We start from the raw sequence: 57,671 nt of genomic DNA on the forward strand, positions 1-57,671 counted from the left end.
CCGTGCAAGCCGTTCCGCATCGGCTTTCCGCTGCTCATTTTCCTTGTGCTCCTGCTGAATGTTCCAAAGAATATTGATCATGGCAATCCAGGCAATGAGCAGTGCATTGACGAAAAAACGCAGGGGTAACGACAGATCAATCTGGCTGAGGTAATTTTGGTCGTGAATGATGTATTGCAGGATCCAGCGATCCAGTGAGACACTGATAGCGGCCAGCACGAGACCCCAGATGACAATGTAGAAATAACCCTTTCGCCGGGGAAGGTAATGATTTAATGCATTGGCAATGACATAACAGCAAAGGGAGGTCAGTGTGGCGCTTATCAGGCTGTCGTTTAAAGCTAAATTGATATCGACCCCGAACCACCAAAGCAGCGCTGTCTGAATAAATGCACAAATGACCCAGATTATAAAACAGCTGATGTTTATCAATCGCTGTCTGGAAGATGTATAGGGGATACTGCTCACTGGGTCAATTAAATGCTTTTAATGGTAATCCCTCCGAATATGGAGGTCCCCTTGATGTAGACCACTTTTTGCTCGTCGTGGGGGATGCCGTGTGTAAACCGCTTGTCGTCCACTTCGCCGAATACCGACACCACGTCAGAATGAATTTTCCAATGGGAAGGTACGATGATTTTTATTCCCGCGAAAATCTGAAATACATCAATGACGATAGGCTCTTGAATATCGGCCTGAATCAGATTGATATCCGTGCCTCCGAAAATGTTAATCACTTCACCGCCTTGGAAGTGTTTGGAAATGATTGTCTTTTTCACATCACTGAAAACGGAGGTGGACTTCAGGTAATCGTCGGTTGAAAAGTTCGTATATCCTTCGGGTTCTTCCGTTTCGCTGAATGCAGTAGGTTCGTTAAATGCGGCAGCCCCGCCGGGTGCAGGGCTGTCGGGTTGTTCGTTTACCACACGTTTGTCCCATTCATAGTCTCCGCCGGAATCGAACCGGTCGCGGAACCTGTGACGTCGGTCACGCCTTGGCGGACGGGGGCCGGGCCTTCCCTTACCCAATAACAGCCATAAACCTATACCGATGATAATGGCGGGCCATAAAAACGGGCCGATGTCAAAATACGCGATGTTCCGGAGCAGAAAAAACAACCCTAATCCCAGTAATATATACGATGCGGGATTTCTGAAATTCGAGTTTCCTCCGATCATAAGGCCGACAGCAATGAGGATGACCGGCCATAGGTTTCCCCAATTGAATATCCAGGGGGGGAAAAGCCAGCCGAGCCCCAATTTTCCTGCAAGTAATACGGTACCAATGCCCACAATAATGATCCCTGCCCACATTCTACCTGCGTTGGAACTGCTATGCGTCGGATGATGTTGTCTATTCATGATCTATTGTTAAACCCTTTACGTTCAAAAAAATTACTTATCCAAAGGTATATGGATTCCACACGTTCTGCAAGCCCGATTAGGTAACAGGTTACTTTTTCTCGGTGAATTGCGGATTTATTTCGGTAAACATTCCAAGTGAAAAATATTTTTACAATTTAAGGGAAAGATTTGCATTAATAAACTAAATTCTTTTATATTTATCCCGATTCTGACAATAAGAAATAAAAAGCTTAACAATGGGAGATTTTGACAACAAAGAGCGTGAGGAGGTTTTTTCAAAAAAGGTAAGGGCGGGCAAGCGCACTTATTTTTTCGATGTAAAGGCAACGCGATCCAATGATTATTACATCACGGTCACGGAGAGTAAGAAGCGATTTGAAGACGGTGTATTCATCAAGCATAAGATATTCCTGTATAAAGAGGATTTTGAAAAGTTCGCGGAAGGATTGAATGAAGTGGTTGATTACATCAAGGCGCACCAGGAAGTTGTGGAAAAGCGTTATGAACCCGGTTTTGAAAATAACGGTGTGGGGGTAGCGGAGGATGTCGATTCCAAAGATGACTTTTCTTTTTAGCCTATAAATAATAATCTGATCATAGGAAAGCCTTGCATTGATGTAAGGCTTTTTTAGTATCCAAATAATTTCAAGATCATGCGTTGGAAAGGTGGCAGACAAAGTGATAATTTTGAGGATCGCCGGGGGATGTCCTCTGGCGGGAAACTGGCACTGGGCGGTGTCGGCGGCATTATCGTGCTGATTGTAGGGCTGTTGTTGGGCGGAGATCCACAGCAGATGCTGGAGCAACTGCAAAGCACCGGCACACAGACCACGGAAGGACCTGTTGAAATCAGTGCCGAAGAACAGGAACTGACGGAACTGGTCAAGGTGGTCCATGCGAGCACCGAAGATGTGTGGCAGACAGTTCTCCGTTCTGAAGGATTGCAATTCCGCCCGAATACGTTGGTGCTTTACCGGGATCAGACACCTACGGATGGCTGCGGGATGGGCGCTTCTGCATACGGCCCTTTTTATTGCCCGGCGGATGAAAAAGTATACATTGACCTCAGTTTCAACGACGAATTACACAACCGATTCGGTGCAACAGGCGAATTTGCGATGGCCTATGTGTTGGCGCACGAAGTGGGGCACCACATCCAAAAGCTAACCGGCGCTATGGACAAAGTGAATGCAGCCAGGCAGCAGCTCAGCGAGGTTCAATACAACAAGGTGCAGGTAATGCTGGAGTTGCAGGCTGATTTTTATGCCGGTGTGTGGGCACACCACGCCAACAAAAATTCGGACGTTTCGCTGGAGTATAACGACATCCGCCAGGGGATGGAAGCCGCCGCAGCCGTTGGCGACGACCGGCTGCAGATGCAATCACAGGGACATGTGGTGCCGGAAGCGTTCACCCACGGCACTTCCGAACAGCGGGCATACTGGTTCAAAAAGGGGTTTGATACAGGCGATATGCAGCAAGGGGATACGTTCAATGATCCAAGTTTGCAGTAGGAATTCATACTGGCCCGTCTGAAATCTAAAAACATTTTGTACCTTTGTGTCAGATATGGAAAAACAAACTGTGAAAAAAGAAGCAATTGTGAAGTTAGTAGCCAAAATGGTTGCTGACAAGGAAGCGGTGTGCTCATACATCAAAGGAAAAATCTCGAAGGAAACGCTAAAGCAAAAAGGGATAAAACTAGTCAATCCACTATAATTATGCTTACGATAGACTGACAGATGCGTTCGTCTTACGACCAAAAACAACATCCTGTATCGTGTATTCTTTATTTTAGACGAAACCTTTTCTGTCGTTTCGGGTGGGGAAGTTCCAAATTGTAATCTTACCCTAACTAGCTACATCCAAAACTAAAAAATTCCAATCAGCTGTGCATGCCTGCGTACTTCTTCTTCCAGTTATAAAAAGTGGCTTGGTGCACACCCAGTTCACGGCAGATATCCGCCGTGGATTTACCTGACTCGTGTTGTTTGATAGCCGAAACGATCTGGCTCTCTCTGATTCTTGTCTTTTTCATCGTTCTGTGGTTAAAGTTACGAATTCTCGCATTCCAACCAGTCCGATTTTTTGGAAGGGTTACAGTTGGATTGTTGTGCAATTAGTAATTCCGCTGTCCTTGCAAGTTTATTTTGCATTGATGGATATTGATGTATGACTCAATCATCAAAGAATACCACTCTTTATCTAATAAAGATAAGAAATCCGACTTCGATATATCTGTTTGGTGAAACCCAAATTGACCATCCCACGGTCGGGATTCAATACTAAATTTTAGAGCTGTTTCATCGTCAGCGAATAAGAAGCCTTGTTTTTCTAAATGCTGTCTGTGGACTCTGCAGATTATGAAGTCTTCCGGATGAAATTGTGAGATCGTATTGTCTTCTGAAAGAGCTTTCAATAGAGAACGACTTCTAAGACTAAACCCACCATTGCCAACACATTTATCGTTCCAAGGAGCCCCTATATAATCATAGCTTAGGAACTGATTTCTCCACCCTTTGGGATTAAGAACGAAACCGTCCCACTGAATTACAAGCGCAAAAGGCGTATCAATATATTGGTATAATTTCTTAATCATAAATTCGCTATACTGTTCAACGGTCTTCAATGGCTCAATGGGAATAATATATGGAGAATTGCATCGGATACTGCTCAACAATTTTATTGCGCCAAAATTTATTTCTTTTTGCGAGATTTCCGCGGCCAGTATTAATCTTTCGATATTTACACAATCTACACCGACCAAGGTCACATCTTTTAATTGTAACATTGCCTTATTTATTAAAGTAGTTTAATTGCGATAGGAATAAAGCGTCTCCACTTTTTAAAGTAATAATATTTTGTCCCAACACTTGTCGCTTGCCTCTCCTGAAGCAATGCCCATCAAACCGAGCCCTACACCGCTACTTCCGTTCAGTATGCCAAATCTTAGAGTCGATGGAAAGTTGCTCCTGTAACTGTCAAGAGAAGACGTTCTATCACCATAATAGTCAAGGATCGTCTTTAGCCAATAGTCAATAGCGGTTGATAGATTATTTAATTCAAATTTTTGACGAAGTTTATGAAATAAATATGTATACCCGATGCTACCTTGACAGAAAAATATATCTTGCGCTGAATTTTTGTCGGTAGTATAGCTAGCGCATTGCTTAACATGCTCAGAGATTTTAGATGCCAAAACGTTTTCCCCTAAATATTCCAAAGCATCTAACAAGTTATAACTAATGCTTAACTCTCCTGTAGACCAAGCCAACTTAGAGCTCGGGCGTCTATCATAATTAAAACTGTCATTGAAAAAATCGGGAAAAAATAAAGAGTCACGTCTAGTGGTAGTTATGATAGTCATTAGCTTACAACACACTTGTTCGATCATAATTCTCACTTTTTCTATATTCTTTCCCTTCTTGGACACCTGCCGCAAAACAGCTAAAAAACCTGCTTCACCGTGCGCTAGCGTCAGGTTATCTTTATAAGATAAGGATGTCAACATCTTCTTTGACCTCCTAATAGGTTTTTGAAGTGCTTTATTTTTCATAATTTCCGCTAAAAGCCCAGTAACATCCCAATCTTCTGAGTTTAAAAAGGCGATGATTCCTAAAGAACCAAAAAGATAATCGTTGTTTTCTAAAGCGACAGCTCGATACGCTACTGTTTCTAAATAGTTATATGTTTCAATACTAAAGATTTCCATAGGTGGATCAGCAAGGTATCCACGCTGATAAAGAATATTTAATCCCCATAATATTCCAGTCAGCCCGTTAGCAAGATAGGGATTAATGGTTTTTGAACTCACGATGTTTTCTACTGCTTCAGTGACTAGCTTGCCGCCTATTTCAGCGTATTTTTCGTTTTGTGTATATTCATAATAATAATAATAGAAAAGGGCTAGCCCCATTCGTCCATTAAGTAGGCCATTATTGTTCAAAAGATCTCCATTCGCCAAATGGCCTTCGGCTATAATGTGAAGCACGTTTTTAATTTTATCACTATATAGCCCATGATATATAGGATGAGGTTGTGGTTTACAAAGTGATGGCGGTATGGAGTTGTTCATTTCGAAAGGAGGTAATTCCATGTTCTAGAAAAAGTATTAATTTACGCTTTTCTCACTGTACTTTATTTACATATTGATATGGTCTGCCTAAGCCAAGTAGGGAATCCCAATTCGACGGGTCTTCAGAAATAATAGACAAGATTGTAATTGCAGTTCCTGATAAACCATAGCAAAGACTGTGATCTGAATCTTTAATTTTATCGCTGATAATACGTTTCTCCAAATCCGCAAGTATCATGCGGTAGGCTTGAATAATTGCTTTACGCAAAAATGGTGAATTTTGGAATCGATGGAGTTTGTGGCAAATATACATGATTCCAGCCAACCCATTTCCAAAAGATAGATTGCTGGTATAGTTGTCAAAATTAGATTGGACAGCGCTTTCTGCAAAATGAACGGCCCATTGCGCTAATCTTTTATCGTTCAAATATGTAGAAGCTATATAGAGTGAATTAGCAAGTAATAATGTATCGTATTCACTCCACAACGCACCGATGTTTTTTTTTCGTTGAAGGAATAAAAGCTTATACGAAGCATTTCTTAGCTTTTCTAAAAACTCGGCTTTGTCTTGAAATACAAAATGCGCATCACATAATAATGGTATAAAGGAGTGTTCGATTTTGTCGATATATAAGTCACTAATGTATCTAGTCATATTAAAGTCTGTGCTTATCTTGTTCCCAAATGAAAGCTCTGTATACCGTAATACTTTTTTTAAGAGTTCAAGATTTTCACTTTTTATTTCTGGGGTGGATATCCTAGTAGACTTTAACTTACCAATTAGATACAAACCAATTCCTACCATACCCGTGGAGACAGAAAAATCTAAAAGATTATCAACGAATAGATATTTATTGATTAACGAATCCAGAGAGGAAAATGTGTCCTGATCGACTTCAAAATACCGACTTTCATGGCAGAAAGTTAAACCAATATCCACACCTAAAAAGCCGCATTTCATCGAATATATGTTGTTAAATTCATTAAATGTCCAGTCGTTTTTGGGGCTTTTAATAGAAATGAAATTTTTCTCTAGACGAGAAAAAGCTGTGTTTGTGAGTCGTATGTCATTTGTAAATTTCGAGTATTCCAAAAGAAACACACATAGCCCCATATCCCCTTTAAAAAGTCCATTTGAAGAGATTGGGGATATCGATAACATTTTTGAGAGATTCGATAGAATTGTTCTGGCATTTTCCTTATCAGAATCTTTAATAGGTAAATGATTGCAATATTTATAAGTTTCTTTGCCGGTGCGGTTCATCTCTAAATCTATTTGTTATTTTTTCACTATCGAATAGCGTTTTTCATAATTAATATCGATTAATTTATTATATACGCCTTTCTCATAAACGTCTTCAACGATTCGAAAATATTTAGAAAGGTGGAGATTGCTAATGATATAAGGGAAGAGTATATCACTCCAATCTTTCGCTGATTTTCCCCAGATACTTGAGTCGCTTGCTCTCGTTTGAGATTCATAGTGATATGCTACCAAACTTCCTAATGTTATATTTTTTAGCCCGTGCTTCAGGCACTCTAGGTTGAACTCAACATCTTGATAAACATCTTTATACGATTCGTTAAATCCCCCAACTTTCTTAAAAGTCTCATATTCAACAAACATGAATGCTCCCGTATTCCCAACTGTATATTCGCTCTCTGTACTAAATCCATAACGGTATCCTAGAAAGCGATGTGAAATAAAAATTCTATTGTCTCCTCGGTGGAATATATCTATGCCAAGGTGTTGAATTCTATTGTTTTCAAAAAGCAGTTTAATTCCTAGTGTGCCAATATTTACGCCTTCCTTAGATTTTTGCTCGTATTCATATAAGCAGCCGTCGATACAATGGTTTATAAATTTCACATCGTTGTTGCAGAATAAAAGAAAATCATCCACTACACAATGCCCTTGCTGTGCTAAGAGCGAGACAATCAGATTATTTACTTTAGAATAATGGTAAAATCCAATATCTAAGAAATTATAGTGGCTAATTCCTCTTTTAGTTTTGCTAAGCGAGTTTTTTGCGTCCGATTTATTATTTAACTCCTCAAGTTTTTGTCTAATCAAAACTTTATTTGGTTCTTCGGATCCAGTATCACCTATCCAAACACAATAATTCGCATAGACAGTGGTTGTAAAAATGGAATCTAATAAATCAAAAAGCAGCTTAAGTTGATCTTTCGTGAGTATGATTATATGAACAAACCTTTGCATATTTTCAATAGGAAAGGGGTTATAAGACTCTAGTTCGACATCGTTGATCCTTTCGGCAAGGAAGTTTCCAGGGTATTTGCGAAGAAACAAATTTCGATTTTCCTCCCACTCGGGCGTTAGGTTTCCAGTCGAATTGTGGTAAAGTTTAATGCTGTGATTCGTTATTACACCTATTTTTACTCCACATTTGAAATTACGGATGCAAAACGAAACATCGTAGAAATGATAGCCTTTGAAATCTTCGTCAAAATTCTCTTTTATTCTTGATCTATTTACTAACAGAAAGACCCCGTCAACGACTACCGCCGGAGTAATCAGGCTGGCTTTTCCGCTCCACCATAAATCTATGATGCCATCTTTATGATGTGGATGAAATATCAGCCCTAAAGTATTGTCTTGGCCGCTATCAAACCATGCGCCTTTGTCTCGCTTTTCATTAAGCTCAGCAGTTCCGGCAATTCCTAAAATGCCGTATTCGCTTTCTGCCAATACTTTAACTAAACTTGGTCCCCAATCATTTTCTAAAAACAAAGTATCGTTATGAATGAATAGAATTGTTTCGGAGTCTGAATCAATAAGCGCTTTGTTATATACTTCGCTTAAAGAAAACTGATTGAAATTCTCGTATTTCTGAATTGTTATATTTTCGTGTGGAAACCCCGACGTTCGCAAAAGCATACGTTCAAAAATTTCGTTTTGTTCGGCGGTATAGTTGCTCGAATAAGCTATGGTTAGAAGAGTTTGTCCTGTCATCGTTTTTTGATTTATATTCTGTAAGGCAACATTGGTTTCTAAAGGCGTTCTAAAAGATTAAAAAAGGGAAAGCAGGGTTGTTTTTACCTTTGGGTTGCAAAACAGATCCTTTCTTAATGTCAAATATCGACGTATTCAAAAGTGATAGGGATATACTAAGCAGCGTCACCTGCGTTCCATCACTAGTCGCATACTCCGCAGTAATCGCTGCATCAGTGTAGCATCCTCGGTGATTATTTCTGCCGTACCGATCATGCCCGTGGTTAAATAAATCGGGCTGCCAGATTCCATAGGCTTGAAATCCACGCGTGAAAGGAAGATGCTATCCCGGTAGGGTACCTTATTAAGCTTAGCCACTGTTCCCAATACGACCCCATATTCCTCGAACGGATAGCTTGCGAGTTTGACTAATACCTGCAGCCCGACTTTTACCTTCCCCATATTGAGCTGCGGGATGACCGCTTCGCCGAAGAAATCTGTACTACCGGCGTTGACAAGGAATACCTCCCTTCCGCTCTCGATATGCTGGTATGGTTGGATAATCCCAGAGAAGATGACGGAGCCCGGTGTCGGGGCCGTAAGCACATTTAGCATCTTCCATTGCTGCATCTCGCTGACTAAGCTGTTAAGCGCTTGCTGGAACTTCGCTCGCTCCTCCGCGATTTTATTGTCCAGATCGGCCAGTTCCCTAGTTTTGCCCATGCGTGCAGCCTCGATGGAAAGCAGGCTTGATGCTGTTTGTTGTAGGGGATGCTGCTTAGCGAGCAGTGCGGCCCGTTCCTTTTGGTATTCGGCAGGTGAGATTACTTTCTTATCCGCAAGTTGCTCATAGCGCATGAATTCGGTTTCAGCGATATTAAATTCCCGCTGTTGCAGCTCTTGTTGTTTGACTAATTGGGCCCTTTGCTGGCCAATGTTTACCATGTCGCGGAGAAGATAATCCCGTTGTTTCCGGTAGATGCCGTCTTCTTTGGCAGCCCGGTAGCTTAGGTATGACTGGTAAAAGGCCTGGTATCCCGGCTGTAACTCCCCCAACCGGATCCTCGAGGGTGAGACAAAATCATCTGATACTGTCCCTTCGGGCGTATACAAGCTGTCTCGAATGCGTTCCAGTCTTTCCAGCATATCCAATACCTGCTGATGATCGGCCGTGCTTTCCATCCAGGCCAATTCCTGCCCCTGTTTAACAGCTTGGCCGTCTTCAACCAGAATATTGACGAGATTGCCGGCCACCCTGCTGACAACGGGCTTGGGCGCATTGACCGCATTGACACGGATTGGGGCAATCACCACATCGGGATACTTGATAAATACAGATAACGCTACGATGACTAGTAGCACCACCAACACCCAGGTAATGCCCCACCTCATTAGCGCAGCGGGCGGGGCGCTGATGATATCCTGCACATCTTCAGAATGGATTTGCCGCCCATTGTGTGATGCACTCCTACCCACTGTAATATGGGTGATCGTTGGCTGCGGTGACTGTTGCTCCATGGTAATAGCTTATTAATTGCCTAATTCTAGCTGATTTTTGACCAGTTGGTAATATTCACCCCTTCGTTCGGTTAGTTCCCAATGTGTTCCCTGTTCAACGATCCTGCCTTTGTCCAGTACTAAGATGTTATCGGCATGGCTTACTGTGCTGAGCCGGTGTGCTACGATGATAGCCGTTCGGCCTTCAAGAAAGCCGATGAGGTTGTCGATGATTACTCGCTCATTATTGGCATCCAATGCATTGGTGGCTTCGTCAAATAAGATATATCGCGGGTTTTTGTAAACTGCACGAGCAATCAACAGGCGCTGGCGCTGTCCTTGGCTAATGCCTTTACCGGCTACACCGATTTTTGTCTTCAAGCCAAAGGGTTGTTCCTCAATAAACTCCTGTAGATTGGCGGTTCTTATAGCATGGTTCACCCTTTGTGGGTCAGGGTACTCATCACCGACGGCGATGTTGCGCTCGATGGTGTCGGCAAAGATGAACCCGTCTTGCATGACAACCCCACATTGATCCCGCCAAGACGAGAACCCAATCTGTGCAAGTTTTTGCTGACCGACGCGGATCTCTCCGGATTCTGGCTCGAAAAACCGGAGGATCAGCTTGAGTATGGTTGTTTTTCCACTACCACTCATACCAACAATTGCTGTGGTCTTACCTTCGGGAAACCGTATGTCGACGTCTGTGAGTACTGGCTCGTTACCTGCGCCGGGATAGCGGAACGTTACCCCTAGTAAAGTGATACTCTTGTCCTTCGGTAGCTCACGCATCCATTCATTTTCCATTGGCTCTTCATCCGGTTCGCGGTAAATTTCGTTAATACGCTCCAGGCTGATTTGGGCATCTTGATAGGATTGAATGAACCCGAGGATCTGTCCAATTGGACTAGAGACCATACCTACGATGTATTGGATCGCCATCATGCCGCCGAGGGTAAGGTCACCATCGATCACCGCTTTAGCACTCAAGAAAGTGATTAAAATGCTTTTTAGCTGGTTGATGGCCATGGAACCAGCCTGTTGGTATTGTGCAAGAGCAAGGCTCTTTACCTTGAATCTAAACAAGCGTGCTTGTATGCCCTCCCACAGCCAGCGTTTCTGCCGTTCGGCATTGTTAAGTTTGATCTCCTGCATCGCTTCTACGAGCTCGACGATGGCAGTTTGGTTATCAGAGGCGACAGCAAACCTGCGGTGATCCAGTTCGCGCCTACTTTTAAGGAAGAGCAGGATCCAGCCTGTGTAGAGAATCGAAGCACCAAGAAAGATGGAGAAAATCCCTGCATGGTAAAAGGCCAGCACAAAGCCGAAAACAATTAGATTAATAAAAGAGAACATTGTCCCCAACATGGAACCGGTCAGGAAACTTTCAATGCGTTGCTGATCCGCCATGCGCTGCATGATGTCGCCCGTAGTCTTCGTCTCATAGAATTTCATCGGCAACTTCATCAGTTTGATGAGCATGTCAGTCAGGATTGAAATGTTGACACGTGTACTGATGTGCAGTAGTATCCAGGATCGGATAAAATCCACACCCACCTGACCAATAAACAAGGCAATCTGGGCGATCAGGATAAGATGAATGAAATTTAGGTTGCGCGTATTGATGCCGATGTCGACTACCGACTGGGTGAGGAAGGGCGTAACCAGCTGAAGGATCGTGCCGACAAGCAATCCGAGGGTAAGCTGGACGAAAAGCCTGCGATAAGTGGCGAAATAGCGTAACACAGCATTCCATTTCAATGTTCTCGTCTCATCTTCCTCCCTTTCATAGAAGGTCGGGGTTTGATTCAGCAATAGTGAAATGCCGTTATGGAGTTCTTCGTGAGCGAACCAATTGGCAGCGAATTCCTTTTTATCCAACTTACGTTTGCAATTGGCGGGATCAGCGATGTGATAATAACCTTTTTTGACTCGATAAAGAACCACGAAATGGTTTTGCCGCCAATGCAGAATGCAGGGAAGGTGTATCTCATCGAGTTGTTCCAGAGTTAGTTTGACCCCCTGTGTACGGAAGCCGATTTTCTCTGCAGCCTCACTGATGCCCAAAAGATTTACTCCGCCTTTTGTAACTTGGCAAAGTTGACGCAGGCGATAGATATCAATGTTTCGGCCGTAGTGGCGGCATATGATGCGCAGACAGGTAGCTCCGCAATCCATCTGGTCCTGTTGACGGTGGTGGGGAAAGGGTCTCACGATTAAATTAAATAGCTAAGGCTTTTTTACATTTTGGTTAGCCTGCCGGGACTATGGCGGTCACAAATGTCGATTAGCATTTCCAACTTCTTATTCGATCTGTAAAAACAATTAGCAAGGCTACCATTGCCTTGGCATTCGCTAGATCGAATATCTGAGTAGCCAAAGTCTTTTTGGACGGAAATAAATGGATAGATTAACATTTTCAAACTCGTCAACGCTGAGAGCTTGCCGTCAGCGGTATCTTTTTCGCCGAATGGTTCTCTACGTATAAGAGGAAACATATATTTGTTTAAAACGATTAATTGGGTTCCGTAAAAATTATCAACCCAACTGAGCTGTCTCGTAATCGGAATGGCTTGGTTGAACCAACTTACACCGCCCAGTACCATATTGCATCCCAAATCAAAAGCCCGTAATATGCTGTCAAAAAGAAATTGCTTCGAATAGTGTGGCGTAAACTCATGGCCATCCTCACAGATAATGATCACATCATCATCTTTTACCATCGCTATATCGACAATATTGACAATACTATTCCACAGACTGAAGGAATCTTGCGAATGTCCAGAGGCCTCCACGATTGTTAAAGCAAATTCACCCCTGCCGTTGAATTGCTCTCTAATATGCTTACGCCGATCCTCCCGTTCAGGCAGGTTGATCACATACATGGGAATAGAGATTTCTGAATAATCAATCATTTGGTCTATAATTATTAAATTCTATTTTGTAATAACTGGCTACGGATTTTAGCTGGTTGAGTTTTTCTGTCTGGGCGCTAAATAAACTCGATACTTTGCCTTTTTTGTCATTGCCTGTGGTAATATCAGAGTAGCCGAATTCTTTCTGGATGGAAATAAATGGATGTAACAAAAAAACAGCGTCGGAAAGCGTGGAAAATTTCAGATCTGCATCGTCTCCTGGAACGAATTCTGCGCGCAGAATTCGTTCAAAAAATTTTCGGAAGACTACCGTGAATTGAAGTCCATTAAATCTGTTCACCCAGAATATTTCTTTATCTACTTGCAATGTAGAGTCCAGCCAACTTACTCCACCCAGTAATACATCAGCCTTCCATTCTCCGGCCATCGATATGGAGTCAAATAATCTTTTCGTATTGTATTCTTTTGTAAAGACATGATCATCTTCGCAAATAATAATGAAATCATCCTTTCCAGTCAGTGCATTTTGTATGATTTGACATATGGAATTCCATAAGCCGATTGCTCCGATCTTATGTCTTGAAGCAGGCACAATGAAAACCTCGAATTCTTTCCTTCCTCCGAATTCTGATATTATGCTTTGTTTTCGATCCTTGCGCTTTGATAAGTTAATTACAAAAGTTTTGATCCGTGCCTTTCGATCTATTATCATTGATTTTTATTTTCGTTTCCCTCGAATTCGCTCTTCAGTTTGGACTGAATTCTTATTTCTCTGACCGTTTGTTTCTCCCAAGTGGAAGAGTGGTCACCATTGGTTAGATAGTCATTTATTAAGTCCCTTATCTCGTTACCATCTGGACCAGGAGCATTTTTATGGACCAACCGGCCTGCAGCGTCGTACAATAGGTAACGAGGTATCGCCCCAAGTTGAATTTGTTTGGCCCACTCGGATTTACCCGGGTTCAGAAGCAGAAAACTGCCAGGGAATTCCGATACGCCTTCCTGCTTTGCTGCTTTCTCCCAATCGTCAAACTTACGGTCAAGCGCCAAGTACATGAAACGGATAGGCTTGCCCGCATAATCCTCCCTTAACCGATGCGAGGCTGGCATAACCTTACGGCAGGGTTCGCACCAGCTTGCCCAGAGATCCACATAGATGACGTTACCTTTACTTGCTGCAATGATCGCAGATAATGTAGTCGTTGCCTTGCTTCCATCCATTAAAAACATGGAGTCTGTGGCCAAACGAAGCTCACTGAAATCGAGGAAATACGTATTTCGGATTTCATTCACTAGATTGGTATCTTTAACCGCCGATGAGAAAGCATGCATTAACATCTTAAAACTGTCTACCGGTAGTAAATCTGCCGCCAAAGTCACCTCGTTATACAGCATAATTTCCTTAATCCGAACGGGATAAATAGGTGATTCGGCAAGTTCGCGAAAATGGCGGGTAAATGTTCCCGAACTACGTGTTTTACTTTCGTATGCCTGACAGAGTCCGAGTAAGTGCGAGTAGGGCAAAAGGTGACCATCTCCATTTTTGGCACCTTCAATGATACGACGTACATCTGCGTCACTGATGATTCCCAGCCTGTATTGAATTAGGTATCTATCAAACAGTATTTGGTCCTTTTTCAGCGCATAGGCGTTCTCGGATATGAGTGCGTTTATTTTTAAGCTGTCCAGCATATTCATCTCCAACATGGATTCGGCTAGTGCCTTTTCGCCCCATGTTTTGCTTTCGTCCATATTGAAACTAAACCTATTGGAGGTCGAGTCGGAACTATTTGCATACTTGAGTACAGGTGCAAAGAACATCAGTTTAGCCGAATAGTACCCGTTACTGTACAACGCACGAACAAAAAGGGAATCGATGCTCAAGTCCATCGGCATAAACGGCCGGTTTGTAATCATGAAGATAGGATTCTCGCCCTCATAGCGGACCTCTAGGGTGTCGCCGCTTTGGACGAGAATCTCCGCCTTATAAAATCGGTCGTACCTGTGTTGGACAATCGCTTGGCCATTTTTCAGGCTGAAGGTTATCGTATCTGGTCCACGCCCATTAAGTTCTATGGGGTTAGCCCAGAAATTATCCCAAATGGTAAGGGCTTTGATATTGGTGTTCATATTCGAGTTAACCACGACGGTGTCCGAAATGATCGGCGCGTCTTTCAAGATCAGCGTAAAGGTGGAATCGCTGCTGTCGCTAATGTTATTTGATTCGGCATTATTACATCCAAAAAGCAACAGAAATGACGTTAGAAAACCTATAAAACTATCTCCGTACATTGTTAAAGCGATTGATAAAAATGACTACTTGACCAGAATGCAGCTTTTGTTTTATTCAAATGACACTGCGTGGCAGATATTTCTCCTTCATTTGACACAATGGGCAAATAGCAGGGAAGCTGCTATTTGCTTTGTTAGGAAGGTTTCACAATCTATCATTAATATGCAAGGTGTCTGAATGCTTGTATTAAATGCATAGCAATGATTTGATTGGTTGGAGGACCTTTTCTTCAGTACCAAGACGCACTAGCGCAGCTATCGCAGCACCATTGTCTGCCATCTCCGGCTGTGTTAGCCATGAGATTGTCCGCGTCGGTTCTAGATATACCACGTAGAATCCAAGTAGATCCGATATTACCGTCTCCCATATCGGAAGATTGTCCAGAACCTGAAGCGTCCCAGTTCAATTCTCCTGTTGCAGTCCAGCCACTTGGTAGATAGACAGCACAGGTGCCACCGCCTACAATTTGTTTCAGCTGCTCCCTCGTCAGGATTTCCCCTACATTCTTGAAATCCAATTTTAACTTTTTCATTTTTCTAAAGTTAGGGCAAGAATTTACCCGATTTTAAATAACAAAAACTGATACGTTCAACACGAGTTCTTTACTTAATTCGTGCATTCTCATTTTTCTTCTTCTGTTGCTTTTTTTCTTGACTTTTCTACCTCCTTCTTTTACTTTGTTAACAAGTACTTTAGATCATTTGCCGTGTATATCTCTGGTAAGTGGTAGCCGTTAACAAAAATCGTAGGTGTGAAACTGATACCTGTTTTAACACACCATTTCGCCATCGCTTTCAGCTTTAAGCCTTGCTTTTCGAGTTCACCGTTCATTGGGTATCTAGTTGCAAAAGCGGCGTAATCTTTGTCTATGGAACGATACCAGTCGTCTATGGCCCGTTGGGTCAATTCGTCGTCCCTCTTTTCGGCAATTGCCATCAGGTGCTTTACCGGAGCAGCTCTCATGTCTTTTTGACTATCAGTAGCCGTAAAGATAATCTGCAACTGTACCTCAGGATTCGTTGCAAGAATGCTCTCCAACATCACGTGTGCTTTTGAGCACGGTCCGCAATAAGGATTGCATACCTTGACGATTTTGTGTTTGGCATCCGCATTCCCAAGTGTTATGCCCAACCCGTGTGTGGTTTCCATAATGGTCGGTTGTTGACTGAGTATAGCTTGAAAGATACCGGGATCATGTTTCAGTCGCGTGAACGATAGCCAATGGCTACGCCCTAGACGGGCGGCTTTTAATGCGGGAATCAGTAGCTGGACGGCGATGAAAACCAAGCTTGCAAATATGGCATAATCAATGATTGCCCCTTCCAACCCCTGACTAGCACCAAGATAATTGTACGATCCGGTATACAGGGCCAATCCGGCCTGGAGGGCCAAGATGACCAGCGTGGCCAGGCATAGCCGACACCATTGTCTGGCCACACGCCATTGGTAATATAGGGAAAATACAATATACGTAGTGGCCAACAGGGAAATTACTGACAGAAGTGGGAGAACCTGCATATTAGTTAATCCGGCAGTAGCCAGCATTAGAAAAGCGCCCAGAAAATAGCTGAAGCCTATCTTCGCCCAGCTGGTTCCCGAAATGTTTGCACCTTTGGATTCCAGCAATGCGGAACAACCGCTTCTATCAGCATCGCCTGAACAAACCTGGCGCAGCGCTAGGTTATTCGTATCGGCTTCGTACCAGACCAATAGTAAGGTAATATAGACGCCTATAACAGCGAGCAGCAGATATATTGTGTTAGCCCAGCCGTTATCAAGAGCGGGAAATGGGCCCAGTACGTAATACATTGCGAGGGTACAAGCAACCAAGAGCGGCATTGTAAGCGCCGCGACCCGGCCGACAACCTGCTGCCTTTCTTTTTTTCTAAAGCTGGAGTAATCGTGCTCGATGGGTAATTTCTCATCTACTGCAAGTAATATGACCCCCGAAAAGCAATCTAAAAAGGACGCCCTTGGTTGCTTGGTCCATTCCCCCGTCTCAGTGTCCATGTATTCAACTTCCATTTCATCCGCTCTTTGGACGACGGTAAATTTCATTTGACCACTAGTATTACGCACCTGTGCGATAAAGGGTGGCTTAACGTCTGATAATTGCTCAGCGCTTATCCGCAAGCCACTGTTTATGACTCCTACTTGGTGCAGGCCCTCGCTGATCGCCAGCAGACTTGGATAATCGGGATGCGTTTCAATAGCGTCTGCCACCATTGTTCTAGAAATGGGTACGTCGAGACTTCTTGCCAATACATAAGCAGCATGGATCGGATTTTCCATACGGGGTACTACTAGCGATTTCAAAAGGTGTTTTATCATAATTCGATTTTAATCGCGTTTTTTTCAGGAGTACGAGGAGGAGCATAATATTGTCCCATCAACAATCCTCATCCGTGCTGAAATCGGCAGTAGAACTGAATACGTTCATTCAATCCTCTTTTGCCCCATTAATATGTTAAAAATATCATGCTTGTTTGGGGAGAATCAGGTTAAAATTCTACTCAATCCCAATGTATCATAATTTAATTTGCGTCTAAATTACGACAAATATAATTAATAAATATTATTTATCAAGTAAAAAATTAACTAAATTTATCTCAAAAAAAAAACCATAAAAATTTAATCTTCTGATCATAATCCAATATCTTATTTTGTAGTTCCCCGGGTCGTTCGGTACTTACTCGAAAATTGCAGCATTTTCACGCGAAGTTTTCGTCAAATCTGTCATCAGTGGGGAATGGTCAGTGCGGGTAAAACGCGTACTGGGAAGTTTGACGAATGTCGAACAGCCCATGGAAGAAGCCCCATATCAAGCCAAGGAGGAACCGGCAAGGCGAAAGGTCGTGCCCATCATCAGAGGGAGACGGCAATCCCGTTTGGTTTATGATCCCAGAATTGGAAAATTTGTATCACGTAAGCGTTTTTAGCTTTTTATTAAATTCGTATTTCATACCAAGTTAACGGGTGCGGAACAAGATTTTTTTGCAAATGAAATTGTTTTGGAGCTTGAGGTAGATTACACCTGGATTTCATGCACGATACGTTGGCCAATGGCAAGACGATCCGGACGCTGAACATCATCGATGATTTCAGCCGTGAGGCACTTTCCATTTCGGTGGACGCGAGCCTTCCGGCCCACCGCGTGATCCGAGAATTGGAGAAACTGGTCGAATGGCGGGGCAAGCCAGAGAAGATCCGCTCGGACAGCGGACCGGAATTCATGGCAGCGGCGGTGACCGAATGGTGCGGTAAAAAACAGATAACATGGGAATTCATCCAGCCGGCAAGCCCACACAGAACAGCCTGATTGAGCGGTTCAACAGAACCTTCCGCCGGTGAATTCCTGTTGAAATATGGAAAACTCCCAACCCAAAATGGCCAGTGCCAGTTTCCCACATTACAACAGGATAACAACAGCAAATCTGGTGCCCTCCTGATTGGAATTTTTTAGTTTTGGATGTAGCTAGTTAGGGTAAGATTACACAGCCATGAGCTCCGCCGCGTGAAAGAGCTGGCCTCTTCAACTCCTCGAAGACAAGTTTAGATCGTAGCCTTCTGATTGGCGATGAACGTCCAACCAGGGTGCGGATAACTTAATTAATAACAGCTACCCGCCGAGAAAGTTTAGGTTAATTGAGATTCGTCAACGTAAAGATGAACGCAATGGCCGGCTCAAGCTTTCTTTATAAGAGCAAATCCCAGCCGCATGGCTTGCACTTGGCTGTCAGTTGCAGAATGAATATCGAAAGCGTCCAATGTGTTATTTAATCAATACTCCGTTAAAAACTGGGACAAATTTCTGATTTACAGTAAAATAAGTGGATAAATAGTGGTTGGAATATTTAAATAAACCATTGATTTTCAGTATCTTAATAGTGTTTTTTGAAGCATTATTTGAGATATGGTCACCAAGGGTTATAATCTGTACAAATCACTGATAGTCAACATATTGATTAACATGAAAAATATCAACGCGTGCAGGCAGCGTTTTGTGGTCAAGGCCGTTACCCTTTTCCTCTCGATAAAGGGTCGGGTCAATTTCCAGCAACTGGGAAGGTACGGCAAATATAGCGAACAGCGTTATCGCATCCAATTCGAAAAGCCATTCGATTTCATGGAATTCAACTGCAGCCTGGTCAGGGAACATGCCAGTGGCCATTATATCATCGCCCTTGACCCCAGTTTCATCGCCAAATCGGGCAGGCAAACACCCGGCATCGGCTATTTCTGGTCGGGCCAGGCGGCCAGGACCAAACGGGGGCTGGAGATGCTGGGTATGGCGGCAATCGATGTGGACAACCACACCGGATTCCACCTGGACGCCTGCCAGACGCTGACCGGTAACCATCCCGACAGGTCACTTGCCGGGATCTATGCGGACTGCTTCACCGGCCACAGTGAAAAACTCTCGGAACTCTCCCGCGTCGCTGTCGCCGATGCATGGTTCACCAAGAAGTCTTTCATCGATGCGGTTTGCGGTGCCGGTTTCCAGTTCGTGGGCAGGATGCGCGATGACGCCAACCTGAAGTACCTCTACACCGGCCCACAAAAACCCGGTCGCGGAAGGCCACGGGTGTACGACAGTAAAGTCAACCACCAAGATATCAAAACCGAACATTTCCCTGAAGTGGTACTGGAAGATGGAACCCTCGCCACCACCGCCGTCGTCTATGCCGTATCACTCAGGCGCAAAGTCCGTGTGGTAAGGGTACCGTTCGACAAGAAGCACAGACTGTACTTCTCTACCGACACGGAGATGGATGCCGCAACTATCGTCAGATACTACAGGCTACGCTTCCAAATCGAGTTCATATACCGCGACGCCAAACAGTTCACCGGGCTGGAGAACTGCCAGGCAAGGAGCGAGAACAAACTGGACTCCCACTTCAATATGGCCCTGACGGCAACAAACGTAGCCAAAGTTGCGCACTGGATAAGCATCCCGAAAAAAGAACGGGGTGCGTTCTCTATAGCCGATATCAAGACGATGAACCACAACGCCTTACTGATGGATAGATTTTTTTCAACCTTTGGCGTGAACCCACACTTGCGAAAAAATCAGAAACATGTCAAAGAACTATTACTATACGGCACTATTGCCGCTTAAAAATTAACTAACTATTGATTTGACAGATGGTACAAAAAATCGAAATATCATGAAGTAGTCATCAAATTGGATAACATCATTACCGTATCAATCAGTCCAACAGAAGCCCAAACGCTGTTTACCTCTTTTATGTTTCACAAGCAAAACGTAAATTACCAAAACTGATTATAATTTACAGCCAAATCGAAAAATCGCTCAACGAAGCAAAGTAAAGAAGTAAAATCTTACCTGACGGCCGACAGCTTGTCATTAAGCATGACTCCCAAGTATACCGGCATTCCGATGACAAGATCGAAAAGCTTTAAGACCGGCTTTGGCTTGCCGTATATTGTCATTTTTATTGGATCAGCAGGTTGCACCCGCGGACGTCGCTTTGGTCAAAGCGACCCAATACTTCGAAATGGCCACCTGGGTGCGTTTTGCCAAGATCCTGCGTAGCAATGAATGCGCAGGATTGCACATTGGCAAGGTCAATCACATTGATACCACCCGTTAAACCGGTGGGGAGAATGGTAAAGGGGTCATTCGTATCCCGGACGATGATCTTCATCCAGGGAGGGCAGCGGAATAAGCCGTTGCCCGCTGAGTAAGCTTGCGACAGCAATTCAGTCATACCATATTCCGAATGTATTGAATCGACATTAAATCCCGAACGAAGCCGTTCATGTACTTCCTCGCGGATCATTTCCCTCCTTCGGCCTTTCATTCCACCCGTTTCCATGACAATCAGCTTGGGGAAATCGATCCGGTAATTTTCCACAAAATCCAGCAACGCATAGGTAACGCCGATCAGCAACGTCTTACCGCCGGTTGCTTTAAGGTGTTGTAAACGATCAAACAGTTCCTGGTGGTTATACAAGAAGTAACCACTTAGCGGGTTTCTGCTTTCGCGGATTAAGTCGTCCACCATGTAGATAAGCGACGATCCTTCCCGCTCGGCGTAGGAGGGAAGAAGGGCCAGAATGGTCCAGTCTGTTGGAACGCCGTAAAACCGTTCGAAGGCCGTGCGGAAGCTTCTTTCGTAGATGGCTACATCCGCCACGTAATGTTTGCTTTGTACGCTGCCTGTGGTACCCGAGCTACTGAAAGTCAGCTGCGGTTCCTGCGTTACGGATACGATGCGGTGCTGCTTGAACAGCTCAATGGGCAGAAAGGGGATATGTTCCGGCTGTTTTACCGCAACCGGATTTATACCCAATAAGGCAAGGTATTCGGCATATACCGTGCAATGGCGGGATTGGTGCCGGAAGATTTCCAGGCAGCCACCGGTAAACTCCTCGGATGAAGAGATGGAAAATATGCGGTCTGCCGATACCATGTGTCCGAATCGCTACAGCATTCCGCCGCACACGGACAGCACCTGTCCGTTGATGTAGGATGCCAGGTCTGACGCCAGAAACAGACAGGCATTGGCCACATCTTCGGTCTCTCCGGCCCGTTTCAGTGGAATATTTTGCTCCCAACCTTCCACTACTTTCGGATCCAGTACATCGGTCATCTCCGTCCGGATAAATCCCGGCGCAATGACATTGGTGCGGATGTTGCGCGATCCCAGTTCTTTGGCTACCGATTTGGAAAAACCAATGATACCCGCCTTTGAAGCGGCATAGTTAGCCTGTCCGGCATTTCCCTGTACGCCTACCACCGAACTCATATTGATGAATACACCCTTGCGGTTTTTCATCATGATTCTGGAAGCAGCTTTGGTCACGTTGAAAACCGATTTGAGGTTTACATTGAGTACGTCGTCCCATTGGTCTTCGGTCATCCGCAGTAACAGGCCATCTTTGGTAATTCCGGCATTATTGACCACCGCATCCAGGGTCCCAAATTCCGAAACGATATCGTTGATTAATTTTTCGGCTTCTTCAAAAATGGACGCATCCGACCGGTACCCCTTTATTTTGGTGCCATGAGCCTGAAGTTCCTTTTCAAGGGCTTCTCCTTTCTCTACAGATGACAGGTAGGTAAATGCTACATTCGCTCCGTTTGCGGCAAATGTTTCCGCTATTTTCCGGCCAATTCCTTTGGACGCACCAGTAATCAGTGCTGTTTTTCCTTCGAGTAGTTTCATTTGATTGCTGTCTATATGCTATTTAAAAGGTATCGGCGCAAACTTAGAAAAAAATCACGACCTGTCACTGCAATTTAAATTATTGTAATAATTAAACGATATTGTTGATAAGCTGCAAATTATTTGCGTCCTTAGCTACACGACAACGACAACAAACAATGAACGACGAGTTTTTTAGTCAACTTTACCGTAAACAACAAGAGATCAACGATGTGCCCCCCAATGGCATGATTGCCGGATGGGCATTGGGCTTGCTGGATTTACTTTTTCCGGAACGCCAAACGCATCCCGACCGGACCATTGAACAGCTTAAAACCCAGTTTACCCAGTCTGAAAAAGAACTGGTGGGCATTTTAAATAGAACCAAAGCCTGTGAAGATTGCAACAACGGTTTAATTGCCACCCAATTTTACGGGTCACTGCCCGAAATGCGCCGGATGATGTACACCGATGCTGCGGCAATTTACGAGGGAGACCCCGCCGCAACCAGTGAATTTGAAGTAATCCGTACCTATCCGGGCTTTTTGGCCATCGCGCTCTACCGGCTCGCACATCGGCTTATGACACTGGATGTACCGCTCTTGCCGCGTATCCTTACGGAACACGGACATTCCCAGACCGGTATTGATATCCATCCCGCGGCACAGATCGGTGAATATTTCTGCATCGATCACGGCACGGGCGTGGTAATCGGGGAAACGGCGGTCATCGGCAACCAGGTGAAAATTTACCAAGGTGTAACGCTGGGTGCGATGAGTGTTGAGAAATTTTTAGCCAATACACGGCGGCACCCCACCATACAGGACCGGGTGGTTATTTACGCCGGCGCAACCATTTTAGGTGGCGATACGGTCATTGGCCACGACAGTGTAATCGGAGGTAACGTGTGGCTAACATCCAGTATCCCTCCGTATACCACTGTCTATCATCAGTCTACCGTAAAAATTGTTGACTCAAAAACAACCCATTAACGAATGCAAACACTGATTGATTGCGTGGGGAACACACCACTGGTAGAGCTTACAAAACTGAATCCGAATCCGAGGGTCCGTCTGTATGTGAAGTTAGAGGGGAACAATCCGGGCGGGAGCGTGAAAGACCGGGCGGCACTCAACATGATCCGCAGTGCGATGGAACGCGGGGATATTAAACCCGGGATGCAGCTGATCGAGGCCACCAGTGGAAATACAGGGATTGCCCTGGCGATGATTGCGCGTATTTATGACTTGGATATCGAATTGGTGATGCCTTCCAACTCCACCCGTGAACGTACGTTGACGATGGAGGCCTTCGGAGCGAAAGTTACTCTGCTGGAATCCATCGAAGCGTGCCGCGATTATGCGGAGGAAAAGGGGCAGCAGAGCGGCTATTTCCTCTTAAACCAATTTGCCAACCCCGACAATTACCTTGCTCATTACAAGACAACGGGGCCTGAAATCTGGCGGGATACCCAGGGGCAGATTACGCATTTTGTGAGTGCAATGGGCACGACCGGAAGTATCATGGGTAACTCCATGTACCTGAAGGAGCAAAATCCCGATATACAGATTGTGGGATGCCAGCCCACGGAGGAATCGTCGATACCGGGCATCCGGCGTTGGCCCATGGAATACCTTCCTAAGATTTACGACCCCCAGCGGGTAGACCGGGTGATGGATGTATCCCAGACGGAAGCCGTCGAAATGACAAGGCAACTGGCACGTACAGAAGGTGTATTTGTAGGCATGAGTAGCGGGGGAGCGATGGCATGCGCTACCCGGCTGGCAACGGAACTGGACGAAGGGGTCATTGTATTTATCGCCTGCGATCGGGGCGACCGGTATTTATCCAGCGATCTGTTTGGATAAAACTATCTCCGTGTTCTATCACGATCCGAATTTACTCCTTAACGCGGCCAGCTTTGAAGCCATATCGCTTTCTTCCCGCTTCGGACTTTCGGTTTTCCGATACTTCGGTCTTTCTGTCTTTCGATGTTCCCGCTTTTCGGACTTTTCTGCTTTCTGAGGTTCCGTCTTCATCGAAAGACTGATCCGGTTCCGTTTTTGGTCGACTTCCGTAACGGTTACCATCACCTTTTGCTGCACTTTCACCACTTCATTGGGATCTTTGATGTAACGGTTGGCCAATTGGCTCAGGTGTACCAAGCCGTCTTGATGTACACCGATGTCAACAAAGGCACCGAAGGCGGTAATATTGGTAACAATGCCCGGCAACCTCATCCCAATACGCAGGTCGCCAACGCTGTTAACGCCCTCTGTAAAGGAAAATTGCTCAAATTGCTCACGTGGATCCCGGCCGGGCTTGGCCAGTTCGGCCAGGATATCCCGAAGGGTGGGCAGGCCTACCGTATCGCTTACGTATTTTTTGAGATCAATTTGTTTACGGAGTTTTTCCTCCCGTAAAAGATCTGCAACCCGGCAACCCAGGTCAGTGGCCATCTGTTCAACCAACGCATAGCGTTCGGGGTGTACGGCACTGCCATCCAGTGGATTTTCAGCATTTCGGATCCGTAGGAATCCGGCTGCTTGCTCAAAGGCTTTTTCACCCAGGCGCGGTACGTTTTTCAGTGACTCCCGGTTGCGGAACGCCCCGTGTGTGTTACGGAAGTTGACAATCTGCTGCGCCAACGAGGGGCCCAGGCCCGAAATATAGGACAGAATTTGCTTGGATGCGGTGTTGAGTTCCACACCCACGGCATTGACACAACTGATCACCGTATCGTCTAATGCGCTCTGAAGTTTAGCTTGGTCAACATCGTGTTGGTACTGCCCAACACCGATGGATTTGGGGTCTATTTTAACCAGCTCAGCCAATGGATCGACAAGCCGACGGCCGATGGATACCGCGCCCCGAACCGTTACGTCGTGGTCGGGAAACTCTTCGCGCGCCACGTGGGAGGCAGAGTAGATGGAAGCGCCGCTTTCATTGACCATGACAATGGTTACCCCCGGGAGGGCAAGTTTGCGGATAAAATCTTCTGTTTCGCGGCCAGCCGTACCATTGCCAATGGCGATCGCCTGTATTTGATGTTTTTCAATCAGAAAGCGGACGGTTTTCGCTGCTTCTTCGGCCTTCGCAGCACCGGTATGGGGAAAGATGGCCGTATGTTCCACCAATGCGCCCTGTTCGTCCAGGCAAACCGTTTTGCAGCCTGTCCGGAATCCGGGGTCAATTGCCATCACCCGCTTTTGCCCCAAAGGGGCTGCAAGCAGCAATTGCCGGACATTTTCGGCAAATACCCGGATGGCCTCTTCGTCTGCCCGTTGGCGGGTAAGCATCCGGATTTCCGTTTCCATGGAAGGCTTCAGTAGCCTTTTATACCCGTCGAGCATGGCCATACGTACCTGCGCACTGGCTTCCCCTGCACCTTTGACATAGGCATTGTCCAACAGTGGGAGCACCTCCGTTTCGGGCACGTCGATGTCGAGGTAAAGCAATTCTTCTTTCTCACCGCGGCGCATCGCCAGAATCCGGTGCGAAGGGGCGGTCTTCAACGGTTCAGACCACTCGTAATAATCTTTGTACTTGATAGCATCTTCTTCTTTGCCGGGTACTACACGGGAAACAAAAAGTCCTTTTTCCATGAAAACCTGCCGTACCTGTGCCCGGATGGCGGCATCCTCGGCAATAGTTTCGGCAAGGATGTCGCGCGCACCTGCTAACGCTTCTTCCGCGTCCTGTATACCTTTATCGGAGTTTATAAAAGCTTGTGCCACCTCGGTAATGTTCGTCCCATCCTGCGCCAGAATAAGCTGCGCCAGCGGTTCAAGTCCTTTTTCGCGGGCAATACTTGCCCGGGTTTTGCGCTTTGGCTTATACGGTAAATACAGGTCCTCCAGGTTTGCCATCGTTTCGGCGGCGTTCACCTGTTGTTCCAGCTCGGGGGTCAGTTTCCCCTGATCGGTCAATGACTTTAGGATGCTTTCCCGGCGCTTATCCAATTCCTGCAACTGCTGCGAACGGTCCCGGATTTGGGTTAGCTGCACCTCGTCAAGGCTGCCTGTCATCTCTTTTCGATAGCGCGCAATAAAAGGAATCGTGGCGCCTTCTGCCAGCAGTCCTAGGACAACGCTCACCTGCCGTTCTGACAAAGCGAGCTCATTGGAAATACGAATTTCGTGGGTCACGCGTTTTTTTCTTCGCTTACCGGTTGTTTCGGGTCTTCGTGAGACGTTTGCGGGTTGTTTATATCGTCGGTATTACCGGAGTCCGAGGTGTTTTCAGCGGTACCATACTCGTTATCATGATAATAAGGGCCCTGGCTGCCGTAATAGTCCGGTTCGCGTCCGGGATTATGTTCGTATGTGCCGGCAGGGGCCGAAGCATTGTTTTCATTCAGTTTCTTCGGCTCTTCATCTTTTACGATTACGTCCTTCACTTCTATGTCTTTCTCAAAATTATTGATCTGATCGCTGATATCCCGTTTGATACTTTCCGATGCGTCTTTAAACTCACGGATACCCCGGCCCAATCCTCTTGCTAATTCGGGTAATTTTTTGCCTCCAAATAGCAGTAGAGCCACAAATACGATCAACATCATTTCGCTCGTTCCGATGTTCAGGAAGGCCAATACTGTACTCAACATAACACAATCTCTGTTTTATCACAGCTAAGGTAGGGGTAAATTTTGTGATATCCATGAGTTGACCTTTTTTTTCTTCATCTTGTTGAGCCAGATAAGCGTACCGGTAATCGGTAAAGTCGTAGCGATCAAACAGGATAAAAAGTAAATCAGCTTCGTGAATTGTCCATAAACGTTACCAATGTGCAGCGCTTTGATGGAACCGGCCACCCGTTCGTTGAAAGGCTTATCGCGGAAGATCTGTATTTCTTTTATATAGGCGGTGGCTACGTCCAGGCTCAGTTGATCGCCCGCGGCCGGAGCAAAAAAGCCGATTCGGTTTTTGCTGATGGATAGGGGTGTCTCCGCATCTTTGGGCAGCGTTAATCGGTAATCACCTTTATACGGTAATGCTTCATCGGCAGTGGCTAAGTAAGTCGCGATGGGTAACAACCTAGGTTCGGCTTCCGGTTCTTTTTCGTTGGAATTACCTTCTTGACCTGCGTTTTGTTTTCCGTCTCTGCCGTTCTTTTCAGCATTCGTTTGGCGTAGGTCTCCGCCGCCATGCCCGCTTCCATTGCGTTCACGGGGTTGCTCTTTGTAAGTACCCAATGTTTTTTGCAATCCGGTACGGTACCAGGGGAACGACCACTGAGGGCCGGTAATACCCATAAGCAACAGGAAAATGAGCGAATAAAAGGCGAGCGTATTGTGCAGATCGTGGTTGATCCGCTTCCACCCGGCGCTCCATTTGATTTTCAGGCCCTGCCGCCATGCTCGTAGTTTCTGGGGGAACCAGATAACCAACCCCGTTAGGACGCCCAGCGTGAATAGGATGGTGGCGGTGCCGGAAATATAACTGCCCAATTGCCGGTTGGATAACTCTCCAATCAACGGTTTTTCGATCCTGTCCAGCAACAGCCAGCGGTGCAAGCTGAACATGGTTTGCATGAATTCGCCGGTTTTGGTTGTTTCCTTTGAAGTCCCGGCGATGTCACCGGTGTACGGATTGACGTAGTAAGTGGTGCCAAATCGGCTTTTGTCTTCCTCGGTTCGTACATTAAATTGATACGTGCGGCCGGGATCAGCGGGGATGCCGACGGCCGTAACGTTACCTCCGGATTGTTCGGCAATGTTCGGAATCAACTCATCCACCGGGATCCGCTTTCCATGGGCGGGAATCTGTACGTGATGTAGGTGGGGCGATGCCCATTCGCGCAATTCGGTATTGTATGTATAAATGGTGCCGCTAAAGCAAACAAGAATAACGACGATGCCACTGATGAGGCCAACCCAGAGATGGATGTCATTGAAGAACTTCCGGGTCTTTTGCCATGCGTTTTTTTTAGCCGTTTTTTTTGCCATGGTTGTTTAGTTTAGTTTAGTTTAATCGATCTCAACGAATACGTTAATAAGAAAATCACCCAAATTTAATTTGGATGATTTTCTTATTAACGTATTAAAAGCCTGAAGATAGAAAAGACTTACTTCTTTTAAGCTACTGAAATTAATAAGCGCCGATATAGTGGCTACCGGTGCTATTCACCAATTTTGCTCCTTTCGTCACTTCCTTGGTTTTCCAGTTGATCACGTATATTGCGCCGTCTTGGCCCGAAGGTGTTACGGGAACGTACGCAAAATCGCCGTCGGCGCCGATGTTCTGGAACTGACCGAGTGTGGTGGCAAACGTTTCCTCTCCTTCGTATTCCGTCGTTATTTTGCTCGCGGTCTTGTTGTTGAGGTCAACCAGTGCAATGAAGCCACCTTCAACCGTACCGCGTGTATAAAGTACCACACCCATTCCGTCTTTGATGTAACGGAATGCCCGGATGCCCGCATCGTCGATGCCCAGGGCAGCATTCAGGTTGAAATCATATGAATTGTCGTAATCGTTTGTCGATTTGCTGATGCGCAGAATCTGGTGTCCGTTGCCCATGCTCGTAGCAGCTTGGTAAACGTGGCCGTCCGTACCTACGTATTGGGTCATGGTGCGGTATGCTAGGTTATCGGTTTTTGCAACCGTAGATGAGATGATTTTTGGATTCCGCAGGGAAGGATAATCAACCACATAGGTCATCGTGCCCAAGTCGCGCTCGTCTGTTGTAGGCCAGCTCAATGAACCATTCCTGCCAGCAACCGGCGTGGTTTGGGTCAGGTCAAATCGGCGGATACCCACGCCGATGAACAGCTTGTCTTGCGCTTCATTCAGCACCGGTACGTCTGCCCGCCACACATAATAGCCCTGGCTTTCCAATTCTTCGCCCAGATCAATCTCGATGCTACCGGTGTTAGTGATTGCCGTATTATTCAAATCAATGTTGGCAATACGGATGTCACCTTTGGGATGCTGAAATTGGTAATTGGGTGCCTCTCCGGTGTACGAATCCAGGGCATTGCCATACGATACGCCTACGCCTATGCCTTCAGCGGCTTTGGTCCAACGGGGGGAGGTGCCGAGGATAACGGCCGTATTCAATTCATTCCCTACTTCGATGTACTCCCCTTCTCCGGATACTTCGTACTTGTTGAATACGCCGCCTTCTGTACCCGTGTATTGGATGTTGTAGAGGTATTTGCCGTCTGCCGACGCCTGTACGCGGGCCGTGCGTTTGGATTTCAGTGAAAAGCCTTTGCCGGCGTCAAAAATCCGGACTTCATAATTGGGGTCTGCCGCGTTCTCCGGCGTGATCGCGTAGGCAAGAGTTCCTCCATTGCCGGCTGTGCCGTTTTCATCGGGGAAGGCCGCGGTAAGTGTGATCCAACGGGTATCGTCTTCCACCGGATCGGTGTCAGGACCCGGCCCATCGGATTTGCTACAGCTACCCAATGTTACTGCCGCCAGTGCGGCGGCATACATCATTTTTGTCAATTGATTTCTCATATTGCTTCGTGTTACTTATAAAAATTTACTAAGGGTATAATTCAACTTAACATAAATCCCTCTGCCGGGCTTCTGTACCATAAAGTTGTCGTACACTTCGGCATTGAAGATATTTTTAACATCCAAGCTGGCTACTAGCTTGCCGCTGGGAAATCGGTAGCTGGCTCCTATGTCGTGCGTGAATTGCGTAGGCGTTTTGGACCACTCCGGTTGCCCCCATACGACGTAGAATTCGCCGACATAGCCGGTGTTGTAGTACAGGTTGAGCACAGACTGTTTCTGGAAGGCATTGTCCAACCTGTATTGGACGTTGGAGTTAATGGTGAAGAAAGGCTCGTTTGGCACCTGCTCGTTATATAGGTCATGGCTTTCGCCCGCAGCATCGTTTCCGCCTTTGAACAGGTTGTTGAATTTCGAGAAATTCACCATGACATTCAGACGGTTGTTGTAAATGTAAAGTAACTCGGCCTCCACGCCGCGTGCTTGGGTTTTGCCCAGGTTGATGTACCGGGTGGTCTGGATGTCGGCATCCGACTCGTCTTCGATTTCGTCTTCATCCACCACCTGTTGGGTGATCTTGTCAAATCCGTTTCGCCAGAATGCACTGCCGTATAAGGACAGTCGGTGTTTACCTAAGTCGACCGCACCCCACCGTATCCCTGCATTGTAGTTGACGTTTTTCTCAGGTTTTAAGCGAGGGTTTGGAAGGATGTTGGTTTCCGGGTCGCCGTACAATTGCCGCTCGCCCGGCATCACATAGCCGTTTTCGCCAGAGGCGATCACGAACAGATGCGGGATCACGGCATATGATATGGTAGCCCCGTAGCCGAAGTTGTCGGCAAAGGTAGTCGTATCGTGGCGCAAAATCGTGTTTTGGCCATTCTCGGTGATGAGCTCCGGCCGACTGGTGTTTGTACGGTTGGCGGTGTATTTGCCAAGTAAGTTCGTCCGTAGACGGTCGTTAAATGTCTGGGCCTCGTAATTGGCCGACAGGATGTTTTTGGCCACTTGGCTCACGGTTACCAGATCTTTGTTGATCGGGTTCAGCAGGTCGTTGTCGTCGCGGTCCGTTGTCTCGAACTTGTGGTTCAGTGAAACCCGGTGTCCCTTTGCGATGGTGTATCCCAGGTTTGACCGTATGTTTGTAATTATCCGGTCGATCTGGGTCATGGTTTTCTCACCCTGCTGGCCGCCGCCTGATGTGCGCAATGGCACGCGCTCTCCGAATTCGATAACTTCCCGTACGGTGCCGTCCCAGTTATAGGCCAGACCCACTGTATCCTGTAAATAGGTGCTTCGGTTGCTTCGGACGGCATTTACTGTGAGCGCCAAACCTTCTATTAATAGGTTCCTTTTAGCATAATTGAGGCTCCATACATGGGCCTGGAATTCCGAAAAGCGCCCCACATACGGCGTAGCCATCGTAGTGCCGTGGGGTATTTCGTTGTAGGTGTCGGAAATGTTGTAACCCACGAAAAACTGGTCGGCCCACAACACATCGGTGAATCCCGCTTCGAACCGACCACCGATCGACTTATACGTGTCATTGAATCGCTTGGCCCGGTAGGGCCGGGTAATCTGCTGGAGGTGGTTTACATAGGTTGTAGAGCGTCCCCACGTGGTGAAACTATTGTCTGTGTAGGTGTAAAACCCCGAAGCCCGCACAGACAGGCCGCTTTTTTTATGCCTAAAGGTGGCGCCGATATCCGATTGGGCGGTGTTGAACGACCCATAAGATGTGGCTACGGTGAGGTTGTTGCGCGATGCGTCTTTTTTCAGGACAACATTGATGGCACCGCCCACGTAATCGCCCGTGAGGTGCGACGGCAGCACCCCCTTGTAAATTTCTATCCGCTCAATCATGGAAGGGGGGATGTTATTGAGATTGAACGAAGAGCCGTATGTGGAGATTTCGATGCCATCCAGGAAAAGGCCTACGGCATTACCGGATAAGCCGTTGAGGTTGTACTCTACCTGTGAGCCAATGCCGCCGTTCTGCCGTACCCGCACCCCCACGGTTCGATCCAGGAGCTCATTGGTGGTAAGGTTCCGCAACGATGCCTCTTTGGTTTCAACCACGGCAACGGCAAACCCGCTGGTTTCCATCTCTTTCTTTTCGGTATTGCGCACCACAGCTACTTCTTCCAGTCGGCTACCTCCATGGGCTTCCGCGATGATGTTTTTGCGCTGTCGGGCTTGGTTTAGTTTGATCCGTGTTGCTACGGTTTGTATTTCCAGTGAAGTGACTACCAATTCATAATCGCCAAAAGGAATGTCCGTTAAAGTATATCTGCCATTTTCATCCGTTATTGTGGCTCGATTGACGGGTTTCAGTGTCACCGAAGCACCTACCACGGGCTGTCCGGACGAGTTGGTCACGGAACCTGATAACTCCCCGGTTTGCCCGAAAGCAAGGCTTGCGATAAGAAGGGAGAATGTAACGGATAACAGGTGGTTCATGTTTTTTTGAAACTATTATTTATATGTAGTCTAAATAGCTTATTTTTGGCGCAAATATAGAGTTACGCACAACCAATAAATTATAAATAAGGGAATACAAATTATATATGGCGGAATTTTCCTCGGAGCGTGCCGAGATCACGCATGGTTTATTGGCCGACGGCGGTGTCCACAAACTTGCATGGAAGGAAGGCACCGTTACGATAAGCCGTTTTAGTGTTTTTAGTTACTATCAAATCAACACCTCGAGTGCGGTTGATAGCTGCCGTGTGTTGGGACAGCGGCGACCGGAAATCCGCGTAATTTTTGTGTCAAAAGGACAAGATGTCCACATCGGATGTGGGGGGAAAACGAAGAATTTTTCTGCCGGGGAAAGTAATTGTCTCTTGGTCAAAGAAGACTGTATGCAGGATGTCGTTGTTCACGGAGGCGGAGCGGTTGAACTGTTTATGCTTGTTGTCGGCCTTTCGGATATTTCGCTGCCGCTTGCCGATAGTCAGCCACGTCTCGTTGACTTCCTGAAAGCCGATAGCTGCACTTGGTTGTTGGATGAGTTAAATATGGCAGTAGGAATGAGGAAAATCGGTGTCATCCAACAAATACTCCATGAAAAGAAGCCGGTTTATTTACAGGCGGCTTATATCCAGTTAAAGCTGGCCGAATTGTTCGTTCTATTTTTGGAGAAAGCGGATAGGTTTGGCAGCACAAAATTATTGCCGCAACTTCGTCCCGATGAGTTAGCGCGCATCCGGAAAGTTCGATGCATGCTGCGCGACAACCCGGCCGCTTCTTATTCGCTGGTTGGGTTGGCCCATACGGTCGGTACCAATGAAACGACGTTGAAAACTCACTTCAAGGCCGTATATGGGGTTACGGTTTTTCGGTACCTGACGATAAGCCGTATGGAACGGGCAAAAACCTTATTGGTAAAAGAGAAGCTGAAAGTAGCCATGGTAGCACAGGAAGTAGGTTACAAGTATGCGTCACATTTTTCAGCTGCTTTCCGTAAATATTTCGGTTATCTACCCACGAAACTCTTGCGGATGCTTATTTCCGTACCTGCATACTTATCCACGGCAGCATGTCCGGAAGTTTGCACTTGTTTCGCAATTTTGTGAGGATGCAGCCGTGAAATCGGGGTAGCGTTATCGCAATAATAAAGGTCTTGATGGCAGCGAGAGATCGATAAATTTATCTAAGTTTGCCGCTCCTAATTAAATGGAGGGCAACGTGCGTCAAGGATTCAAGTCATATAAACCCTATGCGCTCAGCACACTGGTGCTGGCAGGGCCCGTGGTGATTTCTCAATTGGGCCAGATGCTGGTGCAGACGGCAGACAGCATTGTGATAGGACATTTCGCAGGTACCATTCCGCTCGCTGCGGTATCGTTGGTGCACAGTGTATTTATGATCGTAATGGTCATCGGCATCGGTATTTCGTATGGTCTTACACCGCTGATTGCCCAGGAAAACGGTCGTAAAAACCATGCAGAATGCGGTGTGTTGCTTTCGAATAGCTTATTCATCAACATCCTGTCCGGATTTTTGCTGTTTTGCTTTGTCTATTTTGGATCCCTGGCAGCGATCGATCACCTTGGGCAGGACCCCGCCGTGGTACGTGTAGCGAAACCGTACCTCTTCATTCTTAGCCTATCCATCGTTCCGTTAATGATTTTTAATACGTTCAAGCAATTTTCGGAAGGCTTGGGGTATACCAAGCAGGCGATGAATATTACCATATGGGGAAACGTGCTGAATGTGTTGTTGGCGATCGTTTTTGTGAAAGGCCTGTTCGGAGTAGCTCCGATGGGGATAAGTGGCGTGGGGTATGCAACGCTCATTGACCGGTGCCTGATGGCGGTGGTAATGGGAACGTATGTGTTTCGATCTATTAACTTCGCGCGTTACCTGGCAAAATTCAATGTGTGGCATGTGGGATGGGTACGATGTGTCGCGCTGTTGAAAATCGGCGCCCCGGTAGCAATGCAATATGTCTTTGAAGTGGGAGCCTTCGCCGCCGCAGCGGTAATCGCGGGGACGATCGGAGCCAATGAACAGGCGGCCCATCAGGTGGCTATTACCCTGGCTGCGACCACGTATATGATGGCGAGCGGTATCGCCTCGGCTGCTACCATCAAGACCGGCAATAGCTACGGAAACCGGAATGTTTTCCGATTACGAAGGTTTGCTGCTTCGAGCTATCTGATTGTGTTGGTTTTTATGGGCTTATCGGCCGTGTTGTTTACCGTGTTCAACCAGTATTTACCCTGGATTTTCACCCGTGATACAGTTGTAATTGGCATCGCCGCGCAATTGTTGATTATTGCCGGATTGTTTCAGCTTTTTGATGGTACACAGGTGGTTGGCCTGGGCATTCTAAGGGGGATGGGCGATGTGAATATTCCTACGTTAATCACTTTTGTAGCCTATTGGATAGTAGGGCTCCCGGCTGCTTATCTGTTGGGAATCGTACTGGATATCGGCGTGTCCGGGATATGGTACGGGCTGACACTCGGCCTGCTCACATCGTCAGTATTGCTGTATGTAAGGTACAGCAGGGTGGTGGTGAGGTTCGGAACACCCCATCACACTTAGACTTCCCGGTTCACATCCCAATTTTCCAGGTAATCTGCCACGCGCTTGACAAAGCGGCCCCCCAGTGCACCGTCTACGACACGGTGGTCATACGATAACGATAGGTACATCAGGTGCCGGATGCCGATCAGGTCTCCATGTTCGGTTTCGATGACCGCGGGTTTCTTTGTAATGGTACCGACAGCCAAGATAGCCACCTGGGGTTGGTTGATGATCGGCGTACCCATGATGTTGCCGAATGCACCGATGTTGGTCAGCGTAAACGTTCCATCCTGTATATCATCGGGGCGCAATTTGTTTGCCCTGGCCCGGTTTGCCAGATCATTTACAGCCTTACTAAGCCCCACGAGACTCAGTTGGTCGGCGTTCTTGATGACGGGTACTATGAGGTTGCCGGATGGCAATGCCGCCGCCATTCCGATATTGATGTTGCGTTTTTTGATAATTTGTGTGCCGTTGACGGAAATATTCACCATGGGGAAGTCCCGCAAAGCTTTGGTTACGGCTTCAATAAAAATAGGGGTGAAGGTAATTTTCTCACCTTCCCGTTTTTCGTAAGCATCTTTTACTTTATTCCGCCAGTTAACCAGATTTGTAACGTCGGCTTCCACGAACGAACACACATGGGGCGAAATCTGTTTACTGCGTACCATATGTTCCGCAATCAAACGACGCATACGGTCCATCTCGATGATTTCATCGTGAGGAGATAGTGTTAGGACCGATTCTCGGGGCTGCCAATCCTGCCTGTCGGCGGGAGGGGGCGCAACCGGGACGGACTCGGTTGAGACGCGGGATACATGGGGTGTTTCATACCTGTCCGGTTCCGTTTGCCGGGCCGCTTTTCTGGTTTCCAGGTAATTCAGTATATCCTGTTTGGTTACTCTTCCTTCGCTGCCTGTACCGGGGATGCTGTCCAGTTCCGCCGCGCTGATTCCTTCTTCGTTGGCAATATTTTTGACCAATGGGGAATAGAAACGGGGTAACTGTTCCATACCGGGTATGTCCTGTGTGACGGAATCATCAACCGGTTCGGTTGCAGCAGGTAGATCAGCTACATCTTTGACAATTTCCTCCTCATTCCCGTCAGTTTCAATGATTGCGATGACATCACCTACCTGAGCGACGGTGTCTTCGGCAAAAAGTACTTCCTTCAATTTTCCGGATACAGGAGAAGGAACATCTGAGTCTACTTTATCCGTGGCAATTTCCAGCACCGGCTCATCTTCTTCGATTGAATCACCGGGCTGTTTCAGCCATTTAACTACAGTTGCTTCTGATACGCTTTCACCCATTTTGGGCAATTGTAGATTGTATAGTGCCATACTACCTGCTATTTTTGTTTGCACGGATCCATGCCGGCTTTCCCATCAAAACCGGCCTAAGTTACATAAATAATTGATTAAAAATCAAACACCAAAATTTAATTTCGTTTAACTATGCGACTGCAAAATTTAATGGTATATAATCGTGTCAAATTCTAACCAAAACCGGCAGTCATTTGTTTAGCCGGCCTGATTGGAATCCGATTCCGCCTGCAACAACTGCCAAAGCATCCATAAAGCCGCAGCAGAAGATCGTTCAATATTGATCGCCCGGTCCTGGCCGAACAGGTGCTTACGGGCCACTACCTGATCTTTACCTGCAACGGCAATCCATACCAAGCCTACGGGTTTTTCAGGTGTGCCGCCCTCGGGTCCGGCAATTCCGCTTACGGCGATGGCATAATCGGTGCGGAAGTTTGTTTTTGCTCCCACAGCCATTTCGCGTACCGTTTCCTCGCTCACGGCCCCATGCTGTTCGAGGGTTTCCGGGTTGACGCCGAGCAGTGCCTGTTTCATGGCGTTTGAATAGGTAACTGCGCCGCCTTCAAACATGGAACTGCTTCCCGGTAGGGAGGTGATCAGCCGGGCAATGTTTCCCCCGGTGCAACTCTCCGCAGTGGCCAACAGAAGTTCGCGTTCCTGCATAAAGTCCCGGATCAGTTGTTCGAGTGTGGTATCACGATCGGCCAGGAAGTAATTGCCGATGCGTTCCTCCAACCGCGCGGCAATGGTCTGCGTCTCTTGTTTCAGTTTTTCAAGGTCTTCTCCAATAGCCGTAAGCCGCAGCCGCACCAAGCCGGGTTTGGGCAGGTAAGCCAGGTGGATATGAGGAGGCAATGCGGCCTCTATATCTGCAATCTTTTCGGCGAGGAACGACTCACCGATACCCGCGGTCAACAGCGTATGGTGCCATACGGGCACACGTCCTTCAAGGTTACGGAGCCGGGGTAGTACACGTTCCTGCATGATGTGTTTCATTTCAAACGGAACGCCCGGCATGATCACATAAGGTTTACCCTTGTGCAGGATCCACATACCCGGTGCGGTGCCCATTTCGTTGAACAACACCTCACTTTTCTCCAGCACGTCGGCCTGCTTCCGGTTCATCTCTAGCATGGGCCGGTTGCCACGCTGAAAGATGGCTTCGACATGAGCCAATACTTCAGGGGCACGGCGGAGGCCACAGTCGAAATAGGCGGAAAGCGTCTGTTTCGTCACGTCGTCTTGAGTGGGGCCCAGTCCGCCGGTAACCAAAATAAGATCCGCTCTGCCCGAAGCCAGCGTGAGTGCGACCAGAATATCTGCCGGATAATCTGCAACCGAGCTGATCTGCTTGACACGGATACCGATGGCATTCAGTTGCTGGGCAATCCAGGCCGAATTGGTGTCGATGATTTGACCGATGAGAATCTCATCGCCGATGGTTATGATCTCTGCTTGCATACGTTAGAAACCTCCGAAGTTATCGTTTCGTTTGGTCAGTTTTAAATCCTGAAGGATGGAAGCCTTGGCACGGATGGTCACATTATAGCTTTGGAACCGCCCAAAGGGCACCCATCCGAAAGACATATCCCAACAATGCAAATCGCGGTAAATACTGAATCGCGTCATGGAAACCTCCTTCTGCCGGAAGTCATAACCCGAGTTGAACTGGACTTTCCACTTGGGCGTCAGGCTGAAATCGCCGTGTATGTTCAAGGTGGCGGTCACGGTTTCCCGGTTTCCCGGATTCGAATATTGGAAGCTGAAAGAACCGGCTAGGTTCCAGGGGATATTGAAGTCGACGAATGCATTGGGATCCGAACTGATGCGGGCCAGTTGCTGTTGCTGTTCCGGCGTCATGCTAGGTTTTTGCTTATCCAGTGAATCCAGTCCCTGCTGCCGGCTTTTGTTGGCATCGGGATTGAAGCTGTAGTCAAATGACAGGCCGAATTGGGTAAGACGCGCCAGTTGGCCGTCTTTGATGGCATAGCGGTTGACCCGTCGTTCCGCCGTGCGATCGTAGCTATAGGGGTCGAACGTACCGTTGAAGTTCAGGTTGATTTTCTGATTGAACAGCGCGGTGCGTCCCGAAAAATTGATGTTTGAGAGCTTGAACGAATCGGCCACGAAATTATAGTTGCCGCTGAAAGTAAGCCCCTGCAAAATATGAACTTTTTTGACCCCACCGTCCGTTGTATCCTGCTTGCTGAGCAGTTTGGCCTCTAGGTTATTGTCAATGGAAAATCCGATACCCATGGAGCGGCCACTTCCCGGGGAACCGTATTTGCTCCCCTGGAAAATAGAATATAGGTTTTCTTCGCCCCTTGCATCGATGTAGCGGCGGTAAAATCCATACATGGGGTCGGAGAAATCGGGACGGTAATTGAGGTTAAACGAAGGAGTGATGACGTGCCGCATGGCCTGTATCTTTCCGATCTTGGGATACATCCCATAGATTTTTGTGGACAGACCCGAGGACACCGAATAATCGTACGACCGGCGGAATCCCCTGACCGTGTCCCGGAGCTCCTCAAATCCATTGACCGTGTTTTCCAACCTTCTCCGGTAGGTCTGGAAGTGCCATCCCTCGTTGTAGTTTACACTGGTGTTGAACTGGAAAAATTTCAGCACATTCAGCGAAAGGCTTACGGGAATACTGTGCTGGAAGCCGTGCTGGAACTGATCCAATGTTTCTTTGCTGAACAAACCGGTTTCCTTTGCGTTCAGCGTGTTATCCCCGCGCAAGGAATAACTTACGTTGATGCGTTGATACCACTTTTGCTCACCCACGCGGTCTTTGGAGTCAAAGGGATTAAACGAAGCGACGCTCAGCGAAAATGTAGGCAGATCAAGGCTGAGTGTTTGGTCGGCCATGTTCTGCGAATGCCGCATACTTGCGGTAAAATTCACTTTGCCATCGGCAAAGGTCCGCCCGTAGCTGATGCTGGAATTCATTGTATTCCGGGTGATTTCTTCGTAATTGTAGGAAGCATTTGCTGCCGTGTTATGCGCGTATCCGCTGGTACCAAACTGCACACTGGCACTGAAGGTAGTACCCGGGTTGGCTTCCTGCAATTGGGTGTGGTTCCAATTGACACGGAAATCGTGCAATGCCCTGTACTGGTCGGTTCCCTCCACACCGCTTTTGGTATTGGAGAAATTGATGTTAAAACCACCGTTGTACTTATAGTTGACCCGGTAGCGGGTGAGTATCGCAGTTTCCCAGGATCCTTTGGAATACAGGGTGCCCCGCAACTCGCTGTCCCAATAGTCGTTAAACGCCAAATACCAACCGATGTCGCGCATATAGAATCCGCGGTTGAATTCTTCCCCAAATGTGGGAAACAAGAAGCCGGACGAGCGTTTGTTGGGTTTGGGAAAAAATCCGAAGGGGATGGTAATAAACTTAAGCGGCACTCCTTCCATCACGAGGTAAGCCGGCCCCGAAATGATCTGGTTTTCGGTGACAATCCCCTTGCTGATCTGGATACCGAAATGGGTGTGTGGCTGTGGCAGGTTACAGGTACTGTACATACCGTGATACAGCGACATCTCGTTGTATTGGTTCTTGCGTACCCTGCTTGCCTGGATGAACCCACCGTCCACCTCGGTAAAGATGCCAAACGTGACACCGTTTCCGGTATCAAAATTATAGCGGAGTGAATCCACGGTTTTGGGCGGTTCGTTGGGGAAGATGACGACGGGCCGGCCGGAATATTTGTTGTTGTGATCCATGAGCCCGCTGGCAAACACTTCGTTAATTGACTGGTTCACGCGAATGTAATCGGCGGCCAGTTCAAATCCTTCGTATTTGACCTTTGCATCGCCGTATAAGTGGATAATATTGGTTTTCAATTCGGTCACCTGTGAGTCGGCCGCCGCAATCGTGACCATCGCTTTCAGTCCATCCGTAGCGTCTTTCTGCGCGGTGTCGCGTTTGGTGCCGAGTGAATCCAAACTGCTGTTGAGTGAGTCAACCGTCAACGTATCCCTGGGTGCATTACGGGTCGTGTCGGATGGGAGTGTTGCCGGTGAATTTTCCTGTCCGTATACCGATATACCGGAAAATACCGTTAAGAATAATAAAATGTTAGGAAAAAAGACAACAACAGACCTCAAATTTGACAATGAATATTATTTTTGCAGTAATTCAAAATTGGCACAAAATTAATTAAAATAGTTAGGATTTGGTGTATTACATCGACATGATAAAACATACTGCGACATATATTCTTTGTTTCTTTTCCCTCTGCCTATTTATTCCAACGAATTCTTTTGCAAATAAGTATCAGGATACGCTTTACACCGTAAAAACGATCGTGCTGGACCCGGGACATGGAGGGGATAAACCCGGCGCAAGAGGTGCCATATCACTTGAGAAAGATGTGGTGCTTCAAGTGGTGTTAAAGTTGGGAAAAGCCATAGAGGCCGAGATACCGGGCGTAAAAGTGCTTTATACACGCACGACGGACATCGATGTGGAATTGTATAAACGCATCGAATTTGCCAATGCCCACAAGGCGGATCTGTTTATCTCCGTTCACTGCAATGCGACGCCCATACGAAGAATACGGCAGCGGAATAGCAAGGGAAAGTATTATTATGTATCCCGGCAGGACAAGACGGTGAGAGGCACTGAAACCTTTGTGTCGGGCTTTGGCCGGTTGGGAGAACAGGATGCGGCGTTGCGCGAAAATGCAGATATCCTGCTGGAAGAGAATTATCAGGAAAATTACCAGGGGTTTGATCCCAATGACCCGGGAAGTTACATCGTGTTTTCATTGATGAAGAATCAATTCCGGGATAAAAGTATTAAGTTAGCATCCCTCATCCAGGACGAATATGTGAAGTCCGGAAGGGAAAACCGTGGTGTGCAGGAGCAGAGCCTGGCCGTGTTGGCGCGTGCGGGAATGCCGGCTGTATTGACCGAGATCGGGTTTTTAAGCAACCCAAACGAAGAGACATTCATGAATTCCGAAAAAGGGCAGGCGGAAATTATCAATAACCTTGTGCAAGCCATCAAAGCATACAAGCGGCAGGTAGAACGTCTCCAATAGGTGCTAAACAATATGCCGGTTAATGTTGTTTATTGAGGGATCGTCGTTTTGTTTTTTGTCTTTTCTTGGAAACAAAAACACAAAACCCAAAAACATGAAACGTGAAAATAGCAAATGAAACGAAGGTAGGCATATTGGCAGTGGTAGCCATAGCCATTTTAATCCTGGGATACAGTTTTCTGAAGGGAAATGATGTCTTCAGTAGTGACAATACGTTCTATGCAACGTACGAGCGTGTAGACGGGCTCACCGAATCCAAACCCATCCTGGTAAACGGGTACCAGATCGGTCGTGTGTCAAAGATGCAGTTGCTGCCGGATGGACGTATCCGGACCGAGTTCAAGGTGAAGCGTACGTACGCTATTCCCGCCAATACCGTGGCTCTTCTTGCCAGTACCGATTTGCTAGGGGGAAAAGCGATTGTTTTTGAGTTGGGAGACGGTTCGGCATATGCGAAAAATGGCGACGAATTGACTGCCGGAATACAGAAGAATATCATGGAGCAGGTTGAGCCCATCCAAAAGAAAGCCCAAGACATTGCTGCCGTACTGGACTCCGTATTGAGCTCCATCAACAACACAATTAACAAAGATTTTCAGCGGGATTTTAACCGGAGCATCAATAGCATTGCTAACTCCCTACAAAACCTGGAAGGTATTACCCGGCAGTTGGATGGGCTGGTGGTTTCGGAACGGAATCGGATCAGCCATATTATGGGTAACGTGGAATCCATCACCAATAACCTTAAAAACAATAACGAACGGATCGGAAATGTCTTAGCTAATTTGGATAGCATTACCGATCAGGTAGCCAAAGCTAATTTTGCACAAACCATCCTGAGCGCCAATAAGGCAATGAGCGATTTTCAATCCATTACGGACCGCATCAATCAGGGAGAAGGATCAATCGGTATGCTGTTGAATGACAATCAATTGTATGATAACCTGAATCAGGCATCGCAAAACCTGGAAGAATTGATTGCAGACATGAAAGCAAGGCCGGGTAGGTACGTGCATTTCTCTGTGTTTGGGCGCAAACGGGACTGATTTTTTAAAAGCAAAAAAGTTTTTCATTTTAAAGAATTAACCTTACTTTTGCAGTCCAAATAAAATCCTATGCGGAAGTGGCGTAATTGGTAGCCGCACCAGACTTAGGATCTGGCGCCGAAAGGCGTGGGGGTTCGAGTCCCTTCTTCCGCACTTGGATCCTCCCGACGAAATCGGGAGGATTTTTTATATATGCGATAAACGCTTAAAATTGAGTATGAACATTTCACACCAGAACATCGACGAAATCAATGCCGTCATTACAGTAGACCTCGTTCCAGAGGATTACAACCCTCAAGTAGACAAAGCCATCAAAGAACAAGCGAAAAAGGCTAAATTGCCGGGATTCCGTCCGGGGATGGTGCCGGTTTCCCACATCCGGCGTACGTATGGGAAAGCCATTCTCTTTGATGAAATCAACCGGTTGGTGAGTGATCACATCAATCAATACATCAGTGATAACAAACTGGATATTTTGGGGCAGCCGTTGCCCAAGGAAGATGATAAAAGCGACTATAATTGGGATTTTAACGATACCTTCTCTTTCAACTACGAAATCGGATTGGCACCGCAGTTTGAAATTCCGTTCAATGAAAAATCAAAATTTCCGGAATATGTGATCAAAGCAGACGAGGAAACGTTGGAATCACGTATGAAAAATCTTCGTCGCAGCTACGGCAAAATGACCAATCCGGAGGTTTCGGAAGACGGTGACGTGCTCTACGCGGAGCTGAAGCAGTTAGATGCCGAGGGAAATGAACTGGAAGGCGGAATTGTCAACACGGCGTCGGTACGTACGGATTTGGTAGCGGATAAAAAGATTAAAAAGACACTGATCGGACTGAAAAAGGATGACGAAGTAACGTTAGACGTAAAGAAAGCTTTCAAGAACGCATCCGATATCGCCCGTATACTGGGAGTTACGGAGGAGGAAGTTGAATCACTGGACAACCCGGTGTTTAAATTGACCGTGAAAAATATAAACCGTCTGGAAGAAGCGGAATTGACAGAAGATTTTTATAATAAGCTGTTCGGTGAAGGCGTTGTGAAAACCGAGGCGGAATTTAAAGAGAAAGTACGGGAGGAGGTTGAAAGCATGTTTGTGCAAAATGCCGCTCAACGCTTACAGAATGATCTATACCTGAAAGGCTTGGAAACCGTAGAGGTAGATTTTCCCGAGGCATTTCTAAAACGGTGGCTGAAAGCTACTAATCCCGAAATCAAAGAGGATGAACTAGAAGAAGGGTTTGCCGACTTTCTGAAGAACCTGAAATGGACCCTCATCGAAAACCGTATCATCTCGCAAAACAACCTGCAGGTGAAGTATGAAGAAGTATTGGCGTTGGCTAAAGAACGCATAGCCGCGCAAATCAGAATGTATAGCCCCGGACAGGAACCTACAGACGATCAATTGGCACAATATGCGGTACAATTGCTCGGTGATAAGGAACAGGCCAACCGTTTGTTTGACGAGATGAAAGCATTAAAAGTATTTGATTACCTGAAAGGGTTGGTGAAGCTGGAGAAAAAAGAGATCGAATACAATAAGTTTCTGGAGCTGAAATAAACTGACCGGCTAATAACAGCCACGGATGATTGGTGTTTACCTGTGCATCCGTGGCGTTTATTTTTGGGCAATAGCGTTTATTTTTCTACAGCAACAAACCGTGCGAGCGGAGCCATGCGCGCGCGGAATAATTGCAGCGTGTCAGCCGACACATGGTAACTATCCGTAGATTTCAAAACCTCCCTCAATCCATTTTCCACTTCCATATTTTCGCAGGCCATCATGGTGCCGATCAGCTGCGAAAACTTAATCCGATTGGGGTCCGATAATTCATAGGTACCCCCCATGCCGTTACAACCACCGTTTGCTTCGACGCGGTTATCTTCTGCATTTAAACGGATATACGGTTCTTTTTGGGTGGTTCCATCTGCAACCGGCTTACCCCGTAGCTCTATCAGTTTCCAATACCTCCCGGTGATGTTTTCCGTGGTTTTGCTCAGAATGTAATGTTCGGCTAAGTCTCCGGTAATCCGATTGCCTTCCATATCGAGATGAAACAGCTGGTTTTCACCCACCTGGAATTTTTCGCCTCGTTCAGCAAGCGTAATCTGATTACCGTTTTTATCCCACGTGAATTTGCCGGATTCCGTAAACACGGAATCACCGCGCTCCAGATACTGCGTTTTCAGTTGATAGGAGTTGTCTTCCTTCAACGTCAGTACATACCGGATACCGGGACAGTCGGCACAAGGGAGAGTCCCCTGATACGTTCCGCTCCAATCGAGCGAATTTTGGCTATTGTGAGCGGAATCCGCCCCCTGGTTGGAGGTTGTCCGTTTCATTTGGCATGATCCAGCAGCGACTGTCACAGCTATCATGCAGTAAATCGTTAACTTTAGAGGTTTCATCCGTGTTAAATAACAAAAAAGGTACCACGTTAGTAAAAACAGATCAGTTGTTTGATAGTTTGGCAATCAGCAATTTCAACCCTTCAATACCTGCTACGCAGCAAACAGATACCAAAACCGTCAATCCGATGGCCTCGGCAGGCAGTGCTACGGTTTTGAAGACCGGTTGCAGGAACGGCATATACACCAGCAGCAATTGCAATCCCACCGAAAATAGAATGGTTACGATTAAGAACGGATTCCGGAACAAAGGAAGACGGAACAAAGGGGTGTTTAAACTTCTGATCACCAGTATGTTTCCTAATTGTGCGAAACTCAGCATCGAGAACACCATGGTCTGCTGGTATGCGGTGTCATAGCCCTTGTTCATCGCCAGGAGTTGCAGGACAAATGCTCCGGTGGCCATTAGTACACCGGTTAATACGATGCGCGGGATAAGGCCGCCTGCAAAGAGGTTTTCGCCGGGTTGGCGTGGTGGCCGTTGCATCGTGTCTTTCTCCGCGGGCTCGGAGGCCAGTGCCAAGCCCGGTAGACCATCTGTTACGAGGTTAATCCAAAGAATATGAATCGGAAGCAACGGAATAGCCAATCCCAGCATCGGCGCAAAAAAGATGACGAGAATTTCGCCGAGGTTGCAAGACAGCACATACAGGATGAATTTCCGGATATTGTCGTAGATACGGCGCCCCTCCTTAATGGCTTTGACGATAGTGGCGAAATTATCATCGAGTAGAATCATGTGCGCGGTTTCCTTGGCGACATCCGTTCCGGTTATCCCCATGGCCACGCCGATGTTGGCTTGCTTCAATGAGGGTGCATCGTTGACACCGTCCCCGGTCATGGCCACAAATTCGCCGTTTTGCTGAAGGGCTTTTACAATATTGAGTTTCTGTTCAGGGGAAACCCGAGCGTAAACAGTGGTGTGCTGAACCTTGGCTTTCAGTTCGTCGTCCGAAAGTTTATTGAGGTCCGATCCGGTAAGGGCTTTTTCTTCATTGCTGGTGATGAGGTTCAAGCGCTCGGCAATGGCAATTGCCGTAAGCGGCTGATCGCCGGTGATCATAACGGGCTTAATTCCCGCTGTTTTGCATAATTTAATAGCTTCCACGACTTCCTCGCGCGGTGGATCTATCATACCCGCCATACCTAGAAAATCCAATTCCGCTTCCAGGGACGCATCCAGTTCTTCCGGTTGCCTATCCAGCCATCTATAGCCAAAAAAGAGTACCCTTAGACCTTCGCGGGCCCATTCGCGGTTAAGGTCCAGCCACTTTTCTTTCTCGTCGGCGTAATCGGCCGAGAGGGCTTCGGCAATTTTTCCCGGCGCACCTTTCACCAGCAGCAGGTATTTGTCGCCCTGCTGATGTAAAGAGCTCATGCGCATGCGCTCTGAATCAAAAGGTAGGGTATCTACCATCGGATATTTCTTTTCTGCTTGTTGCTTATCCATCCCTTTTTTAAGCGCGTAAGTGACCAGGGCGACCTCCGTGGAGTCGCCCATGGGTTTCCCGCTTTCGTCAAACCGGAGTTCATTGTTCAGCAAGAACGCATGCCACAACAGCACTTCCTGTCCGTCTGCATGCCAGACCTTCTCCACCGTCATTTTGTTTTTGGTGAGTGTGCCGGTCTTGTCGCTGCAGATATAGGTGACGGACCCGAGTGTTTCGACGGCGGGCAGCCTCCTGATGAGCGCCTGTTGCTTGACCATCCGGGCGGCCCCATTGGCAAGGGCAATGGTGATTACCGCAGGAAGAGCTTCGGGCAACGCCGCAACGGCCAGCGATAAGGCGGTAAGAAAGATCGTCAATGCCTGTTCACCGCGGTACAAGCCATAAGCAAATATGGCCGTACAAATTACCAGCACGATGATGACCAGTTGTTTGCTGAATTTTTGAAGCCTTCGCTGCAACGGCGTCTGTTGGGATTCGCCTTCAAGCAGGGAGGCAATTTTCCCCATTTCAGTACTCATCCCCGTTTCAGTGACGACCATCCTTGCCGATCCATTGCTTACCACCGTTCCTTTAAATACCCTATTGAGCTGATCACCCGGCAACAATTTATCCCCTTCAATGGGATCGGTATGTTTTTCCACGGAATGACTTTCGCCGGTAAGCATGGCTTCTTCCATTTTGAGGGCGCTGATTTCCAGCAGCCGTCCGTCTGCGGGAACGATGTCCCCGGCATCGAGCAGCACCACATCCCCGGGTACCAGTTGGCTGGCTTCGATTTCCGCAGGGGTGCCGTTCCGTACAACCATGGTGTGCTGGGCGGCCATCTGCTGGAGTTTTTGTATGGATGCCTCCGCCCGGCTTTCCTGGATGTAACCGATGATAGCATTGCCTAAAATGATGCCCAGGATGACATAGGCATCGGTATGCTCGCCGACAAAAAAGGAAATGGCTGCCGCCACACCAAGTATGGCAATCATCACGTCTTTGAATTGGGCGACAAAGATGGCCAGCTTGGACTTTCGCCTGCCACCTTCGAGCTTGTTGGGGCCGTGGCGCTCTTGCCGTGCGGCAATGTCTGCTTTGTTTAATCCGTCGGGGGAAGAATCCAGGTGTTTCAATACCTGTTCAGTGGTTTGCTGGTACCAGGGTGAGGCCATACATCGAGCGAGCTATGTGTTTCAAATATAGTGATTATTAAAGCGTAACGGTATCCCGGTGATTATGTTTGTTCGCAGGATAATTGGTATCTTGTTTGCCGAAGTGATGTTATGGAGAATTACGATACACTAAGCATCCCCCAAGCAACCCTTTTGCAACAGGAGTTGCGCAAGCGCACCGACACCACGGAGCGGGAGGTATCCCTGCGGCTCATCGGCGGTGCCGATATTTCATTGAATTTATACAGTACGACAATTTATGCCGGTATTATCCTGCTCTCGTTTCCGGCACTGCGGCCCGTTGGCTGGTCGTTGGTCCAGGCTGAAACACACTTTCCTTATGTGCCGGGATACCTGGCTTTTCGCGAAGTGCCTGCGTTAAAAGAGGCATGGGAACGATTGACGGTAAAGCCTGATGTATTGGTTGTGGATGGGCATGGTATTGCGCACCCGCGCCGGTTGGGCATTGCCGCGCATTTCGGTGTCGAGACCGGGCAACCGAGTATGGGATGCGCCAAAAAGTTGCTGACAGGTAAATATAATGAACCAGGCCCATGGGTGGGCGATCATAGCCCCATTATGACCGGGGCCGAGCAGATCGGCTACGCATTTCGCAGCAAAAATAAAACCGCACCGGTATTTGTGTCACCCGGGCATTTACTGGGTATGGAAAATAGCCTGCAAATCATCCGGCAATGCATTGGAAAATACCGGATTCCCGAACCCACACGCTTGGCACATGAACTCGTAAACCGCTTTCGGCGGGGAGAATTGCCGGAGGGCGTCGGGTAGTCTAAGGCAGCTTCACTTTATAAATCTGATACGGGTATTCCACCCGGTTTTCTCCGTTGTTCCACTGCGGGTCGCGCTGCAACTGGGCACAGGAGAAATACAGGTATCCATCTGATCCGATCCCAAATGAATCCGGCCAAAGCAGGCGCGAGTCCTGGACGAGGGTATGCAGTTTACCATCGGGCGAAAGATACTTGATGCTGTAATCCATGGACGAGGTCAGGTAAATGTTGCCTTTTTTATCGGCAATGAGGCCGTGGGTCACGGTGGTCTTGCCCATGTCTTCCACATGCGACGCCAGTTCGTCATCGGTAAGTGACGCATCCGCCAGGTACCGGGTTTCGATGCGATAGAGGTTCAGTTTATTGATCGGCTTGAAGTAAAAGTACCGGTTGTCTTTGGTCAGTGCAATGCCATTGACATTCGAACGGAACGGATTACCGTTTCCATCCCGCATTTCCTTGCCGTCATAGGTAAGGATAACATCCGGATCCGCCGTGGTAAAAGGTTGATCTTTAAGTACGGTCCGGGTTGTGCCGGATGTAAGGTTAAGCACAACAATCGCTGCGCGGCCCGGGTCGGAGAGGTAAGCCAAGCCCTTATCGGTGTCTACGCGCACATCATTGAGCCCCGAAGTGCTTTTGTCGAGATCGTCAAAGGTGTATACGCGTTCCACACGATTTGACGCGAGGTTAATTTTCAATAACTTGAAAGCACCCGCTGCAGAACTACCTTTCGGACCACCAAATATTGATCCCTTGGGGGCAGGTTTTGAGTCCAGTACCCAGAGGTTATCTTCGGTATCTACGTACAGGTCCTGCACGTTGACGAAACGGGTTGCTGTGTCGCCGTCGTGAGCATTCCAGCCTTCGTCCGGAAAGGGCAGGGGCTGGCCATTAACGATTTCAGTGAGGCCATACAGGTAGTCCGTTCCCTGCCGGGGAAAGGAAACAAACAGCCGATTGTCGGAGGACACACTGACACCGATCGCCCGGCGTTTACCCAGATCGGCAACTGGAATGAGTTTGTCACTATGGTATCGTTGTTGCCCGCGGCTATCTAAGCTTGCCGTTGTAACCAGTGCCATCAATATCAGCATGACCTTACTGTAATTCTTTCGGATTGCCATCGCCTGTTTTTTTAGGTACCCACGGGGCTGTCTGGATGAATAAGCTTCTCATCTTTCAGTGTCTTCCACAGCGCTGCGGGTATAGTAGTATGAAACGACTGTACATTTTCTTTCACCTGTTCCGGGCGGCTGGCTCCGGGGATCACCGCCGCCACGACCGGATGCTGGGCAGCAAACTGCAGGGCAACGGTAGATAGGCTCACCTTATATTGGTCGGCTATGGCCTTAATCCGATCGCGTTTTTCCACCCTATCCTTGGGGAGGCCGGGCCCGTAGTTCCACCGGTCCAGGCCGGCGGCAAACCCACCGTTCAATGGCCCGCCGATAACGGCCCTCACTTTTTTTGCAGCCATGGCGGGAAAAAGGTTGTTGAGGGCATCTTCGTGTTCGAACAGGGTATATTGGATGGCAACCAGCATGACATCCGGATCGGCCACTTCCAGTGCTTTCAGGATGGGCTGCGGCCGGTTTACGCCAAGTCCCCAGCCTTTGATAATTCCTTCTTCACGCATTTTTGTCAACGCAGGGAAGGCTCCCTTGGCCGCAACGTCAAATTGTTCCGTCCATTGGTCGCCCAGATCCCCGTTATCGGGTGACAGGTCGTGCACGAATACGATATCGATGGATGACAAGCCCAGGCGTTGCAGGCTGTCCTCGATGGAACGCTTCACGCCGTCGGCAGTGTAGTCGTAGCGGAATTTGAAATTGAGCCGGCCCTTCCACAGTCCGGCCGATCCGGGTTCGAACGCCGGATCCGCCTCGAATATCCGGCCGATTTTGGTAGACAGCAGGTATTCCGACCGGTCTTTCTCAAAAAGGAAATGACCGAACCGGCGTTCGCTCAGTCCGTATCCGTAGAACGGCGACGTGTCGTAGTACCGGACGCCGGCTTCCCATGCTGCCTGCAGCGTTTGATGGATCTGCTCGCTGGTATTGGTGTGCCAGCCGTTGCCGGGGCCGACACCGCCCAGCCCGTAGTTCTGCGGGAATGTTAAGTTCTTAGACAAGATATTCATGGGTTGGTGTTCTTTTGGTGTTGTTTGACGGGAATCACGGCTTGAAACAGCCGATGCCTGACCCGGGACAATCGCCGTACCGGCTGCAGCAATGACCGCTGCCTGTTGGATGAATGCCCTTCGTGTTGTCATCACTTGCTTGCTTTGTCCAGTTGTTCAAGGTCTTCGCTGTCCAATTTTAAGGAGGGTGCGGCGAAGATGGTTTCCAGTTGTTGCCGGCTGGTAGCACTGACAATGGGCGCACCGATGTACGGCTGAGCCAGCAGCCAGGCGAGCGATACAGTAGCAGGTGTCGATTGATGTTTGGCGGCTACGTTATCCAAGGCATCCAAAACCGCCAGTCCTTTGGGGTTGAGGTATTTTTTTACACCACCGCCACGTACACTTTTGCCGAGGTCGGCCTCACTGCGGTATTTTCCGGTGAGGAAGCCTGCCGCCAGCGCCCAGTAGGGGAATACCGTCAGGCAGTATTTCTCAGCCAGGGGAGCGTAGTCTGTTTCGTAGCCCGCTCGTTCCACCAGGTTGTAGTGGGGTTGCAGGGCCACATAGCGGGGGAGACCTTTCTTTTCCGCCAAATCGAAGGACTCTTCCAGCCGTGCCGGTGACACGTTGGAAGCAGCGATGTAACGTACTTTTCCAGCCTTGATGACTTCATCATACGCGGAAAGCGTTTCTTCCACGGGCGTCTTATTGTCGTCGTAATGTGTGTAATATAAATCAATGTAGTCGGTTTGCAACCGCTGTAACGATTCATCCACCGACCGGAGAATATGCGTTCTGCTGATATCAAAAGAGTGCTCCTTGGTCTCAGACCCTACTTTGGTGGCGATTACCACCCGGTCACGGTTGCCACGGCTTTTCAGCCAGTTGCCGATGATGGTTTCCGATTGACCTCCTGTACCATTCACCCACCACGCATAGGTGTCAGCCGTGTCAATAAAGTTGAATCCGCCTTCCAGAAATTCATCCAATAGGGTAAAAGACTGCTTTTCATCCAATGTCCAGCCAAATACATTCCCACCCAGGTTAATCGGTGCTACTTCCAGGTCTGATAAGCCTATTTTTATTTTTTCCATACAATTTTTCCCTTGTGTTAGTTAACAATGGCAAGTTAATAAGGTTTTGGGCATGTATGGGAAGGATAAATGCCATGCTTTTGTCAAAAGGATCTTATCGCTGAGATTGTATTGCTGATGTTTATTTTGGCGTAATGCTCCGGATTTTGATTTTTGGATGCCCCGGCGTGCCGGGCGGAACAAAGCCACAACGATATTCGTCGTTCAGCGCTTCGAAGATAACCGTGACGGTGATCCCATTTTTCTGGAATTGCTCGCTTAAATTCACGGGGTGGTAAAACGTATCACCCACTTGGAACAGCCAACCGCAACCGTCCAAAGCCGGCGAACCGGTATCAACGATGGTCCCCGTCAGCGTTTGTAAGTTGTCGTTCTTTTTACACCCGGGGATGAATGCGGTGAAGATGAGAAACGCGATAACAAATGGATGGTGTTTCATAATAAGGGTTTATCAATGCGTACTGTTACGTTAAAAACGTAGTTAATATCGCTAACGCTACAGGCTTGTCCACTGAATCCCTGAAAATAGCTATTGCCGGCAATACCCGCTTCGTGTATCTTTGGACGATGGAAATCAGGCACGTTTGCCGGTTGATCGGTCTAATTGGTGTGATGATTGCCCTGATTGCATGCGACCGGCGACATCACGGGGCCACGGCATCGTTTTACTATTGGAAAACCGCTTACGAACCCAACCGTATCGAAAAACATGCGCTGGCGCAAATCGGAGCAAAGCGATTGTTTGTCCGCATCATGGACATCGATACCCAGGGGCCGCAGGGCGAGGCCGTCCCGGTTTCGGCAATTACCTTCCGGGAACCGCTTCCCGATTCCCTCGCCCTCGTTCCGGTGGTATATATCATTAACAACGTGTTGAAAGACTTATCCGCCGGGCAGCAAGAGGAACTGGCCGGCCGGATCATCGATTTCGTGACCGCGAAGGTGAAGCAGGCGGGGAAAACGGGATTTGATGAACTCCAGATCGATTGCGACTGGACGGCATCCACAAGGGACGCATATTTCGGATTTCTGAAAGCGATTCGCGCTCGGATGGCGGATTCCGTGCGGCTCTCTGCTACCTTGCGCCTCCATCAGGTACGCAACCGGCGGAGCAGCGGTGTCCCACCGGTAGACCGCACACTGCTGATGTGCTACAATATGGGTAATCTGAGAAAACCCGGCGAACACAACTCCATCATCGATCTGCGGGAGATGGATACCTATCTGAAAGATTTCCTGTCTGAATACCCGCTGCCCATGGATATGGCGTTACCTTTGTTCAGTTGGTCGGTGGTGTTCCGTAAGGGCCAATATACAGGGATCAGCAAACGCCTCGATCCGCGTATGCTCTCGGATACCTCCGTTTTTGCCCGGGATGCGGAATCGTCGTTATACCGACTGAAGGTAGCGCTGCCCGCTGCCGGATTACAACAGGGCGACGTGGTGCGGAGGGAGCAGACCCGATGGGAAGATCTTTCTGCTGCCGCAGATTTTCTGGCCAGGTATAAGCGGAAGGAAAGGTTTACTTTATTGTTTTATCACTTGGATAACCAAGTATTTAAATCGTTTTCTGATGAACAGCTTCAAGAGATTGTGCATCGTTTTTAGCGTATTCCTATTGAGTTATTTCGGTGAGATAGCCATCAATGTCTCTTGTGGTCCGGAGCCGGATCCGTACGATTATTACGTGTCGTTTTTTCACAACAATGTGCCCGATGAAGGCTATGTGCCCTTCTCATTTACAAACATGCGTTTCCTTTATGATGAAGCCGAGCCCGAATCTGAAGTACGGATCAACAGCCGGGAATGGGCGGATTATCTGGGGAAAGGAGTGCGGGCAGTGGATGTGGGACAGCTGATGTATCATACCGATAGCGCAACCGATTCGGTTATCCTGCGTTACCTGACCGGCGGTGAGGTGGCGCTTCCCGACAGCCTGGCAGCCAATACGTACCTCAAAGGGCTGGCGGCAAACGAACCGGCCCGCATTTATTTCCTGTTTGCTAAGGAGCTGGAGCCTTATGCGACAGTGACTTACAACCATTATTGGGATCCGGATCCGAGGGATACCATGGATCTTGGCCGGATGGAAGCGCTTGCAGATAGCGCACTCCGACGGGCCGACGAACATCCACGGAACCGGTTCCTCCGTCTGCGGTATGCCTACCAGGCGGCTCGGATGTACCATTACTCCGGCTTGTTTGAGGATTGTGTCGAAACCTACGAGGAATACATCCAGCCCTCGCGTGAGAAGTCTGCCGTAAAAGGGTGGGCACTTGCGCTCAAGGCCGGCGCAACCCGCCGTCTTAATGAACCCGCTGAGGCTGCATACCTATTTTCAAAGGTGTTTACCGCCAGCCCCGAACGGCGGGTGCAGGCTTACAAGAACTTCCATTACATCGATGTCCCGTTTGAAGATGTACTCGCCCTCGCCCAATCCAACGAAGAACGGGCAGCCATTTGGGCCATCCGGGGATTCAATAATGGTGGTTTTGACCGGGAGACCCTATCATCTGTCTACGACCTAGCACCGAAAAGTCCGCTGGTGGGCGTGTTGCTTACCCGGGAAATCAATAAATTGGAAACCCAGCTTACCGAAGCCTCGCAATATTACCAGGAAGGGTGGTGGTCGGATTATTACCGGCCGGATTCCACCCAGGCAAAAGCCCGCAATCATGCGGCATGGATTGCCGATTTTTCGCGAAAGCTGGCATCTGAAAAGCAGTACACCGAGCCTGGATTGGGCATGGTAAGCGAAGCGTATGTACACTGGTTATTGGGCAACGCCGACCAAGCGGAGGCACTGCTGGCAGGGGTAAAAGTGGGGCGGCTTTCCGAGCGGCTGGCCGACCAGTACCGGATTGTTGAACTGTTGATCAACGTAAACCGGCTGAAGGCAACAGACAACGTAGACGAAAAGGCAATGTTACCTGCACTGCAGTGGCTGGACCAAAAACGGCAGGATGAAATCAATCAGGCAATCACACGCTATGGCAACGAACGGTATTCCTGGATGGCAGCCGCCGATCTCCGGTTCAACCGCACGGCGACCAACTTGTACCAATCCGTTCTGGCTCCGCATTACATGCAGCAAAAGGACACCGCGATGGCTGCTTTATTAATGTGGAAGGGAGCATCTCCGGGAGGAACCGAAATCGAACCCGCAGGCGAACTGTACGACCGCCTGGGATGGCCCACGCAGGCCTTTTGGCAGGAACAACTGCAGCCCGCTGCGCTTGAACGCTTAGCTACCTGGGGAAGAGAGGGGGTAAATAGGCCCTGGGCGCCACTTTTCGAGCAGCAATTGGGTGCATTGGAATCCGACCCATTCTGGGATTTACTCGGAACGGCTTACCTCCGCATGCACGATTATGCCGCTGCATCGAAAGCCTTTGCACACCTGTCGACTGATTTTGCACCCCCAGCACCCGTGAATTGGTACAGTGCGGAAGAAGATACGCTATGGCCCGATCCGTTTTTGGAAACACTTAGCGACTACCCGAAGCAATTTGGTAACGAAGCGCTATCAAAGGCGGAATTTGCAAACACCATGGCCGACTTGCAGCGACGGATTGCGGACGATCCGGACCACGCCGCTGCATATTATTTCCAGCTGGCCAATGGGGTCTATCAAACCGGCGCTTTTGGCAATTCCTGGCAACTGATCAGCTACAGCTGGACGAGTTCCGATAATTACCTGAAAGGTGCTTACTATTATTCCGGCGATTTCCACGAAGCCCGCCAGGCGGCGGTGTGGTATAGAAAAGCCCGGGAGTTGAGCGGTGACCGGGAGTTTCAGGCCAAATGCACGTTTATGCTGGCAAAGTGCGAGCAGAAATCGTATCTGTTTGACAATATCCGCGACTATTACGATACAACTTATGCGTCCGCACAGGGCCAGCCCGATCCATTCTGGGTGTTCAGTCAGCGCAATAGGTATTTCAAGGAATTGCGCGAGAACTATCTCGATACGGATTTCATCCGTGCTGCGGCCTCGGAGTGTACCTATCTTGCGGATTTTATTGCACCAAACTTTCCATAGGTAATGGCGTGTCTGAATAATTGGATTAGTTTTTTGGGAGTCTGGATGGTGGGCGTGATGGGATTGCCGGAAACAGTCTCGGCACAATCGCAATGGACCGGAACCTGGTCGATGTCGTATAAACCCTGGCCCCATATCCCAGCCATTGACATGACGCTGCGCATCGCCGAGCCAACGGCCGGAATGCTGTATCCTGCCAAGCTGGAGTTGACCCACGCCCACTTGTTCAAGGGCGAATACGAGTTGCTGTTCGTCAAGAAAAACGATGGACAACTGGGGATAGGCCGCAATAAATATCCATTGATCGAGGAACCGTTTGGGCTTGGGCCCTGGATGATGTACCTGAATGGGGTGCTGGAACATCAACAGGCTGGCGCCGATGGTGAAAAGCTGGTGCTGAAACGACTTTGGCTGGATAATTTCGGGATTTTCATGTGGGGGCTTTACGATAATGAGTTCTACACCAATACCAAAGTCTTTCTGCGCGATTTCCTTTACCGGACGGACGTCGTACTCCAGCGGACGGACAGCAAGCCATGGGTACATCCGCATACGCAGCGTATCGTAAATACAGACACCATCTATTACGGGGTGTACGATCCGATAAAGAGCGAACGGGACATTTTGAGCCTGGCTATCCAGGATGAGGAGCGGTACGACCGGGATACGGTCACCATTGTACACAACGGCAGGATGCTGGCGGATAGACTGCCCCTGGAACAGGCAATGTCTTTAGACAGCATCGTGTTGGACTCGGGTGAAAATTACCTGGCTTTCTTTGCAGACAACTATGGCGACCTGCCACCCAATACTGCTGATTTTTTGATCGGGACCGGAGGCGACAGCGGTCAGCTATACGGGTTTGATTTCAGTGATCGCAGCAATGCCTATTCAACGGTCATGGTGGCCCGTTTTCAGTATGAGCCAGCGCCTCCGGTAATGCCAGAACCATCTGAACCATCGGTGCCACTTCCCAGCCGCGATCCGGACGAACCAACGGATACCGCTGGCTATGCCGAGCCAACATCGCCCCGGGAAACACCCGTATATACCAAAGGCAGGCGCAATCAGCGCATCGGACAGCTGAAAGTCGGTACGGAGCAGGTAATACTGGAATTGAGCGACGAACAGGTGGAAGATGGTGATGTCATTTCTTTGGAGGTTAATGGTGCCGTTATCGCCGATGGAATGGAGGTAACCAGGCAGGGAAAGCGATTTGGTGTGACGTTGAAGCGTGGCCGCAACCGCATCGTCTTCCGGGCGGAAAACCTCGGACGGATTCCGCCGAATACAGCGGTACTACTGGTATATACGGATGGCGAACAGCGGAAATTCCACCTCAGCACGGATTTCGAACGTAACAATGTTCTTGATATCGTCTTTCATCCGTGAGTATTTATCTCCCGTCGGCATATCCGGCTGATGCAAACCGAATATTTTCATTGCAAAGCCCGATTGGATTAGCGACTTTTGCGGTAAACAAAATCATCCATTCATGAGGAAGGAAACGTTACTCGGGTTAGCAGCTTTGATGTTATTTTCCTGCGAAAAAACGGTGTATTCGCCCGATCCTGCGAAAGACACACATGAGCTGAAAACGATCACCTATACCCTGGAAGCGGGAGATAAAGTTGAGACATTCGTGCGTCCTCTGCATTCATTGAGTTATTCAAACCATACGAGCATCGCACAGAAGATTATCATAGACCCGTTGGCAGATGTGCTGGAGACATCGCAGTTTTTCAGCGATAATGCCAGGGCGTTCCAATTGGTTGACCCCGCGGAGACCCGCATAGCGGTGCCCGTTCAATTCAACGAGGGGGTGGCGATGCTCGGCGAGCCGAAATGGTCGTATGGTAACGAATTAATGCAACTGCCTCCCGTGGTTAACTTCCGTGACACACTCAATGTACCTGCGAACACCAGTGTTACGGTGACTATGAGTGTTTACCTGAATGAATATAACGTTTCCTATACCGCCACATTCGAAGGCAAACCATCGGGAACACTCACCGAAATAAAAGGGAAGTGGAAAGGGGTTACGATAGCTAATGTGGATAAACAAATTCAGTATCAGTAAGTTAAATAAGAGTCTGTCTGGGAAGTGGTGGAATGCTTCTGAGCGGAACGCAGACATACAGAAATGAATAATTGGAAAACCATCCGCATCGATCAGGTATACGATAACCCATGGATACAGGTAGAACACCGGGAAGTCACGACCCCTGCTAATAAACCCGGTATTTATGGAGTCGTGAAATTTAAAAACAAGGCCATCGGTATCCTTCCCTTGGATGACGAGGGATATATTTACCTGGTGGGACAATTCCGTTATCCACTCGGAGAATATTCGTGGGAAATTCCGGAAGGAGGAGGACCACTGGATGAGGATCCGCTGGAGACAGCCAAGCGCGAGCTCAGGGAGGAAACAGGCC

The 57,671-nt window shown here is 47.9% G+C and carries 46 protein-coding genes and 1 tRNA gene (2 of these 47 cut by a window edge); 18 read left to right on the top strand and 29 right to left on the bottom strand.

Annotated elements, in window-relative coordinates; translation table 11 throughout:
- Positions 1-468: the 5' portion of a sensor histidine kinase gene (locus tag IEX60_RS15445; protein WP_188752202.1), read on the bottom strand. 576 nt of this gene lie to the left of the window's left edge; the window shows 468 of its 1,044 coding nt (coding positions 1-468); its start codon is at positions 466-468; its stop codon lies beyond the left edge, outside the window.
- 8 nt (positions 469-476) lie between these two features.
- The gene (locus IEX60_RS15450) at positions 477-1,361 is read right to left on the bottom strand and encodes a LiaF transmembrane domain-containing protein (protein ID WP_188752204.1); all 885 of its coding nucleotides are present in this window, start codon (positions 1,359-1,361) and stop codon (positions 477-479) included.
- 239 nt (positions 1,362-1,600) lie between these two features.
- On the opposite strand from IEX60_RS15450, the gene IEX60_RS15455 reads away from it, so the two are divergent.
- On the top strand, positions 1,601-1,939 hold the full coding sequence (locus tag IEX60_RS15455; protein ID WP_188752207.1) for a DUF3276 family protein: 339 nt from the start codon (positions 1,601-1,603) through the stop codon (positions 1,937-1,939).
- Between the two features lie 78 nt (positions 1,940-2,017).
- Positions 2,018-2,878, top strand: coding sequence for a KPN_02809 family neutral zinc metallopeptidase (ypfJ, locus tag IEX60_RS15460; protein WP_188752209.1), 861 nt, complete (start codon positions 2,018-2,020; stop codon positions 2,876-2,878).
- Between the two features lie 371 nt (positions 2,879-3,249).
- On the opposite strand, the gene IEX60_RS15465 is transcribed toward ypfJ, so the two are convergent.
- The 11 genes from IEX60_RS15465 to IEX60_RS15515 all read right to left on the bottom strand — a co-directional run bounded on the left by IEX60_RS15465 (position 3,250) and on the right by IEX60_RS15515 (position 17,374).
- Positions 3,250-3,402 carry a transposase gene (locus tag IEX60_RS15465; protein ID WP_188752211.1) on the bottom strand — a complete coding sequence of 51 codons (153 nt, stop codon included), beginning with the start codon at positions 3,400-3,402 and terminating at the stop codon, positions 3,250-3,252.
- Between the two features lie 81 nt (positions 3,403-3,483).
- Positions 3,484-4,155, bottom strand: coding sequence for a DUF5672 family protein (locus IEX60_RS15470; protein ID WP_188752213.1), 672 nt, complete (start codon positions 4,153-4,155; stop codon positions 3,484-3,486).
- A gap of 54 nt (positions 4,156-4,209) precedes the next feature.
- Complete coding sequence (locus IEX60_RS15475; protein WP_188752215.1) at positions 4,210-5,460, bottom strand: lanthionine synthetase LanC family protein; 1,251 nt, start codon at positions 5,458-5,460, stop codon at positions 4,210-4,212.
- Between the two features lie 31 nt (positions 5,461-5,491).
- Positions 5,492-6,703 (bottom strand): lanthionine synthetase LanC family protein, encoded by a 1,212-nt coding sequence (locus IEX60_RS15480; protein ID WP_188752216.1) that lies wholly within the window; start codon positions 6,701-6,703, stop codon positions 5,492-5,494.
- A 15-nt stretch (positions 6,704-6,718) separates the two neighbouring features.
- Positions 6,719-8,413, bottom strand: coding sequence for a glycosyltransferase (locus tag IEX60_RS15485; protein ID WP_188752217.1), 1,695 nt, complete (start codon positions 8,411-8,413; stop codon positions 6,719-6,721).
- A 165-nt stretch (positions 8,414-8,578) separates the two neighbouring features.
- A complete protein-coding gene (locus IEX60_RS15490; RefSeq protein WP_188752218.1) occupies positions 8,579-9,910 on the bottom strand; it encodes an HlyD family secretion protein in 1,332 nt (443 codons plus the stop codon).
- Positions 9,911-9,922: 12 nt separating this feature from the next.
- Entirely contained in the window at positions 9,923-12,103 is a 2,181-nt protein-coding gene (locus tag IEX60_RS15495; protein WP_229717591.1) for a peptidase domain-containing ABC transporter, read from the bottom strand.
- 26 nt (positions 12,104-12,129) lie between these two features.
- Positions 12,130-12,804 (bottom strand): glycosyl transferase, encoded by a 675-nt coding sequence (locus IEX60_RS15500; RefSeq protein WP_188752219.1) that lies wholly within the window; start codon positions 12,802-12,804, stop codon positions 12,130-12,132.
- Positions 12,797-13,477 (bottom strand): glycosyl transferase, encoded by a 681-nt coding sequence (locus IEX60_RS15505; RefSeq protein ID WP_188752220.1) that lies wholly within the window; start codon positions 13,475-13,477, stop codon positions 12,797-12,799. The genes IEX60_RS15500 and IEX60_RS15505 overlap by 8 nt, the downstream gene beginning before the upstream one ends.
- Positions 13,474-15,057: a TlpA family protein disulfide reductase gene (locus IEX60_RS15510; protein WP_188752221.1), complete on the bottom strand. Its 1,584-nt coding sequence runs from the start codon at positions 15,055-15,057 to the stop codon at positions 13,474-13,476. The genes IEX60_RS15505 and IEX60_RS15510 overlap by 4 nt, the downstream gene beginning before the upstream one ends.
- 673 nt (positions 15,058-15,730) lie before the next feature.
- Positions 15,731-17,374 carry a vitamin K epoxide reductase family protein gene (locus IEX60_RS15515; RefSeq protein ID WP_188752222.1) on the bottom strand — a complete coding sequence of 548 codons (1,644 nt, stop codon included), beginning with the start codon at positions 17,372-17,374 and terminating at the stop codon, positions 15,731-15,733.
- 718 nt (positions 17,375-18,092) lie between these two features.
- Here IEX60_RS15515 and IEX60_RS15520 point away from each other — a divergent pair.
- Complete coding sequence (locus IEX60_RS15520) at positions 18,093-18,377, top strand: DDE-type integrase/transposase/recombinase (protein ID WP_262892325.1); 285 nt, start codon at positions 18,093-18,095, stop codon at positions 18,375-18,377.
- A gap of 651 nt (positions 18,378-19,028) precedes the next feature.
- Positions 19,029-20,177: a transposase gene (locus IEX60_RS15525; RefSeq protein WP_188752224.1), complete on the top strand. Its 1,149-nt coding sequence runs from the start codon at positions 19,029-19,031 to the stop codon at positions 20,175-20,177.
- A 337-nt stretch (positions 20,178-20,514) separates the two neighbouring features.
- Here IEX60_RS15525 and IEX60_RS15530 read toward each other — a convergent pair whose 3' ends face one another.
- Together IEX60_RS15530 and fabG are read right to left on the bottom strand one after the other, a co-directional pair.
- A complete protein-coding gene (locus IEX60_RS15530) occupies positions 20,515-21,495 on the bottom strand; it encodes a LuxE/PaaK family acyltransferase (protein ID WP_188752226.1) in 981 nt (326 codons plus the stop codon).
- A gap of 12 nt (positions 21,496-21,507) precedes the next feature.
- Complete coding sequence (gene fabG, locus IEX60_RS15535) at positions 21,508-22,251, bottom strand: 3-oxoacyl-[acyl-carrier-protein] reductase (RefSeq protein ID WP_188752228.1); 744 nt, start codon at positions 22,249-22,251, stop codon at positions 21,508-21,510.
- 158 nt (positions 22,252-22,409) lie between these two features.
- Here fabG and IEX60_RS15540 point away from each other — a divergent pair, with 158 nt between their 5' ends.
- Both IEX60_RS15540 and cysM read left to right on the top strand, forming a co-directional pair.
- Entirely contained in the window at positions 22,410-23,222 is an 813-nt protein-coding gene (locus IEX60_RS15540) for a serine O-acetyltransferase (protein WP_188752230.1), read from the top strand.
- Between the two features lie 3 nt (positions 23,223-23,225).
- Positions 23,226-24,098 carry a cysteine synthase CysM gene (cysM, locus tag IEX60_RS15545; RefSeq protein WP_188752232.1) on the top strand — a complete coding sequence of 291 codons (873 nt, stop codon included), beginning with the start codon at positions 23,226-23,228 and terminating at the stop codon, positions 24,096-24,098.
- 18 nt (positions 24,099-24,116) lie between these two features.
- Here the strand turns inward: cysM and IEX60_RS15550 are convergent, their stop codons facing one another.
- The 5 genes from IEX60_RS15550 to IEX60_RS15570 all read right to left on the bottom strand — a co-directional run bounded on the left by IEX60_RS15550 (position 24,117) and on the right by IEX60_RS15570 (position 32,153).
- The gene (locus IEX60_RS15550) at positions 24,117-26,378 is read right to left on the bottom strand and encodes a Tex family protein (protein ID WP_229717592.1); all 2,262 of its coding nucleotides are present in this window, start codon (positions 26,376-26,378) and stop codon (positions 24,117-24,119) included.
- A complete protein-coding gene (locus IEX60_RS15555) occupies positions 26,375-26,836 on the bottom strand; it encodes a Sec-independent protein translocase subunit TatA/TatB (protein WP_188752234.1) in 462 nt (153 codons plus the stop codon). Before IEX60_RS15555 ends, IEX60_RS15550 begins: the two co-directional genes overlap by 4 nt.
- Before the next feature lie 24 nt (positions 26,837-26,860).
- Complete coding sequence (locus tag IEX60_RS15560) at positions 26,861-28,177, bottom strand: PepSY-associated TM helix domain-containing protein (RefSeq protein ID WP_188752236.1); 1,317 nt, start codon at positions 28,175-28,177, stop codon at positions 26,861-26,863.
- A 142-nt stretch (positions 28,178-28,319) separates the two neighbouring features.
- Positions 28,320-29,693 (bottom strand): DUF4374 domain-containing protein, encoded by a 1,374-nt coding sequence (locus IEX60_RS15565; protein ID WP_188752238.1) that lies wholly within the window; start codon positions 29,691-29,693, stop codon positions 28,320-28,322.
- 15 nt (positions 29,694-29,708) lie between these two features.
- Positions 29,709-32,153 carry a TonB-dependent receptor gene (locus IEX60_RS15570; protein ID WP_188752240.1) on the bottom strand — a complete coding sequence of 815 codons (2,445 nt, stop codon included), beginning with the start codon at positions 32,151-32,153 and terminating at the stop codon, positions 29,709-29,711.
- 107 nt (positions 32,154-32,260) lie between these two features.
- Here IEX60_RS15570 and IEX60_RS15575 point away from each other — a divergent pair, with 107 nt between their 5' ends.
- Together IEX60_RS15575 and IEX60_RS15580 are read left to right on the top strand one after the other, a co-directional pair.
- On the top strand, positions 32,261-33,271 hold the full coding sequence (locus IEX60_RS15575; protein WP_188752242.1) for a helix-turn-helix domain-containing protein: 1,011 nt from the start codon (positions 32,261-32,263) through the stop codon (positions 33,269-33,271).
- Between the two features lie 100 nt (positions 33,272-33,371).
- Positions 33,372-34,748: an MATE family efflux transporter gene (locus tag IEX60_RS15580; protein WP_188752244.1), complete on the top strand. Its 1,377-nt coding sequence runs from the start codon at positions 33,372-33,374 to the stop codon at positions 34,746-34,748.
- Here IEX60_RS15580 and IEX60_RS15585 read toward each other — a convergent pair.
- The 3 genes from IEX60_RS15585 to IEX60_RS15595 form a co-directional block, all read right to left on the bottom strand.
- Positions 34,745-36,073, bottom strand: a complete 1,329-nt coding sequence (locus IEX60_RS15585) for a dihydrolipoamide acetyltransferase family protein (RefSeq protein WP_188752246.1) — start codon at positions 36,071-36,073, stop codon at positions 34,745-34,747. The genes IEX60_RS15580 and IEX60_RS15585 overlap by 4 nt on opposite strands.
- Before the next feature lie 180 nt (positions 36,074-36,253).
- Entirely contained in the window at positions 36,254-37,516 is a 1,263-nt protein-coding gene (locus tag IEX60_RS15590; protein ID WP_188752248.1) for a competence/damage-inducible protein A, read from the bottom strand.
- Between the two features lie 3 nt (positions 37,517-37,519).
- Complete coding sequence (locus tag IEX60_RS15595; protein WP_188752250.1) at positions 37,520-40,183, bottom strand: putative LPS assembly protein LptD; 2,664 nt, start codon at positions 40,181-40,183, stop codon at positions 37,520-37,522.
- Between the two features lie 77 nt (positions 40,184-40,260).
- Here IEX60_RS15595 and IEX60_RS15600 point away from each other — a divergent pair, with 77 nt between their 5' ends.
- The 4 genes from IEX60_RS15600 (at position 40,261) to tig (ending at position 43,725) form a co-directional block, all read left to right on the top strand.
- Positions 40,261-41,112: an N-acetylmuramoyl-L-alanine amidase family protein gene (locus tag IEX60_RS15600; protein WP_188752252.1), complete on the top strand. Its 852-nt coding sequence runs from the start codon at positions 40,261-40,263 to the stop codon at positions 41,110-41,112.
- A gap of 101 nt (positions 41,113-41,213) precedes the next feature.
- Entirely contained in the window at positions 41,214-42,158 is a 945-nt protein-coding gene (locus IEX60_RS15605) for an MlaD family protein (protein WP_188752254.1), read from the top strand.
- A gap of 71 nt (positions 42,159-42,229) precedes the next feature.
- Positions 42,230-42,311: transfer RNA gene (locus IEX60_RS15610), tRNA-Leu, on the top strand.
- 64 nt (positions 42,312-42,375) lie between these two features.
- Complete coding sequence (gene tig / locus IEX60_RS15615) at positions 42,376-43,725, top strand: trigger factor (RefSeq protein WP_188752256.1); 1,350 nt, start codon at positions 42,376-42,378, stop codon at positions 43,723-43,725.
- A 77-nt stretch (positions 43,726-43,802) separates the two neighbouring features.
- Here the strand turns inward: tig and IEX60_RS15620 are convergent, their stop codons facing one another.
- Positions 43,803-44,507 carry a copper resistance protein NlpE N-terminal domain-containing protein gene (locus IEX60_RS15620; RefSeq protein WP_229717593.1) on the bottom strand — a complete coding sequence of 235 codons (705 nt, stop codon included), beginning with the start codon at positions 44,505-44,507 and terminating at the stop codon, positions 43,803-43,805.
- 109 nt (positions 44,508-44,616) lie between these two features.
- Positions 44,617-47,181, bottom strand: coding sequence for a cation-translocating P-type ATPase (locus IEX60_RS15625; RefSeq protein ID WP_188752260.1), 2,565 nt, complete (start codon positions 47,179-47,181; stop codon positions 44,617-44,619).
- 111 nt (positions 47,182-47,292) lie between these two features.
- Here IEX60_RS15625 and nfi point away from each other — a divergent pair, with 111 nt between their 5' ends.
- Entirely contained in the window at positions 47,293-47,973 is a 681-nt protein-coding gene (gene nfi / locus IEX60_RS15630) for a deoxyribonuclease V (RefSeq protein WP_188752262.1), read from the top strand.
- 1 nt (position 47,974) lies between these two features.
- Here the strand turns inward: nfi and IEX60_RS15635 are convergent, their stop codons facing one another.
- The 4 genes from IEX60_RS15635 to IEX60_RS15650 form a co-directional block, all read right to left on the bottom strand.
- Entirely contained in the window at positions 47,975-49,102 is a 1,128-nt protein-coding gene (locus tag IEX60_RS15635; RefSeq protein ID WP_229717594.1) for an L-dopachrome tautomerase-related protein, read from the bottom strand.
- 11 nt (positions 49,103-49,113) lie between these two features.
- Entirely contained in the window at positions 49,114-50,250 is a 1,137-nt protein-coding gene (locus tag IEX60_RS15640; RefSeq protein ID WP_188752263.1) for an aldo/keto reductase, read from the bottom strand.
- Entirely contained in the window at positions 50,250-51,194 is a 945-nt protein-coding gene (locus IEX60_RS15645; RefSeq protein WP_188752265.1) for an aldo/keto reductase, read from the bottom strand. Before IEX60_RS15645 ends, IEX60_RS15640 begins: the two co-directional genes overlap by 1 nt.
- 121 nt (positions 51,195-51,315) lie before the next feature.
- Positions 51,316-51,633: a hypothetical protein gene (locus IEX60_RS15650; RefSeq protein WP_188752268.1), complete on the bottom strand. Its 318-nt coding sequence runs from the start codon at positions 51,631-51,633 to the stop codon at positions 51,316-51,318.
- Positions 51,634-51,698: 65 nt separating this feature from the next.
- Between IEX60_RS15650 and IEX60_RS15655 the strand changes: the two genes are divergently transcribed.
- The 5 genes from IEX60_RS15655 to IEX60_RS15675 all read left to right on the top strand — a co-directional run.
- Positions 51,699-52,802 carry a hypothetical protein gene (locus IEX60_RS15655; protein WP_188752269.1) on the top strand — a complete coding sequence of 368 codons (1,104 nt, stop codon included), beginning with the start codon at positions 51,699-51,701 and terminating at the stop codon, positions 52,800-52,802.
- On the top strand, positions 52,768-55,236 hold the full coding sequence (locus IEX60_RS15660; protein ID WP_188752271.1) for an uL10 family ribosomal protein: 2,469 nt from the start codon (positions 52,768-52,770) through the stop codon (positions 55,234-55,236). The genes IEX60_RS15655 and IEX60_RS15660 overlap by 35 nt, the downstream gene beginning before the upstream one ends.
- A 3-nt stretch (positions 55,237-55,239) precedes the next feature.
- Positions 55,240-56,628, top strand: coding sequence for a hypothetical protein (locus tag IEX60_RS15665; protein WP_188752274.1), 1,389 nt, complete (start codon positions 55,240-55,242; stop codon positions 56,626-56,628).
- 103 nt (positions 56,629-56,731) lie between these two features.
- Positions 56,732-57,316 (top strand): hypothetical protein, encoded by a 585-nt coding sequence (locus IEX60_RS15670; protein ID WP_188752275.1) that lies wholly within the window; start codon positions 56,732-56,734, stop codon positions 57,314-57,316.
- Positions 57,317-57,379: 63 nt separating this feature from the next.
- Positions 57,380-57,671, top strand: the 5' portion of a protein-coding gene (locus IEX60_RS15675; RefSeq protein WP_188752276.1) for an NUDIX domain-containing protein. It continues 245 nt past the right edge of the window; only the first 292 of its 537 coding nucleotides appear in the window; it begins with the start codon at positions 57,380-57,382; the stop codon falls past the right edge of the window.

Source organism: Parapedobacter defluvii (genome assembly GCF_014642075.1).
Taxonomy (GTDB): domain Bacteria; phylum Bacteroidota; class Bacteroidia; order Sphingobacteriales; family Sphingobacteriaceae; genus Parapedobacter; species Parapedobacter defluvii.

Bases quoted from the DNA above. Each gene is read 5' to 3' on its own strand.
- IEX60_RS15670 (WP_188752275.1), top strand. From the start codon at position 56,732: ATGAGGAAGGAAACGTTACTCGGGTTAGCAGCTTTGATGTTATTTTCC.
- IEX60_RS15455 (WP_188752207.1), top strand. From the start codon at position 1,601: ATGGGAGATTTTGACAACAAAGAGCGTGAGGAGGTTTTTTCAAAAAAG.
- IEX60_RS15555 (WP_188752234.1), bottom strand. From the start codon at position 26,836: ATGTTGAGTACAGTATTGGCCTTCCTGAACATCGGAACGAGCGAAATG.
- IEX60_RS15650 (WP_188752268.1), bottom strand. From the start codon at position 51,633: ATGAAACACCATCCATTTGTTATCGCGTTTCTCATCTTCACCGCATTC.
- IEX60_RS15590 (WP_188752248.1), bottom strand. From the start codon at position 37,516: ATGCAAGCAGAGATCATAACCATCGGCGATGAGATTCTCATCGGTCAA.
- IEX60_RS15475 (WP_188752215.1), bottom strand. From the start codon at position 5,460: ATGGAATTACCTCCTTTCGAAATGAACAACTCCATACCGCCATCACTT.
- IEX60_RS15490 (WP_188752218.1), bottom strand. From the start codon at position 9,910: ATGGAGCAACAGTCACCGCAGCCAACGATCACCCATATTACAGTGGGT.
- IEX60_RS15660 (WP_188752271.1), top strand. From the start codon at position 52,768: ATGAACAGCTTCAAGAGATTGTGCATCGTTTTTAGCGTATTCCTATTG.
- IEX60_RS15665 (WP_188752274.1), top strand. From the start codon at position 55,240: ATGGCGTGTCTGAATAATTGGATTAGTTTTTTGGGAGTCTGGATGGTG.
- IEX60_RS15645 (WP_188752265.1), bottom strand. From the start codon at position 51,194: ATGGAAAAAATAAAAATAGGCTTATCAGACCTGGAAGTAGCACCGATT.
- tig (WP_188752256.1), top strand. From the start codon at position 42,376: ATGAACATTTCACACCAGAACATCGACGAAATCAATGCCGTCATTACA.
- IEX60_RS15525 (WP_188752224.1), top strand. From the start codon at position 19,029: ATGAAAAATATCAACGCGTGCAGGCAGCGTTTTGTGGTCAAGGCCGTT.
- IEX60_RS15540 (WP_188752230.1), top strand. From the start codon at position 22,410: ATGAACGACGAGTTTTTTAGTCAACTTTACCGTAAACAACAAGAGATC.
- cysM (WP_188752232.1), top strand. From the start codon at position 23,226: ATGCAAACACTGATTGATTGCGTGGGGAACACACCACTGGTAGAGCTT.
- IEX60_RS15625 (WP_188752260.1), bottom strand. From the start codon at position 47,181: ATGGCCTCACCCTGGTACCAGCAAACCACTGAACAGGTATTGAAACAC.
- IEX60_RS15640 (WP_188752263.1), bottom strand. From the start codon at position 50,250: ATGACAACACGAAGGGCATTCATCCAACAGGCAGCGGTCATTGCTGCA.
- IEX60_RS15510 (WP_188752221.1), bottom strand. From the start codon at position 15,057: ATGTACGGAGATAGTTTTATAGGTTTTCTAACGTCATTTCTGTTGCTT.
- IEX60_RS15575 (WP_188752242.1), top strand. From the start codon at position 32,261: ATGGCGGAATTTTCCTCGGAGCGTGCCGAGATCACGCATGGTTTATTG.
- IEX60_RS15530 (WP_188752226.1), bottom strand. From the start codon at position 21,495: ATGGTATCGGCAGACCGCATATTTTCCATCTCTTCATCCGAGGAGTTT.
- IEX60_RS15500 (WP_188752219.1), bottom strand. From the start codon at position 12,804: ATGATTGATTATTCAGAAATCTCTATTCCCATGTATGTGATCAACCTG.
- IEX60_RS15570 (WP_188752240.1), bottom strand. From the start codon at position 32,153: ATGAACCACCTGTTATCCGTTACATTCTCCCTTCTTATCGCAAGCCTT.
- IEX60_RS15480 (WP_188752216.1), bottom strand. From the start codon at position 6,703: ATGAACCGCACCGGCAAAGAAACTTATAAATATTGCAATCATTTACCT.
- fabG (WP_188752228.1), bottom strand. From the start codon at position 22,251: ATGAAACTACTCGAAGGAAAAACAGCACTGATTACTGGTGCGTCCAAA.
- IEX60_RS15450 (WP_188752204.1), bottom strand. From the start codon at position 1,361: ATGAATAGACAACATCATCCGACGCATAGCAGTTCCAACGCAGGTAGA.
- ypfJ (WP_188752209.1), top strand. From the start codon at position 2,018: ATGCGTTGGAAAGGTGGCAGACAAAGTGATAATTTTGAGGATCGCCGG.
- IEX60_RS15485 (WP_188752217.1), bottom strand. From the start codon at position 8,413: ATGACAGGACAAACTCTTCTAACCATAGCTTATTCGAGCAACTATACC.
- IEX60_RS15560 (WP_188752236.1), bottom strand. From the start codon at position 28,177: ATGGCAAAAAAAACGGCTAAAAAAAACGCATGGCAAAAGACCCGGAAG.
- IEX60_RS15635 (WP_229717594.1), bottom strand. From the start codon at position 49,102: ATGGCAATCCGAAAGAATTACAGTAAGGTCATGCTGATATTGATGGCA.
- IEX60_RS15600 (WP_188752252.1), top strand. From the start codon at position 40,261: ATGATAAAACATACTGCGACATATATTCTTTGTTTCTTTTCCCTCTGC.
- IEX60_RS15470 (WP_188752213.1), bottom strand. From the start codon at position 4,155: ATGTTACAATTAAAAGATGTGACCTTGGTCGGTGTAGATTGTGTAAAT.
- IEX60_RS15465 (WP_188752211.1), bottom strand. From the start codon at position 3,402: ATGAAAAAGACAAGAATCAGAGAGAGCCAGATCGTTTCGGCTATCAAA.
- nfi (WP_188752262.1), top strand. From the start codon at position 47,293: ATGGAGAATTACGATACACTAAGCATCCCCCAAGCAACCCTTTTGCAA.
- IEX60_RS15505 (WP_188752220.1), bottom strand. From the start codon at position 13,477: ATGATAATAGATCGAAAGGCACGGATCAAAACTTTTGTAATTAACTTA.
- IEX60_RS15620 (WP_229717593.1), bottom strand. From the start codon at position 44,507: ATGAAACGGACAACCTCCAACCAGGGGGCGGATTCCGCTCACAATAGC.
- IEX60_RS15580 (WP_188752244.1), top strand. From the start codon at position 33,372: ATGGAGGGCAACGTGCGTCAAGGATTCAAGTCATATAAACCCTATGCG.
- IEX60_RS15585 (WP_188752246.1), bottom strand. From the start codon at position 36,073: ATGGCACTATACAATCTACAATTGCCCAAAATGGGTGAAAGCGTATCA.
- IEX60_RS15565 (WP_188752238.1), bottom strand. From the start codon at position 29,693: ATGAGAAATCAATTGACAAAAATGATGTATGCCGCCGCACTGGCGGCA.